Here is a 57,671-nt window from a genome sequence, read left to right as displayed (position 1 = left end):
TCGACTTTTCGTTCTTAAATTGACGATCTAGCTCTTTTCGATACTCTTTAGTGCCAAGCAAGTCCCATAGCTCTTTAGGATCATCCTTGCCACGGGTCATTACCATTTTAACCCGCTCCATGGGTTTAATCTTTTTGCGTTCTTCATCAGTGAGTGTAACGCCTTCCTCACACTCTAATATTTCAAACCACTCTGGGCGTAGCTCTTTTAGTTCTTTGTAAAAGCGATAAGCCACATTGCGAGCACTACTGACAAACATGGCTTTACCTTTAAGCGTAGAGCCTTCGCTAACCCGTGTTTCATAATGGGTAACAAAGTCTTTCGCTAATGCTTCTATACGGTCAGGATCGCCTAGGATCAATGTCATATTTGTGGAAGCTTTTTTACTCTCTTCAATCTGGTGTTCATTGCTGCCTTCTTCGGCACATTGCTTATAGTACTCTTCTATTTCTTTTAATTTTGCATTGTTTAAAAGTACCTTGGCCGCACGGCCTTCATAGACAATACGAACAGTTATTTCGTCCTTAACCGATTCGGTCATTGTGTAGGCATCTACAACTTCACCAAACACATCGAGCGTCGCGTCTACAGGAGTGCCAGTGAAGCCGACATAGGTTGCATTGGGTAATGAGTCATGTAAGTACTTTGCAAAACCGTAGGTGCGCTTTACGCCCTGCTCTGTAATTTTAACTTTTTGGTCTAGATTAGTTTGAGAACGATGTGCTTCATCTGATATACAAATCACATTACTTCGCTCAGTGAGTAATTCGGTATCTTCAGTAAATTTGTGAATTGTTGTCAGAAAAACGCCGCCACTGTTTCGGCCTTTAAGTAATTCTCGCAGATGGTCTCGGCTTTCAACGGCTAGAATGGTGTCATCGCCTATGTATTTCTTGGCGTTAGTAAATTGTTGTGATAATTGATCATCTAAATCAGTTCTATCTGTAATCAAGATAATGGTTGGACTTCCAAATTCAACGCTCTTCATTAATAAGCGTGATAAGAATTGCATGGTAAAACTTTTACCGCATCCAGTTGCACCGAAATATGTTCCGCCCTTACCATCGCCTTCAGGCTTTCGGTGTTCTTTAATATTGTCATAGAGCTTGTTAGCGGCATAGTATTGAGGATAGCGACAGACAATTTTTACTTCTTGGTTGGATGTATCAGGAAAATAAATGAAATTACGGATAACGTCACGCAATCGTCTTTTGTCGAACAATCCCTGCAACATGGTGTGCAAAGAGTTAATGCCCTCCTTTTCAATCGATTCGTCACCGGTCACTTTTCGCCAAGCATAGAAGAATTCATAAGGAGCAAAGAAACTGCCCATCTTGTTGTTTACGCCATCACTTATCACACATAATGCGTTGTAAACAAACAGCTTTGGAATGTCTCTCCGATATCGAGTGGTAAGCTGAACATAGGCATCATGGATAGTAGCTTCTTCTTCTCGAATTGCGCTCTTGAATTCAAAGACAACAACCGGGATACCGTTAATATATAAAATGCCGTCAGGAATACGCTTAATTCCACTTGGGCCTTCAATTTCTAGTTGATTAACTATTTTGTAAATATTCTTGGTTTGATAAACCTTTTGAGGTTCATTTGTTTGATCTCCCATAACATCGAGATCTTGTGCATTAGGTTGTTTGAGTTGAGTAAGGTCGTTATAGTCGATCAGCTGAATGTATAAGTCTTTTTGGGTGTGATCTTCTCGTTTTAGTAAAAAACCGTCACTTAACCATTTACAGAAGGTTTTGTTACTTTCATATAAATCACCAGATGAAAGTGATTCAATTTGTTTAACGATAGTATCGATTTCATTGGAAGTTATATTATCTTCAGCATACTTATCCAATAAAAATTTGTGTAAATCTGATTCTATCAGCACATCTGCATTTATGCGTTGAATATCGTTCCCAGCGACATAAAGAAAGCCTTGCCTCTCGAACAATTCAATTATCGCTTTTTCTAACTTTTCTTCTGTAAACTTCATTGCTCTTCCTTGACCTTTATAGAAGTTTTTATACAAACCTGATCTTCCTTCAGATTAATATTCATCCAATATTTTAGTGACAAAACACCTATATTCTCATTCTCCTCACTAGCATCATACATTACTTGAACGAACTGCTCCTCGGTTATCGGAGAAAACTGAATAGATTCAAATAGCTCTTTAGTTGTTAACAGAGAGAAGTTAACATCGGAGAAAGAAATGCTATAAACTAATATTTCTCCTAGATGACAAATATAGTTATTACCAAAGCCGTCGGCGAATGTTATTTTATATTTATCAGCTAATTCTTTATTATGTCGAGCATCATAAAAAACATCACTCAACTCATCATCACCGACAAACAATATTGGGCGTTCTATTGAAATGGCTAAACCTATAAGTTCAAGTACGTTGCTTTCTGCATCAGAGTATTCTCTGACATCCGAAGCCTGGTACTTTAAAAGCGCCCTTAAAATATTAATTTCAACATTGTTATTAGTTGCAGACTTCAACCACTCTTCTTCATTGATTGCTCGATTGGCATCAACGTTTGAAGCAATATTTTGCTTCAAATAATCCTGAATATTAATCTTAAACGAATTTTCATCACTCATTCCTCCATCTAAACTTACAATCTTAAACAAGTTTATTGGGAAATTTACAAGTTGCTGTTCTCTACTGTTAAAAATCTCTGAACAGACAACACCAAATTGAGTCAACAATTCTTCATCAACTTCTGCCTGCGCAACCACTTCATTTTGCCGTTGGTTTATTGCATCAATTGTTTTCTGTATTGAATATTTAAAATTGTCGATATTTTGATTAAATTCATCTTGAGTTAAAAGCACTGGATTTTCGATTTCATCGGATAATTTAATCCAGTCTGTTAGATCTCTTACCAACGACTCTTGATCCACATGTCGAAATGCGTTAGAAAATATAATGTCAAACCACTTTTGTTCTAGCTTCCATAAGCTAGCAGAATGATATAACGCGATTTCCACATAGGCTCTATTCATACTTTTAACATCATTCGACCCCCAGCCGGTATAAATGCGGCCAGATACTCGTCGCTTCTCGTTTAGTCGACCAAATGAATCAAGTACTTTTGACAACCAAGAGCCATAACTTCCCTCGCCATAATTAGAATAATCTCTGTGTCTGATAAACGCACCTAATATATCACTCGCTTTATTAACAGACTTTCGTCTTCTACCAACCCCACCAGTTGGGTGAATTGCTTTACCTGCTAGTAAAGCTTTAACATATTCCCCAATTTTGTCGTTGTCACCGGAAGCAGGCTTCAATAATATGTAGCACGCAGATATTATTCTTAAGTCAAAAACCGCATTAGTAAGTGCTAAATTAAATGCAGGCTTAAGATTAAAATCATTACCATTTAAAATTATTTGCCAAAGTTCTGTATCTGGACCTTCAAGCAAGATATCGTGAGTAACTAATTCAGAACGCCACCAATATTCTTCGAGGCCTTGAGTTCTTATAGCAAGTTTCTCAATCCAGTTATTTAACATATCGACACCCCAACCTGCTGCTTCCATATTGTTATGCCTTAGTGCAGAAATTGTCGTATGAGCTGTAAATTCAAGATGTGTTAAAAACAGAGGTAATGATTGCTGTATATTTTTCGAGCGTTTACTTCTAGGCTCTATATAATCCAACCAAGCTTCCCATGCTCCAACGAAGTCTAAAAGCACATCTTCATATTTACTAGCTATACGCATATCAGTTGACGTTGAACTATATGAGCGCCACTCCATCAACAGTGACCAAATAAAATAACTTCCCTGAATCAAGGAGAAACCTTCTTTATTTACTAGTTTTTCTCGTCGTAAGAAGATTCGCTTGTGCAGATAGAGCATTTCATCAAAAAACTCAATGTTTTCTGAAATCAATTCTACTGAAGCCTTAGAAAGTCTATAATACTCAGACAAAATTTCGTCTAGATAGCTACGACTGAAGAATGTAGCTGTCGGTAGTAACAACCAATTATCTTCTTCTTTATTATCATTTAAAAAACTTAACGCAGAAGCGATCTCTATGTGCCACCTTACGATATTGCCGATTGCATACTTGAATTCACCAATATTCTGATCTCGAATTGAATCATTTGCGGTACCAACAAAACCGAGCATCATTGAGGTTAAACTTTTGTCAGAGTCTTCCTCATCTTTATCAGTTTTAATGCTAGCTTTTATAACTGCTTTAGAAACCCACCCAATATCAATTCCAATATACCTTACGACTACAAGGCCCTTTTCTTTTTCTGTCGTCCAAATCGGTTGTACAACTACTTCTGGTTCAGCACCTGTATCAAAAAGCAACCAACCAAATCCTTTTAATGAAGTTAGACGCTTTCCTAATTTAATTCTATTTATCCAATGAAGAACTTTTAGTCGATAAACATGGTATCGAATCACAATATTTATGATGGAAAAATATACGTTGTTAACACATACTTTATCCGTTGACCTTAACTTAATTTCACTATACTTGTCGTCAGAAAACTTATATGTCCTAACTTTTAATACGTTTTCATCAGGACTAACCAAAAGCTTCTGATGTACAGCGTTTTGCAATAATAATTGTCTAATTCGATGCCGAATGTCGATTTCACACAATTCGTGAATAGTGTAACGAACAATAAGCCTGTCTCTCTTTGATTCATCTAACATCAGGAAAGTTACAGTAAAAAACCAACTTGTTAACAAAACGTTAAAGAACAACCACAATGCGGTTGTTATGCAAATTGCTAGATATGTTGACTCATCCATTGATGCGCTTAGAAAGTAACTGGCTATTATAAACATTGATAATAATAGACCGCTTAATCCGGCGAACATGAATCCGGAATACATTTGATAGATAGGAAACAATGTCTTCTTGGCGGATTTAGCTTGAAAAAGTACGCCAATCAAACCGATAACAAGTGGGTAAACAACACCAACGATGGTTAATTGACCAGCTAGAAATCCTCCTTGCCAGTCAATTAGCTTTGTCCAATGAGGAAATAACTCCATCGCAACCGGACTCAATTTTTCTTTCCAGATTAATAAATTTGCAATAAAAAGACTTGCTAGAACTAAGGCGAGAAAAATGTAGTAAGTGTGCCTTTGAGACCAGCGTAGAATATTGTGCTCCATCAAATTCCATTTGCTAGATTGAAACGCTTCATTTTGATAGAGCGTTTCATTTATATTTTTATCTACATGATACTGAAGTGAATTAAATATTCTCCTTATCCAAAAAAACAAATTTACACCTCTATTTTCAATTCCGGAATAGAAAACTCACCAGATATTAATTTAGGCAATAGAGTATCCCTAATCTTTCCAAGTTGTTCACTTTGCTCCATAGAATCAAGCGCTTTTGCAAAAAATGGAGTCAAATAATGATTTACAAAGTAATCTAAAAGCTCTTGTTCTTGAGGTAAAATTGATATGACTTTTTTAAGTTCTTTAAACGTTATTTGTGGAAAAGTACCTGAGCGATGTTCGGCTACATGCTGAAGTTCATTCACAGTTTTTTCTTGAGTCAAAATAAAATAAGGTAATATAGGATTCACACCTTTACGCGCTCTTAACACCATTAGCTTAGTAGATACCACATAATCCTGAGCATCAAAGTTTACGAAAGCGAACCGTTTATTTTTTGGACGGATCTCACTATATAGAATATCGCCGTTAGAAATAGACTTTTTAGCCTGACCAGGCAAACCGTCAGTAGCTGAATAGTTATTGTGAAGAAACTTGCCGTTTTCTATATCACCAGTATTTAAAAATATAACTTCATTAACGTCTTTCAACTTATAAGTGTCAGAAATTGAATCAACTAAATCATGAATACTTACTGCCAACCATCCCTTAGGCACCCACCCCAATTCACTCTCTTCAAACTCACTCGGAAAAAGCTGTCGAATATCATCTGGCACCGACTTAAAGTTACCATCAGCTATCACTGCTTTGCGTTGTTCTGCTTTCGCTTGGAGTTCTTCAGGAATTGAATTACCAGCATCTAATGCATTATCAATAACTGGATCAAAATCTACGAACCAGCTTTTGAATAAAGCTTGCGCCATTTGTTCTAAAGTTTGGTTGGTTTGGAAAAGGTTTATTGATTTATCAAATAATGCTTTACCAAGCTTTTTTATTTTCTCCCTTTCTTCTTTAGGAGGAACTTTGATCGGGTACTCCGATAGTAATTTGGTATCAAACTTACCAGCCCCAATCCCTGTACTTTCAACAATTGTCAATAATTCTCGTTCTTTAGCTTTGAACCACAAAAGCAAATACCAAGGATCTAGGTATTCCTCATCTGCAACGAGACATTTCACATCTTGATTAAATGCTACTGGCCTTGTCGTTATACCAACTTGCATTTTTTGATGAAGAATGCTTCCTCGCACCAAAACCAATATACTATTTTTAGGAGCCAAGCGAGAACCATTTGCGAGACCTTCTTCGGTTATCTTTAATTTTGAATCTGTATATAAGTGTCCATCCATGGATGAAGCGCTAATCCACGGAATGTCACCATTCCAGTAAGATGCTTCAGTCTTCTTGGGAGTTCCGCCTGAAGACCATTTGGTCACATCTCCTAACTTTAGAGTCTGCCAGTTACTCATCATAACCTAACACTCCTAAGTTATGTCGAATCACTTTATCTAGAGCTTCTGCCTGCTCCATTTGCTCGTATAAAATTTGGCTTAATTCCTTCATTTTGACTTCAAACGGAATACCATCATCTTCTAATTCAGCTGCGCCTACATAACGCCCAGGCGTCAGCACAAAATCATTGGCTTTAATTTCTTGCAAAGTCGCTGATTTCGAATAGCCTGCTTTATCTTCATAATTACCATCTTTTGTCTCACCACGCCAAGCATGATAGGTTCGAGCAATCTCAGCAATATCATCAGCGGTAAGTTCCTTATGAACGCGACTAACCATAGTGCCCATTTCACGAGCATCTATGAATAAAGTCTCTCCTTGTCGATCACGATAACCATGTTCTTTGTCTTCTTTTTTGTTTTTGGTTATAAACCACAAACAAACCGGAATTGGCGTTGTGTAAAACAACTGACCAGGCAAGGCTATCATGCAGTCGACTAAATCATTCTCAATAATTTTTTGACGAATCTTTCCTTCACCTCCAGTATTTGATGACATAGACCCATTAGCCAAAACAAAACCAGCTGTGCCATTTTCACTCAACTTGGAAATCATATGCATGATCCAGGCATAGTTAGCATTCCCTGTCGGTGGAACTTCATAACCAGCCCAACGTGGATCATCCATCAACTCAGAATCTGCTCGCCATTGCTTTTGATTAAATGGCGGGTTCGCCATAATGTAATCAGCTTTTAAATCAGGATGCTGATCTTTAAAGAAACTATCGCCCGCGACCTCACCTAAATTGCCAGAAATACCGCGAACAGCCAGATTCATTTTCGCTAGCTTGTAAGTCGTATTGGTGTACTCCTGACCATAAATAGAAATGTCTTTCTTATTGCCTTTGTGGCTTTCAATAAACTTAAGCGATTGCACAAACATTCCACCGCTCCCACAACACGGATCATAGATAGTGCCTTTGAAAGGTTCGATCATTTCAGCAATAAGACTAACTACAGCTTTTGGCGTATAGAACTCTCCACCGCCTTTACCTTCACTGGCGGCAAATTTACCCAGGAAATATTCGTAAACACGACCAACCAAATCTTCTTCGGTCATATGGCATTCATTTGCCATAGTATCAATGTTATTGATGGTATCGATTAGGGCCGCCAGTTTGCTGGAGTCAAGCCCAAGACGAGAGAAGTAATTGTCTGGTAGTGCGCCTTTAAGTGAAGCGTTGTTTTTTTCAACTGTGTGTAATGCCGTATCAATTTTGACAGCAATATCATCTTGTTTGGCATTAATCTGCACAAACGACCAACGAGCCTCTTCTGGTAAATAAAACACATTGTCCTTAGCGTAAAACTCAACCATGTCGACATAGTCACCCATGCCTTCTTCTTTTAATTTTGCTCTTTGCTTTTCAAATTTATCGCTGATGAATTTTAAGAAGATAAGGCTTAATACGATATGCTTGTATTCCGAAGACTCAACACTACCTCGGAGTTTGTTTGCTGTATCCCAAAGAGATTCCTCAAACCCTTTATCATTCTTGTTATTTTTCTTACTTTTAGCGGCTGTCGCCATATTGCTTAGTTCCTAACTTACTTTGTTTGAATTGATTATTTTATAAACAACTTTTGTGAGTTGTCATAGATTATAAATTGAACAGCGCTGGCTTATTTTTTCTTTTTACACCAACAACTTAGATAAAGAAAGTATCGAATTGCAACTATTCAGTCAATGTTAATTGTGATATCTCAAAAATTGAAAGCGAATATTCAATTACAAAGGCACCTAATCTCTAAAATCAATATTGATTAATTCTATTAAAGACTTGTAATTCTAATCAAAAACTATGCTTTTTTAGGTTTTAGATTGATTTTGACTGAGATAAGTTCTTTTAGTCCATTTTAGCAGTGACTAAACGTTGAGACTGCTAACAAACTATTTTACTAGTCCAAACCGGGTTTGGCCTAATCCAAATGATGACTACAAGGATGTGCCTTTTCTTGCTTATATTCTTAAAACGGCCAATTTATGTTATCCATATGCTCGTCGCATGAGGAAGCATAGGTAGGATCGATCTGCCTTGCGTAAGCAATTAAGCCCTGGATATGATTTTTTAGCCCCATTACAGACTCAAATCCTCGGCGTTCAGCGTGTTTGGCTGGACCTATATCGGAACGGCATAGGAAATGAAAGTGCATTCTCAGTTTTGCACGAAATTCGCGAGACAGCTTTGGAGAATTACCATCAACAAGCAATCCAAGGACAATTTTCCTAGCTCCAGGAGGGACGATTTGAGTTTTCGTTAAATTAGGTTTCAACCCAATTGCATTCATTTTCTCATATATAGAAATTATTACTTTTCTTGCTATAGTTCGATCAAAGCTTTTATCATTAGTAGACAAGCACAAATCGTCTGCATAGCGCGAATAAACAAGATTGTTATCTAAGGCTATTTTTGATACTGCACTATCAAAATTTTTCATTGCTAAATTTGATAGCATTGGACTAGTTGGTGCCCCTTGCGGAAGATGCCCAATTGCTCTATTTCTATATCTCGATATTTTGTGATACTTACTGAAGGAGCTACTCTGCCATGCGGGATGACGTCGCAGTCTTGTCTCAGTTCCCAATTTGGTGCAAAGCCGAGACATCTCGAAAGAGATGAGTGGTTGGTAACCCAAAGTTCTAAACACGCGATATGCAGCGATCTCGGAAAACGATTCAAAGAAATTACTTACATCTAGTTTAATCATCCAAGTACAATTACAGTGCAGTGTCGCAGCTTGTATAATCTTACTATTTTCTGCATACGCGAAACTTGCTGTATGAACCTCACCAAACTTGAGAATATTCTTCGCTATCCATTTTTGCACTATCATCAATTGAGGGGAAGGAATACTAATAATTCTGTATCCTCTGTTTCCCGAGCGTTTGTTTTTCTTATCTAATTTAAAAACCTTGTACGGTTCTATGTAATTCCTTTCAACTAATGAACGTAATACAAAATAATCAACTCCCGTTAAATGGGAGATATGTCGCAAGGAAAAGATAGGGGGTAACCTTTTATCTACAGCCTGAACCGCACTTGCTACCTGAATGGCATTCTCAATAACTTTCGGGTCAACATTATTTGCCTCCCCGGCTTTCCTAAATTGCTGAGGGCACCAAATATGCATCTACTTTGACACCGTCAGGTGAGTTCTATCGCGGTTTGCCGCAAGTCTTCGCCACGCGCAAAGCGCGATAGACCTTAGCGCAAGCGCTCGCTCAAACAAAGAGTAGCAGTATTCTGCACCCCTCAATCGTGCAATAAAGATAAAAGCACGTTGTAGTTGACTAGTTAGGCCAACATTAACTAGAAGCAATTTGCGGTGCCCTCAGCAATTTAGGAAAGTATATTTTCTCGCTATTTTTCTGGCATTGTACAATACTAGATTTTATTTTTCTTGCATGCGACAACTGCCCTTTACCTGCTGCTGTTAAATACAGCTTTTCACTAATCCAAGACCATTCTTTCGCTTTTTCTATTATGATTTCTATTTCAGGTATAGTAAGACCTGTTTTCCTAGCTATCGCCTCACTAAAACGAGGGCCTCTTCTTAGTGCTGCAAGTATCATTAGGATTTTCCTTCCTTCTACACTCGTTTTAGGAATCCAATACCCTTTAGCTAATCTAGTTTCATGCAGCTTTTTAAGCTTTTTTTCCAAAGTGATCTTGCTGTTTTCTTGACTAAATATACGCCTTAATTTGGATGTTTTCCTTTTAGGGAATAATGCTATCCATTTGTTTTTAACTGACTTGTGTAAAATCCGAGGACAATTGTTAGGGCAGCCATGGGAGAAAACAATAAGTGCTCCACTTCCTTTGTAACCAAGCGATTCCTTAGAGTCATGATCAATAGGGTCATAATTTATACAAAGATTTTTAATACTTATCGAAAGTGGTAAATCGAATTCAGAAGTTATGGTAGGACAGGGCTTAACGAGATCAACGGTAGGTTTGCACTTATGTGACATTACCCTTTTTATTCCTAAATCACTACCAGAGTATGCAATAACTCCAAACGACCACAATTTAAGCGACTTCCAGCTTTTAACACTTGCAACTCGCCAGGCTGACTCAAAATATTCAAATGCTCGATTTCCAGTTCCGATAAGATCAGTAACTAAAATAAATTTCCGAACTTTTTTAGTTCTTATTTGTTTTGGACTTGGATGGCAAATAAATTTCTTAGGAAATTCTGTACAAAGCTCTGAAATAAGCCATGAAATAATACCTTCACTGCCAACTTTTAAATCATAATTCTTGGTAGGTAGCACGGGCTGTGGTCCACCACCATAAGCTCTACGATTTTTCTTTCTATAAGGTTCTTTATATAATCGATTCGGGACTCTATTTTTGCCTCTTCTTATTTCACGTTCAGCATATAGTGCGACCATTCCAGGTACTTTGTTTGTCTTATCTATTATTCGCTGTCTAAGCCCATCAATAAATTCATCATGTCCAACTAGAGTCAATTCATCTAGTAATTTTACCGCAAGACTTTGCTCATCAACACTAAACTGTTTGACCCACTCAATTCCCACTTCCGTTTTTGATAATCTCGACATTCGATTCCTTTAAATTACTCGATTGATTACTCATATTCTCATTTAGCAGTTATATCGATTTAACTCACTTTCATTCAATATTTAAAATATCTTAGTCCATTTGGCGAACTAAATTTTCTAATCTTTCAATTAGTTTTTCCTTTTCAGGCCAAAGCTTGTAAGAATAAAGCCAACCTTTACGCGGCCCTATTCGAATTCGCCCTGCTTTCGACGAAGAAGCAACTGCTGTAATTTCTATGGGTGTGGCGTCAGCTTTTGCCAATGTCCATTGGAGACCGCCTCGTCCTTCTCGAATATCGTGAATAATGCATTCAAGCCCGTTTTCCGAGATTCTCAATTCCGTAGTTTGTTTGGCTGTGGAGAATATCTCAATTCGGTCTTCCGATGGTTCTATATGCTCGTCTGATAAGTACTTTCGATATCCATACCAACCAACCCAGCAAGCAATTAGAAACTGACCAAAAGTTGATAGTGACGCGAGTATTTCCCAGCCTGAAGGTTCAGTCATAAACTTAACTCAGTTTTTAGTATTAAATTAACAAGCCGATCCCGAATTATTAAAACGCGATAAGCTCCTATGGCACCCTTAGAAAACACACTCCTCTAGTGGCGGTACTAATTCAAAAGAATATCTATCCCTTCATAGGGGTCTACTTCCAAAGCGACACAATATTGCACAAACTCATAAACGTTTAATTTACGCTGAAACTTCTCCACTTTACTCACTAACTGATGGGGTTCATCAATTAATCGCCCTACGTCACGTATAGTTAACCCCTTGGCTTCCCTTACTGATTTTAGCCAAGTGATTAGGTCTTCGTATTTATTATCATGGACACCTTTTTTCATCTTGTCCCCATTATGGTGCCATGGTATAGTTGGCACCAAATCAGGGCCAAACTAACAGTTTTGCTGTGATTTATCTACACATAATTTATTAATAATTATTTATGTGTCGAAAAGGCATACAGAATGCCTGCCGCCCGCATAGGCGAAGCTGCTTAAAATCAAAAGCTGATGCATCTGATTTAAAACATTCTTTAACCTTCCGGTTGGTTAAAAAGCGGGCTTAGCCAAAACGGATTTATCGCTAGGTGAAGAATGAAGAATAATATAAAACCGAAACAACGCCCTTTCCCGTCTATTCACTTGGACAAATTTATTTCATCTTTTAAACGTAATGTTAAAGAAAAGGCAAGATTCCGACAGTATCTAACCGGTAAACAATATACTAAATGCAAGGAATCAGTGTGTGTTGATAAAGGATTTGCAAGTCAACATGAATTCAACAAGGCACTTGAAGCGTTGTCTGCGCAATCTGTAAGTAACAGCCAGAACGAGCATAGAGCGAGCGCTCTGTTTTGTGAGCAATTTCTGCCAGGCTCAAAATACTTCCTAATGAAAGGTCATTTAGAACTATTAATTGATAAAGAGGATATATTGAACTCACATGCAATTGTTCACGGAGTTTATTTGGATGGGAAGTGCTGGCCACTAGACAAAAGCCTCTACCCTGAAACTTTGCCACAAGCAAGCCCAGTAGACTCTCCAGCAGAATCATTAAACTCTCTGAGAATGGCGGGTCAGCGCGAAATCTACATTCTAAATAAACAGCTTCATTTAGATTTGTGGCTCGACGGCTGGGGTGGAATTGCATATGTTGAGGAAAAACTAGCCAAGGTTAGTTCTCTACTTTCGTGCTGGCTCGATTTAAACAAGACCATCAAGTAATGATTTAGGAATTGCCAATGTGGGATATGGAATTAAACAATGGATGTATGTTGACCGTGTACGAAAAAGTAGATGACAAATTTCTAGTAATTGGTCATGTATTACAGGCTCGTGTATTCATGGATCATAAGGGAAGGTTTAGCATCAATTATCCGCTTACCACTTCATTAGTCAGAAGCATTTCAGACCCGTATGAAAACGATGTCAGAATAATTGTCACCCATGACATGATTTGGCGATACAAACACGTTGGCAAAATTTCCAATAGCACAGCAATGTTCATGGAAGTTAAGCACTTGTGGATAAAGTGGATGACGACACCTACCTACATGGATGCGTTGGCGGCAGCAAGACAAGCTTTAAAGGTTGGTCCTAGAAAATTGAATTGGCCTATTGAGCCATTGTGAGTAGCCAAAAACAGACGCGATGAGAACTGAAACTGCGATATAGCAGCACTTTCGAATAGTATAGATTAGGAGAGCTTTTGAGGGCTATATAATGCTCTGATGTCCTACAGACTAATTCAGCGGCACTCCTTCATAACTTATTTTCTTTACTTTAGCTATGCTAATATTTTATTTTTAATCAGTCGATCAAATCTAAACCTTTCATTGTATTGGCAACAGTTATGTCAATGTAATCACTTGCTCCATGTCGTTTAAGAGCATCCCAATATGGATATTCATTCTTATTTTCTACTCTTTCCCAAAACTCATCACTATAAAACTTTTCTCCGAAGGTAGATTTTAGCTTCAATACTTCAGATGCCAGTGCCCGATTGTTACCATAATCACTCCATTCCGAATCCAGTTCATCTATAAAGAGTAAGCCTTCTTTAATCCTCCCATTTGTCAAATACTCAATACTTTGCTTATACTTCTTTTTTAAATCAGTACCTTTAACTCTAAGCTGCTTTAAAAATTCATCCGCTTCTTCACCTTGCATACTAATTAGATCATAATCACGAAGTACTTTAATTCTTCCCCTTAAACTTAGAACTTTGTTTTGCGCCAATCTATATACTTTATCTGACAACTCCTTCCTAGCCTTTATTTCATCCGCAACCACTTTGCAACTATAAGATTTAGTGACACTGAAACAACTTTCTACCTCCTTTAGTGCTTCGTCCAATTCATAATCATCAAAATGTGCCTGTGCTTTTATAAGATAGCTACCATGTATTCTATTGAACTCTATGTAGTTTCCTAATGCTAGATACTTAAGGTTTGTTGCCAAACTTCCCCCAAAGTATGCCAGAACAACTACAAAAGATATAATTAACATCCCTACAACTAACCTTTCTACCTTGGCTCCCGCCAAGACCACGCTTTTTAAATTTAGGTAATTTGATTTTAAAATTGCTAGCGTTAAAACAAGTAAAAGAAACACTATTCCTAAATAAACCAATTCATCACCCAAAATTTCTAAACCAACTGCAAGAATGTTTATGTTACTAACTAACGAAGATATCTGAGAAACCACCACTAAAACTACGGTTAATAGAAACACAAGTGCTTTCCAAGACCAAAAAATGCTAGATTCTTTATTTTGATTAGCCATTTTAAGACCACCCCTCTTTACAAAACTTTTGCTCCTCTATTATTTCAGCTTCACTTCTAACAAAAGATTTGTCATTTTTATTCACCACGTCATAAAGCATCTTATCCGCCTTAATACATATATCTGGTGCCACTTCAATAGACAATCGTTTCAGAATCTGAAGAGAGTCATCTACTAAATAAGAGTCAGGATAAGCCGCCTTAAACTTAATAATACGATTGAATGCCTCTTCTAGTTTGCCAGTAAATATTTCCTGAATGATTACATTGTAATGGGCTTCATCTATTTTTTCACTATTCTCAAAATTATCGATAAAACTCAACCATCGTGATTTGGTTTCATTCTTAGAACAAGGTTCGCGGCACAAAGGAAACATTAATGCCGTCATATGATATGAAGCATTATCTCTGAGACTAGAATCGAAATTTAATCTAAAAAACCTAAAGCTTTTTCGTTCAATCATGAAAGACCAATTAATATTTTCTTTCGAAGCAAGAAAGTTATATTTTAACAACTCATACAAGTGAATTACTTTTTGTCCAAGTTGATCAGACAGCTGGTGTTTTAGATGAATAGCGTACGCTTTAATCGCAGCATCTCTAGCTAGATGTACTCGCCCTTCATTTAAAAGTCGAAACGAATAAAAATAAAGCCACTCAGCGGTTTCTTCAGGGCTGTATCGAGCACTTTCATAAATAGTAGTCTTAAACTCCTCCCTATTCCCTAGCTCTTGTAATATATTGAGTTTTCGCGTACCTGCTGAGTAATTCAAAGATAACTTATTAGACTCATCTACACTTAAACGTCCTCTAAGTAATCCAGCTACAGTATGGCTTTTAACGTCATAAAAACGTACTCCTACTTCTCGCGCATTTAGCCAATCACCATTTGATATTTGATTATTCTTTTTAATTTGATCTAACCGAAGAACTTTAACAACAAAGCTAGCGAAAAACACAAAAACAATAGGTATAACTAACGCCATAACAGCAGATTTAAACGAATAGGTACTTTTATCGCCATCTATTTTAAGGCTTTTTTTAATCAGCTCTAACAAGCCACTATTCAATTCAATTGCTAAAGGGAAAACAGAGTATGAACCTGCTTTAACTTTTTTGATTCCTGATATCATTTTTTCAGCTTTCTTTGAGTAAGCTATAGACTGCCAACCAGGAGTTTTTCTAAATATGTAATCGTATTGTTTAAAATATTCCAGAAATGGAGACGCATCGACACCTTGTGAATAACTAAATTCTTCTCCACTAATTCTAGTCATTTCAAACTTTAACCCAAGCAAATTTATTAATTCATTAGCATTTGATTCTCGTGACAAAAACAACACAACCTTTAACCCTGCTGAAACGGCGGAATCTAGCTCCTGTATGACTTCCGAGCTAGGAGCTTTATGCGACCCTACTTCGAATAAAAACAGGTCATAATCATAAAGCAACGGGAGTTCATCAATATTATTGCAAAAGGTAGCATCACTGAACTTTGTTTGCTCCATTTTTCTTGTTGTAAAAACGAGTGTTTTCATTCATCCTCCATGTTGAGTAAACGAATCCCAAATTACAACTTCGACTGGGTTCAGCTTCAGTTAGCGTTTGACTATTTTTGCAGGGCCTGACAATTTATTTTCTAATTTTGATTCTCGAACGTCCTACCTTTCTCTTCACAAGCTTTTGTTTATCCGGTGTAGACTGACCACAATTTCATTCGGCCTTTAATCCAAGTATGTGTAAAAATTTATCTCGTATTAGCAATACAATACACAAATCACCCTAACTATTAGATTCATATATTATTGATAGAGACTACTGTTTTGATTAACTGCTAAATTGATTCAAATTTACGACTTATGTCACATTCGATTCATACAATCTAAATGATTTAAGTTCCACTTGAACTCCATTAAAGCAAAACATCAATTAATCCTAATATGACGCAAAGGAATTAATTAGTTGTTAGAAAGGCTTTTTAAAGAATGATTCTTTTCAGTATTACTTGTTTGATTTTTGCTATTTTTTTACCATTTATTTTTTAGCAAATCTAATAAAATTTTAGAAACCTGCGATAATATCTCAAAAAACTATAGCGTTAAGCAAATAAAATTAAATCAAAATAAATTATTTGAGTCTTTTTCTTTTAATTTAATTCTTATTTGGTGCGCGGAAGAATTTTGGCTATTGCAAAATCAACTTCATTGCCAACATCAGGTTTAGCCGGAATCAAAAAAGCTAATAAAAGTGAACACAACGCAAAGCTAGCACCAATAAAAAAAACGACACTATGAGAGATAAGCCAGATAAAACCTAACGCCGCGGGAATAACAACGGCTGCAACATGGTTGATTGTAAAACTCACTCCCGCGGTAGAAGCTATATCTTTCTCGTCAGCAATCTTCTGAAAATAAGTTTTGATCGCAATCGCAAGCGAAAACAAAAGGTGATCGATCACATAAAGCGCTGCCGCAACAGTAGAATTTTCAACTAGTCCATAAGCAATAAACAAAATTATCAATCCAACATATTCAAAAGTAAGTGCTTTACGCTCTCCTACTCGACCAACCCACTTACCTATTTTTGCGGCAAAGGCCCAATTGAATACGTAATTAATAATAAACAAGGTGCTTACGTCAGCAACAGAATAACCAAATTTTTGAACCATTAAGAAACCGGCGAAAACAATAAATATTTGCCGTCGAGCACCACTAAAAAATGTCAACGCATAAAAAAGCCAATATCTTTTGCGAAGAATCAGTGATTTTTTCTGTTCATGAGGTTGTTCAAATTCAGGGAATGCTAAAAACAAAAACAATGTAAAAATAGCAGCAACAATTCCCCAAAATAAATACACATCTTTAAACTCCCAATTATCAACCGACATCATCCACCAAATAGCGCTATAAGCTAATAATGAGGCTACTGATCTAACAGATAAAAGCTGTCCTAAGAAATGAGCGGTTTTTCCTTTATCTATCCACTGAAGTGTTAATGATTGATTAACCGTTTCGAAATAATGAAATCCTATAGACATAACCAAAGTCGTCAAATACAGACCGTACTCAGTTGGAAACATGCCCGTTAACGCAACGCCAATGCATGTTATCAACAAAGATAAAATCGCTAAACTTTGCTCTTTGATAAATAGAAGTAAATAGATTGCAGTGAAAGCTAGGAAACCTGGTATTTCCCGTATGCTCTGTAAAAAGCCAATTTCTTTGCCTGTGAAGTTTGCTTTTTCGACAACGAAATTGTTTAATAAAACCATCCAAACAGAAAAAATCAGCGGCATGATAAATGCCGAGATTAATAAAAAGGTTTCTTTGTTACGTTCGAAAGTGATCATAGCTTGGTATTTTAAAGTTTAGGTGGTCTCTATTAGGCATGGAATTGAGTATGAAACCTTATCCTTTACAAAAAAGCTACTTGTTGTAAAGAGTGTGAAGAAGGCTTAGTATAGTTATCTAACTGATTTATAAAGTATTTTAAACGATTTTGAATACTCCAAACCTTGGAGTAGTTGGAAATTTTTGAATAGAAGACAAAAACCATAAATATCTGGTGCCTTGCCCCACTAAAAAAAGTGAGCAGATAATAAAGCCAGTAGCGTTTTCGTAGTATTAATTTCCGATGTTGCTCGACTGGCGACTCAAACTGTGGAAAAGCTAACCATAACCACAGAAAGAGAACGAACCCCAACCCACCTATGACCAGGTAAGCGGTGGAAAAGTCGAGCAAAAAAATGCTAAAGAACAACCAAATCATTCCGTAGGCTACTAAGGAAACCATTGACTTGACGGAGATAATTTTCCCCATAAACGTAGGGGTTTCACTTTTTTCGACCCATTGCAGCGTCAACGAGGTGTTTACCGTCTCAAAATAGTGAAACCCAATCGACATCAAAACGGTTGTCGCATACAAACCGTATTCAAAAGGGAACAGTCCGGTAATTGCAACGCCGATAGATACGAGGCACAGTGACACTAATGCAAGCGTTTGCTCTTTCATTACCAGCAATATAAACACAGCTGTAAACGCGAGAAAACCAGGAACCTCTCGCAAGCTCTGAAGAATCCCGATTTCGCGCCCCGTAAACGCAGCTTCTTCAACCACAAAATTATTGAGCATAGCCATCCAACCGGAAAAGGTTAGCGCCATAAGTATTGTTGTAACGATTAGGAAAGCTTGTTTAGTTTTCCAGTGACGAGGAATCATTTGAAATCGAATGAGCTTGAGTGAGTTTACAGAGTATACCACCCTCGCCCATTTTCAGCTTATATTGAATCACTAGAATGAATATAAACCGAATCTATGGGTTTATTGATCAAACAGGTAAGGACCAAAGCCAAACGACCCAAGCAACACAGAATAAGACAATGACTATCAGGACGATCGGATTAAATGAAACCGTTCTAGGTTCATTCGCTTCTTTCTCTTTCTTACCATGCAGCATGGCTTGGACAAGCTTTTCCTTTAAAACAAATTGGTGATACATCACTGCGAGGATATGAACCGCGGCTAATACGATTAGTACGATTTCCATTTGATAATGAATTCGGGTACCCAACGATGAAAGAGACTCTGATACCCAACTGTAAAACGGCCCGTACCACATGATGTCATCTGAAATAACCGTACCCGCCAGAAACTGACTAAGCAAGGCAACCAATAAAACGATAACCATTACTGCACCGGCGGGATTGTGACCGTAATGTTTAGAAGGATTACCTTTGATTAAGCTCATTAAATGACTAAACGACTTAAAAGGAGAAACAACAAATTGATGAAATCGAGCATAATAGCTACCGAAAACGCCCCATAAAATTCGAAACAAAATCAGTCCACTTAATATATAAGCGGACCGAATATGCCAAATAATCCAGTCGCCGCCAACATTGCCCGTCGTGATAAGAAATACTAAATTTGCGACAAGCAACCAATGGAACAATCGAATGGGCCAATCCCATACTAGCACCATTTGCAAGGTCTCTGGCGAGCTTTGTTTCATATCAATTTACATCAAATGGTTATTTTTGTTGTTTAAAGTCATCGTGGCAGCCTTTGCATGATTTACCAACGGCACCGAGCGTTTTTCTTAAATCATCTTTACTTTTACCTGCGCTGGCAGCTAGGTTTTTAGTCGCGTCTAACCAAGCTTTGTGCTTTTCCATATAACCGTCAAAATCAGACCAAGCGTCAGGTAAAGCATCGGTGTGAGCTTTCAAGCCATCAACAGCATTATCCGATCCTTTAGGCCACATCAATGAATTATCCATCTTCGCTAAAGCATGCATATTGTTGGCAGCCGCCGCAGCTAGCTCAGCATTGTACTCTCGGTTTCCCTTGACCATCGCCCCTAAGACCGAAAGGTTAAATCGAGTTACCTGCATAAAGTGCTTTCTCGCTTCTATTTCATTCTTAAATGGGTACTTTTCCTCTGCTTGCAATCCTCCGCTTACTAAAACCGTTGCAGCGACAGCTAGTGAAGCCATTGTCTTTCTGATTGTTAATTTCACTTTTACTTACTCCATTTTGGCCAGTTGAGTTATGCCAAAACTCTAAACATTCTTAGTTCGATGCACAAGCAAAAGATGTGAGCAAATATATTCAAAAGCACCTGCTTATATTAGTCAGCACTAAATTGATTCAGATCACCGTGTTCAAAAGATTTACCTTTAGACTGGCATTATCTCAACTAAGAGAGGAACTACAGATGGAATTAATGCGACAATTATTCACAAGCCCAGAAGGTATCTTAAGCTTTGCAGTGATATTTTTAGTGATTGCAATGGCTGGTTATTTTATCAGATTATTTTTCAAAAAGACTCACACTGAATAACCAACAGGTTTAGGATCGAAACGATGCAATAGGCAACTTAAAAAGTTGCCTATTGCTCCGCTAAACTGACAGACATTACCTAAGCACTTTTTTGCAGTGCAGAAATCCTTTTCTCTAGCGGCGGATGGCTCAAAAAGAGTTCGCTCATCGCTTTCTTGCCAGATATTCCAAACGCGACCATTGAACCTTCCAGTTGTGATTCATGATTATTTCTCAACCGGTTTAATGCAGCAATCATCGCGTCTTTTCCCTCAAGATAAGCAGCGCCAGCGTCGGCACGGTATTCTCTTTGGCGAGAGAACCACATCACGATAACGCTCGCTAAAATACCAAAGATGATTTCTAAAACAATCACGATACCATAGTAAGCAAATCCGCCTGCCCCACTACCTTGGTTACTGTTGCCTCTCAACGCATTATTGATAATCCCGGCGATAGCCCGCGCCAAGAAGATTACAAAGGTATTGACGACGCCTTGAATTAAGGTCAGCGTCACCATATCCCCATTCGCTATGTGCGAAACTTCATGTGCCAAAACGGCTTCGACTTCGCGTTTATCCATTTGTTGCAGAAGACCCGTACTCACCGCTACCAATGAATTATTTTTACTTGCTCCGGTTGCAAACGCATTCATTTCAAGAGACTGATAAACCGCAACTTCAGGCATGCCGATACCAGCCGCTTTGGCTTGTCTGGCAACAGTGTCGACTAACCACTTTTCGGTATGACTTTGCGGTGCTTGAATCACTTGAGCACCAACCGAGCGCTTCGCGATAAACTTAGACATCCATAAGGATATAAACGCGCCACCGAACCCAAAAACCGCAGCAAACAGTAACAAGCCGCCGTAACTTCCTCGATCTAAACCCAATGCGGGACCAAGAAAGCTTAAAACCAATCCAAGAACTACGACAATAGCCAAATTGGTAGCAATGAATAAAGCAACTCTTTTCATTTAAATTTAACCTCTACACTTTCGTCGAATGACTAAGGCCTAAATGCAATACACCAGCAGACTAGATTGTGGTAAATACGTTTAAATCCAATATTGTATTTCGTTTGAGATGTAACAATTTTTATATTTATTCGCTATACCAACTGCCATCAGGGTTAGGTTTAATGAAGGGTTGAGAAAACCAGTAAAATTGGCCTTTTTTAGATGAAGGTGCAGTGCAGTTAAATCGGCTCCTTCCCGGTTTTAAATCTTGTTTTAAAACAAACCAGTTGCCTTTGGGCGAGCTTTGTATTTCAAGTGCACCTCCGGGACCAAAGCAACTTACATTTAAAGCGTCATCCGATAATTCGAGCCGCATCTTAGGCCTGTCAACGTCCGGTGGCAACTGGTGGTCGTTGAGTTGATTACCTTTCTCGTCTACTAGCTCGACTCGAGTGACAGGCATGGGTAAGCTATTCACCTTAAGAATAAAGTCGTTCATTGCACCGTAGTTTCCGCCAAATGGGAAGCGAGGGATTGCTTGTGGATCAACATTCATTGAGGCTGCGCCAGATTGTTGACCAAATGCCCAGAAGCCCACCCCTTTCAATATTTTCTTTACTTCCAGATTAAATTCCCCATAGGGATACGCAAACGCCCTTACAGTTTTTATTACCTTTGATTCAATCAGTTTCTGACTTTTAAGTACCTCATTTGTCACTCTTTCGCGCCAAGCAGAAAAAGATTCATCTTGCAACCGTCTAATCAAATGAGGATGTGTCACTGAATGATTAGCAATTAACCCCTTATTTTGAGTTAACTCAATTATTTCCTCCCAACTCATAAACTGACTCAAATTATCAGCTAACGGTTGAGTATTAATAAATACAGTAAAAGGGAACCCTTTTTCCTTCAGCACCGGGTAGGCGTTTTCATAAATTGATTTGTAACCATCATCAAAGGTTATTACCACAGACTTTGGCGGTAATGACTCTTGCGTAGTAAGTGCTGAAAGAAAGGTTTCCAATGAAACGACATTGAACTGGTTTTCCGCTAAGTAATTCATGTGCTGAGAAAACCGCTCAGGAGATGTGCTCGTTGATCGGGGCGTTGTTAAATCGATATGGTGGTACTGTAAAATCACTGCCGCCTTTACAGGCATATGGCAAGTAATAATAAAGCTAAAAAGGATCAATAGTATAATCTTAATGCCCATAATTTTACTCACATTTACTTTTTCTGCCTTTAATAGATTCATAAATAGCGCCTTAACTTCCTTAAACTTAGTCACTGATTATTTCGAATAATCATCCAGCCTCTAACTCGTCCTTTCGTAGCTTTTTAGATTGCTATTTTCATATATTTGATTCAAGCGTCACACATTTGATTAAATATTATTCGCCAGCTAAAATCAAAAAATATCGACGTCACTCAATATATAAATCAAAACTTGATTCACAATGAAGCGTTTACTTATTGCTAAAACCAAAGCGACAACAATTCACCTTTTAATTAGCGTCGCGGTTATATTAGTCTTCCTATTGTTACTTAAAAATCTCTGGTATCCAGGGCCGCTTTTTAAGATTGAGAACGTCTGGCAGGGATTACAAATACTTATTCCCGTTGATGCAGTTCTCGGTCCAATTCTTACCTTTATCATTTTTAAACCGGGCAAAAAGAGCTTAAAGTTAGACTTGAGCATCATCGGCGGGTTGCAACTGGCTGCGCTCTTATATGGTGGGCTTATTATTTATCAACAACGTCCAGTTCTTTTTACCTTTGTTGTCGACAGGTTTGAAACAGTGCTCGCTTCGGATGGTGTTTTAGAAAATATTAATCAAGATAGACTGATTAAACAAAAAGCTGGGCCAATCTATCTAACCTACGCCCTGCCAGCACAAAATGATCAAGAAAGACAAGATTTTTTGTTTAACGGAGTACAATTTAAAAAACTACCTGAACGACATTATCCATTGAAAGACTATATGGACCAAATAGCGGCTAAATCGCTTGAACTTGAACGCTTTAATCCGAAGGACGCTAATCATCCCATTTTAGAAGAGTTTCGAAAAACGTATGATGCAGAAAATACTTTACTACTAAAGCTGCAGGCCAGCACAGGTGAAACGATTGTGGTCGCTATTAACAAAAACACATCGCAAATAATCAACTATCTTGATATTGATCCTTGGGAAGAGTACAGCTCAAGGTAGTTAGCTAAATATCAAATATAAAAAACGGCGCTAATTGAGCGCCGTTTTTCGTTGCTACCAAAGAATAATTTTACTTTTTCTTTCTCGCTGGTGGTAGGTCAGTACAAGTTCCTTCATAAGCCTCAGCAGAAAATGCTAGCGACTCAGACAATGTCGGATGGGCATGGACTGTCAATGCGATATCTTCCGCGTCGCAACCCATTTCAATCGCTAACCCAGCTTCGCCAATTAATTCACCAGCATTAACACCGATTACCGCTGCACCGATGATGCGGTTATTTGACTTGTCATAGATGGTTTTTGCAAACCCTTCAGTGCGACCAGCACCAATTGCTCGACCACTTGCTGCCCAAGGGAAAGTACCAACACCGTAGTCAATTCCTTTTTGTTTCGCTTCTTTTTCTGTTACTCCAACCCAAGCAATTTCAGGGTCTGTGTAGGCGACACTCGGGATACATTGTGGTTCGAAAGCATGTTTCTTACCGGCGATTACTTCTGCAGCAACATGTGCTTCATGAGTCGCTTTATGCGCTAACATCGGCTGCCCGACTAAATCACCGATGGCGTAGATGTGTGGTACATTCGTTCGAAGATGTTTATCCACAGCGATAAAGCCTCGCTCGTCGACATTTACACCGGCTTTTTGTGCGTCAACTAAATCTCCATTTGGACGACGACCGACCGCTGAAAGAATGCGGTCGTATTTTTGTGGCTCTTTAGGGGCATTTTTACCTTCAAAAGTCACATATAAGCCATCATCCTTTGCTTCAACCTTAGTCACACTGGTTTCAAGCATAATTGAGTTGTATTGCTTACTAATAAATCGATGGAATGGCTTGATTACATCTGCATCGGCAGCAGGAATAAGTTGGTCAAACATTTCAACGATATCGATTTGAGCGCCTAACGCGCGATAAACCGTGGCCATTTCGAGACCGATGATTCCGCCACCAATGACCAGCATTTTTTCTGGAATACCTTTCAGCTCAAGAGCGCCGGTTGAATCAACAATTCGATCATCTTCAGGCAAGAATGGTAACTGAACAACTCGCGAACCGGCCGCAATAATACAGTTTTCAAAGTTGATTGATTTAACTGAGTCGTTCCCTTCAATAGCGAGTGAGTTTGGACCGGTGAATTTTGCAACGCCTTGGACAACCTTCACTTTGCGCATTTTTGCCATACCGGCAAGGCCCTTAGTGAGTTGGCCAACTACGCCATCTTTGTAGTCGCGAATTTTATCAATATCAATTTCTGGCTTGCCAAATGAAACCCCATGAGCAGACATGCTACTTGCTTCATCAATGACCTTAGCGGCATGCAACAATGCTTTTGATGGAATACAACCAACATTCAAACATACACCACCCAGGGTTGAGTACTTCTCAACCAATACAACGTTTAAACCGAGATCAGCAGCGCGAAAAGCAGCTGTATATCCGCCGGGACCAGCACCGATGACTACTACTTGTGCTTGGATGTCATTACTCATAATGATTTCACCTTTTTGATTTAAAACTGGCCTCGCAAAAGAGGCCAGCTAATTTACTAGTGTCGTTTTTGGTCAATTTTCGACCAACAATTATTTCAATAAAACTCGTCTAATGTCCGCTAAAGTTTGACCTAGATGCACTACAAATCGAGCCGCGTCAGCACCATCGATAACACGGTGATCATAGGACAAAGACATAGGTAACATTAGTCGAGGAACAAATTCTTTGCCATTCCAAACGGGTTGCATCTTGTTACGTGACAAACCAAGAATGGCAACATCCGGCCATTTTACAATAGGCGTGAAGGCAGTACCACCTATTCCACCCAAAGAAGATATCGTAAAACTGCTTCCCTGCATATCATCTGCCGATAATTTCATTTCTCTGGCCTTAGCGCTAGTCTCGGCAAGGTCGGTTGCAATCTCATAAATCCCTTTTTTGTCAACGTCACGAATGACTGGAACGGTAAGCCCATTAGGGGTTTCAACCGCCACCCCGATATGGTAATAATCCTTAACAATCAAATTTTCCCCATCGTTGGCCAATGAAGCATTAAACTTCGGAAATGCTTTCAGCGTGTGGACTAAACCCTTCATGATAAAAGCAAGCGGGGTCAATCTGACACCATCTTTCATCGCTTCTTCTTTCAAAGATTTCCTGAATGCATCGAGTTCTGTAATATCGGCATCTTCATGTTGAGTTACATGCGGAATTGTGATCCAATTTCGATGCAAGTTGACGCTGCTGATTTTTTGGATTCGCGACAAGGGCTCACTCGTTATACTCCCCCATTTTTCGTGATCAACTGCTGGCATTTCAGGCATCGCAAAAGCGCCGGTGGAAGCCGTTGCTTTTGGACGTGATAGTTCAAACTTTATAAAATTCTGAACATCATCTTTGAGAATTCTTCCTTTCGGTCCCGAACCATTAACCTTAGTGAGATCCGCCCCTAATTCGCGCGCAAATCGCCTCACTGCTGGGCTAGCATGAACAACACCGCCAGAAGCTTTCTTTTTCATCTGCGGATGATCGGGTACCGGCGCCTTTCTAGTCTGCGCACTTGAGGTTTGTGCGGGTGCTGATGGCGCCGGGGTGCTACTCTTAGCCTGAGAGGCCGCAGCCTGCAGTACAGTCGTTTGCGCTCCTTGCGACTTAATCCGCCCGATGACATCCCCTTGTGAAACTTTATCACCAACTTTCACCGATACCGATATGATTGAACCGGCCTCTGACGCGGGAACTTCCATGGTTGCTTTATCAGTTTCAAGTACAATCAACCCTTGGTCTTTTTCGACTTGATCGCCTTCACTGATTAATACTTCAATAACGTCTACGTCGGACGCATCACCAATGTCGGGAACCGTTAAATCCTGTTCAGATGATTCATTGGGTTGTGGCTCCGCAGTCTCAGCAGAAGGTTCAGGTGAGGCACTCGCCGCAGGAGCCGGTTCTGCTTTTGGTTCAGGCTCTGCTGCAGGTGTCGTGGGCGCAGAATCTGCGGCAGAATTACTCGCTTCAATTTCTAGAATTAAATCCCCTTGCGATACTTTATCACCGACATTCACATGAACGGCTTTCACAATACCGGCTTCACTCGACGGTACATCCATTGTCGCTTTATCAGTCTCTAAAGTGATAAGCGAGTCTTCTTTTTCAATGGTGTCGCCTACCGACACTAAAACTTCGATGATATCGACATCACTAACATCCCCGATATCAGGGACATTGACTGGAGTTAAATTACTCATGTTCAATCTCCCGGTTAACTGAATAGTGGGTTAGGTTTGTTAATGTCAATGTTGTAAAGCTTAATGGCTTTACTGACTTCTTTCGTGCTGATTGCTCCTTCGTCAGCAAGCGCTTTCAACGCAGCGATGGCGACAAAATGACGGTCAACCTCAAAGAATCTTCGCAAGTTCTCACGACTATCGCTTCGTCCAAAACCGTCGGTCCCGAGTACGCTATAATTTCCAGGAATAAATGCTCGTATTTGGTCCGCATACGACTTCATAGAATCTGTGGACGCAATTACCGGTCCGTCATGTCCAGTTAAACACTGTTCAACATAACTGATCGCGGGCTTTTTCGCTTCTGGATTGAGTAGATTCTCACGAGTGGCCGCTTGTCCGTCTCTAGCCAGTTCATTGAAACTTGTCACACTCCAGATATCTGCATTCACCTTAAAGTCTTTTTCAAGCAATTCGGCCGCGGCAATCACCTCATGCAAAATGGCACCACTACCCAGTAATTGTACTCTCGGTGGCTGTTTTTTTGCTTTTGACTTCTTACTTTCTTTTAGCAAATACATGCCCTTGATAATGCCCTCTTCGCAATCTTTGGGCATTTCTTCGTGAACATAGTTTTCGTTGAGCGTGGTGATGTAGTAAAAAACATTCTCTTGGTCTTCGTACATACGACGCATTCCGTCTCGTACGATGAGAGCAAGTTCGTAACTAAATGTCGGCTCATAACTCACACAGTTAGGTATAGTTCCCGCTAAAATGTGCGAATGACCGTCTTGATGTTGCAGACCTTCACCATTGAGCGTAGTCCGTCCAAAAGTGGCACCGATCAAAAATCCTCGCGCTTGCATATCACCGGCGGCCCAAGCTAAATCGCCGATACGTTGAAAGCCGAACATAGAGTAATAAATATAAAAAGGTATCATCGGTAAGTTATTACTCGAATAGCTCGTTGCAGCCGCGATCCATGATGACATAGCGCCTGCTTCGTTGATCCCTTCTTCTAAAATTTGGCCTTTCTTATCTTCCCGATAATACATTACCTGATCAGAGTCGACCGGTTCATAAAGTTGGCCTACAGACGAGTAAATGCCAACCTGACGGAACATCCCTTCCATGCCAAAAGTGCGCGCTTCATCCGGAATGATTGGCACGATCCGCTGACCTATTTCTTTATCTTTAATGAGGACATTGAGTATTCTGACGAATGCCATGGTTGTCGAAATTTCACGTCCGTTTGAGCCGCCAGTAATTGCACTGAAGGCTTTTAAGGGAGGAACTGTCAAACTTTCAGACTGCGTGCGACGAGCAGGTAAATAGCCACCAAGTGCCGCACGTCTCTCTTTGAGGTATTTAATTTCTGGGCTGTCTTCTCCTGGGTGATAAAATGGTGTTTCTTCAAGTTTGTCATCACTAATCGGCATGTTAAAACGATCGCGGAACTGCTTTAACGCTTCCAAGTTCATTTTTTTCACTTGGTGTGAAATATTCTTCCCTTCACCACTTTCCCCCATACCATAACCTTTTACGGTCTTAGCCAAAATAACCGTTGGCTGATCTTTGTGGTGAACAGCTGCGTGATAAGCTGCGTAAACTTTGGTTGGATCATGACCGCCGCGATTGAGTCGCCAGATATCTGAGTCTGACATATTGGCAACCATTTCCAACAAATCGGGATCTTTGCCAAAGAAATAATCTCGGGTAAATTTACCACCTTTGGATTTGTAGTTCTGATATTCGCCATCGACGGTTTCCTCCATCACTTTGAGTAGTTTACCGTCGACATCGCGAGCAATCAGTGGATCCCAGTAGCGTCCCCAAATGACTTTGATCACATTCCAACCCGATCCGCGGAAATCCCCTTCAAGTTCTTGAATAATTTTTCCATTACCCCGAACTGGGCCATCGAGACGCTGGAGATTACAGTTGATGACGAAAATTAAGTTATCTAGTTTCTCTCTTCCTGCAAGGGATATTGCTCCAAGCGATTCGGGTTCATCCATTTCACCGTCGCCCATAAACGCCCATACTTTACGGCCAGTCGTGTCAGACAGCTCGCGGTCTTTTAAGTATTTTAAAAAACGAGCTTGGTAAATTGCTTGAATTGGTCCAAGCCCCATTGATACAGTAGGAAATTGCCAGAAATCAGGCATCAACCAAGGATGCGGATAAGAAGATAGCCCTTTACCGTCAACTTCTTGTCTAAAATTCGATAACTGTTCTTCAGTTAACCGCCCTTCCAGGTAAGCCCTTGCGTAGATTCCAGGCGACGAGTGACCTTGGTAGTAGATAAGATCGCCTTCTCTTTGCTCATTAGCACCGTGGAAAAAATGGTTGAAGCCAACATCATAAAGTGTCGCCGACGATGCAAAGCTCGATAAATGCCCGCCTAACTCTTGATTCTTTTTACTCGCCTGCAACACCAATGCAATGGCATTCCAACGGATTATCGAGCGCAACCGCTGCTCCATCTCTTGGTCGCCAGGAATGCGCGCTTCTTTTGCGGTCGGTATGGTATTCAAATAGGCCGTTGTTGCGCTATAAGGTAAGTGGGCACCCGAACGACGCGCCATATCTATCAGTCGTTCAAGTAAAAAATGTGCTCTTTCGGTTCCTTCTTCTTCAAGAACCGCGTCTAACGCGTCTAGCCATTCTTGAGTTTCGATTGGATCGATATCTTGTTGTTTATCAACCATAAGATTCCTCTTTGGAATTTGTTTTGACGTTTAATTGCTTTAACGCGCTGATGCAAGCGCTAAAAGTATAGCAGCTGGATGACAGATTGCCGGGGATTCGACCGGTCATTCAAATTCGTTTCTAGTCAAATCAATAATATTTGCCTAGCTAAATAATCTGTTCATCACGGTTAAGTGTCGTTTTTGGTTATTGAATTGGGTAAATCGAGAGGCAAACTATCACTAAACAAAACACTTTTCAATATTTAGGCTACCTAACCATTATGCAATTCCCCGACAATTCTGAACTAGGCACTCATCTGACCAGAATGGCTTAAGCGATATCGCGAGATATTTCTCTTGAATTTTACTTAGGTAGCCTAAACATAAAAATCACTCGATCTGTCTTCGATTGACTGAAAACATCCAATATCAAGTTTGAGGGGAGTTTGAAGCAGATAGAAACTACCAGAACGCGAGCGGGCTCAAAGCGGCCACAACCACCAAATACATAATCACGGTCCTGTTAACCATCGCAATGGCGTCTCTATTTTCTTTAAAGTCATCATTGGTACTGTGCATATCAACGCCCAAAGCAGCGATTCCTGTTTCCGTAATTAAATGGCGATTGTCTGCGGTGAAATCAACGAGATAATCTTTCACCCGATAGAATCCACTGACAAAATCTCCGGTCAATAAGAACAACATGCTGGTTATCCTCGAAGGCGCCCAATCCAAAATATGGAGTAACCGTTCGACTAATTCGATATGATCTTCATTTTGCTCATGACGACAAACTTGCCGATAATAATGAGACAACCGATAAAATAAAGCACCGTAAGGACCAAGAAAAATAAACCAAAAAATTACCCCAAAATATCGTGTTTGACTTTCAATGAGTATCGCTCTCGTCGCGTTGCGAACGACATCGTCGCCTTCGGGAATATCATCAATCACTTTCTCAGATTGTAAATTTAGGAATGCGGCTTCAGCGTCTCCACGTTCCATTGCGATAAAATATTCAGCAAACGTCTCGGATAGTGGTTTGGGCCCCATACATAGAAACAACACAGCACAGCTCACGAAAAAGAAAACCAGTCCATAGACAAAATCCGGGACTAAAGACAGCGCAACTGAGAGTATTATTAGCGGCAATAACAAAATCAGCATGACACCGCCCCAGTCTTGATAAAGGGGTTTGTCACCCAAGCTGTCGGCAAGTTTTACATGGAGTGAATCAAACCAATCGAAACGACGATATTCAGCGCCCCACTTAAAGTAGAATTCTGCAGCGATGACCAACAAGACAGTTATCAGGGTCATTGTTCAATCCTTTCAGGCAATGTTCTTATTCTAAAATTCGATAATACCCGATTTTCATAGAAAAAACAGACTCTTGGAGCCTGGTCGGAAGTGATTTAACTCAAGTTTAACAAATCATCTCGAAAGCGCTGCCAATCGAAGCTCTCACCGGGATCGGATTTCCGTTCGGGGGCTATATGACAGTGACCTACAATATTATCGAGGGTCAAGTATGGAAAATAGTCCATCAATTCCTTGGTAACTTGAGTTAAGGCCTCATATTGTGCATCGGTGTAAGCTAAATCATCAGTGCCTTCAAGCTCTATACCGACAGAAAAGTCATTGCAGTTGATTTGACCGTTAAAACTCGATTCCCCTGCATGCCAAGCCCTTTTATTGAGATCGACAAACTGGATAAGTTGACCATCGCGCTTAATAAACAGGTGAGATGAAACTCGCAGTTCTTTTATGGATTCAAAATAGGGATGTAAGTCGCAGTCTAACTTATCGCAAAAGAAATCTTCGACATATTGGTTTCCAAATTCGCCAGGCGGCAAGCTAATATTATGGATCACCAACAGCGAAACTGCTTTGTTCGCTGGCCGCTCATTAAAATGTTGACTCAGTTGTTTTTTAGCGGAAGTAATCCAACCGTCTTTGATCATCGAAGCACTAACATATTTATAAGAGAATAATATCGATAGATTAACAGCAAGATCGACTCAAAACTAGTTGTTATCGTTTCAAATAAGTGGCTGAGTATCGTTAGTCGAGAAACTAAAGTGAACGGTGAGTTATACTTCTGACTTCATCGCCCTTAGATTAGAAATTACCGACTCAAGCGCTCGGTCAAACAAAGCTTCTTCATCTAAAATTTTAAGTCTACCGACCTGATACTCGCCAGCTAGCGCTTCAGCTTGAAACTCAGCCATTTTGATACCACTTCGATTTACAAAGATAAATTTATTCGAAGAAGAAATCTTCGCTGCAAGTTTACATCGATGAAACTCAGAATCAATTTCTAGTTCTACCCATTGGCCTGCGCTGAGGCGTTCAACAGCTTGCAGACTCTCCGGCGTCAGCTCAGCAACTGGTAATTTATTGACTTCAACTTGGCCGGTCAGTTCAGGAGCAAATCCAATGTCATGGATTTCAATCATTTCAATTTTTTCAGCATCCGCTTCACTATCCTTTTCATCACCTGAAATTTCAGCGGGATGACTATCGGGAATCATTGGTGCAGGTTGTAACCGAAGAATATCTTCTTGTTTCTCGTTCTCAATTTTCTCTTGCGCTTTTTTGATGATCTCTCGATGTGTCGTCTCTAATTCTTCAAGCATTCTAGTGCCATCAATTGGAGAGAGAGAAATAACATCAAATCCTTTTCGCAAATTTTTAACCAATACAGGGATTCTGCTAACTAACTTTTCAAGTCCTTGAGCACTTGCTACTGGCTGAACCGTCCAAATTAAAAGCTTAGCGACTTGACATGCTTTCTCCCAGCCATCTTTGGTATCCTTTAGTCGTTCTAGGAAAAGCACGTTCACCCAAACGTTCTTAAGAATGTCTCTTGCGGCTTCGGGAACATGCCTATCTATGCAAATTTTTTCTAGCGTTCTGTTAACAACTGCCCTAGCACTCTCAGCTTTGGCTTTTCCTTCTTCGGCCTCTTTCGTTCTCCGTTCAAAAATATCGGCACGCCGCTGTATTGTCGCTCTAAATGCCTCAAAATCATTGAGCAGGAGATTAAAAATCGAAACGTCGTCCTTGAAGTTTTCAGTGATTTCATCGCAAATCGACTCGATTTTCTCCAACATCTGCTGAGCGTTTTTATCACTCGGATCCCACGAAATACCGGCGCGTGCTATTTCATTCAGTAAGATTCTTGCTGAATGTTTTTTGTTGGAAAAAAAGCTGCGGTCCACTAAACCAACTTTCAACATGGGTATCTGAAGCCGAGCGATTATCGATTTAATTTCCGAGTGAACATTTTTATCGTCAAGTATAAAATCGAACAACATCGATACAATATCGATCATGTCCTCATTAAACTGGCCTAGCGCACCGTTTTGAATCTTTGCACGTTCAGTTCCAAGTTGGTCACCAATCAGACTCCGCACATCCATAACAATGTTGGCATTGCTATTACCTGCAGAAGCTGCTGAACTTTGAATATCGGTCAATGCTGACATCAATTGCGGCGTCTCAATTTGTTGGACAACACCAGAAGAAAGTTGAGCAGTATTTCCAGCTCCGCCTACTCGACTCTGCGCAAGCAAACTTTGCATCAATCCGATAACTTTATCCCCTTCCGCGTTCACAGCACCTTGGGGTTGTGAATTGACCGCATTCGACTCTAAGATTTCATCGATTGGTGATAACGTTTGCTCAGGTTGATAAGCCGTTGAGTTGGTATTTTTATAGGCCGATTGATGACTTTTAATCTTAAGTTCAGGTAACACACCTTTATCAATAAAAAATTGGTTAACATTTTGATAGGTGAGGGTCAGCTCTGACAGAACGACTCTCTCAAATAGCTTGTAGATTACTAATAATGATTCAATGTCGATATCAAGTGAGAGTGAGGCCTTTTTAAAACTTGAGCAGACAAATGCTGGTTCAAACGGATTATTTTCTTTAGTCACCGTTTGACTGGCAATCAATGTGTCCAATCGTGTTCGAATTTTTTCGAGCGCATCAACATTGACGCCTCGCGCTTTTTTAATCATGCCATCAATGGCAATTCCTTCTTCAAGATCGCTTTCTTCGACTAGCGCGATATTTTCAAACGACATATCACCCAGCGAGGCTTCTTGTTGATGAATATCCGAGCCTAAGTTTTCAGCAAAACTATTCTTTAACTCCGCTTGGAAGTTTCGGATTAAACTGTCTTTCTTTAGGCGCAACAATCTCATCGCATCAAAATGCGTATTGTTATAACCGCTATCAGACATATCGAACAAGTAATCATCAGCTTGCTCAAACATTTTTCGAAGATTTTTATCGAGATCTTTGAGGCATACATCTCGCGCCTCTTGCACTAAAACGGGCAAAGGTTGACTACCTTTTTGCTGATCACCATTTGCTTTAGATGAAAAATCTAAAATGTGGCTTTTCTTACCCACAACGCTTACCTCTTTGAATCACAAAAGATAAGATTTGAGCACACGATGACTCAAAACTGACTACTGGGACTTTCAATATAGTGCAATATTGCCGGTGGTAATATGACGTCGCACCTAATTCGTGAACCAGTACGCAATAAAAACGAATTCGCTTGACCTGATTTCATGCGGGGTCATCAAGTATCTCAAAAGCGAATTAAATCTTACTAAGTATATGCGCAAATCAAGGATTTATCGACGCAATGAAACCAAATAAATTATCTATTCTCAATTTCAAAATCGAGATAATAATAAAAATATATGTATCTCAAAAACTAATACCAACATTCACTTGTCATAAAATTAAGAGTTATGGTAATAACTAAGTTATCAAAGACTAATATCACAACCGATATGCAAAACGATCAATTACCTGAGGAAAGGCCTCCTGAGTCTGAGCCTCCTGAGTCTGAGCCTCCTGGCACCGATACTATTGGCACTAAGATGATTATTATTGCCTGGGTGCTGGGGCTCGGCTTATTGACTTGGATTTTCGCAGATTGGGAAGAAGCGCAATACAATCCAAATCAAGATATCTCGAATAGCTACCAAGACGGAAATTCAACCGTCTCTTTAACCAGAAATCGTTGGGGACATTATATCTTCAACGGAAAAATTAATAACCAGGAAGTGACATTCTTGGTGGATACGGGAGCAACCGAAGTTGCGGTACCTGGCGCTATGCAAAAACAACTCGGGTTAATCTCTGGACGTTCAAAGCTCGTACAAACAGCAAATGGAACCACCCGCGCCTATTCGACCGAATTGGACAGCTTGGCAATCGGAAATATACGAATGAATAATGTTAAGGCCTCGATTGTTCCGAATATGGAAGGCAATGAAATTTTGCTCGGAATGAGTGTGCTTAAACACTTAGAGTTCAGCCAAAAAGGTAACCAGCTAATCTTGAAGCAATAATTTTAACTGCTAAAATGGGCGCCTCTTTCAATCAGTATGACGATATCACTTGAACAATCTACCCTATCAAGCCTATTTAGACCGAGAAATAAACCAAAGCTGTATTAATGCAATTCATGAAGACTTAGGCGGTAAACATGGCATTGATTTGACCGCTAGCTTAATACCCGAGAAAAACCGGGCCCACGCAACACTAATTAGTCGAGATGATGGTGTTTTATGTGGCAAAGCTTGGTTTAACAAGGTCTTTGAAGTTCTCGATAACGACATCGAAGTCAAGTGGGCGTTTGAAGATGGACAAGCGTTTAAAGCAGGGTCCACGCTTTGCACTCTAAACGGTAACGCTCGCGCTATCCTCACTGGAGAAAGAAGCGCAATGAATTTTCTGCAGACTTTGTCTGCGACCGCAACCGTGACCCAACAGTACTCGGCACAAATCGCAACTACTAACTGTAAATTACTTGATACTCGCAAAACGCTGCCAGGGATGCGTTTTGGTCAGAAATATGCGGTAAGATGTGGTGGTGGTGAAAACCATCGGATTGGTCTATTCGATGCCTTTTTAATCAAAGAAAATCACATTATGGCCTGCGGTGGAATCAAGCAAGCACTCGCTACCGCGATTAAACAAGCACCGGATAAGCTTTTAGAGATTGAAGTTGAGAACCTCGACGAACTTAAACAAGCGCTCGACGGCAAAGCACAAGTTATCATGCTGGATAATTTCGATTTAAATGCGCTAAGAGAAGCAGTAGCAATAAGAAACGACCATCCTAGCCGCTCAAAGTTAGAAGCCTCTGGTAATTTATCGCTTGATAACATTAGGACTATCGCTGAAACGGGCGTCGATTTTATTTCAGTCGGAGCATTGACGAAACATATCCAAGCACTAGACTTGTCGCTCAGAATTAACATCGACTGAGCAAAAATCGGTATACAGTTACAACTTTTGTCACCAAGTAACAATTTGTGTCAAAGATTACGCTCAATGGTGACGTAAATTGTCAGTTTTACCTAACGTTAAAGCCGTCGATGACGACCAGAGCACAAATCGATACATTATTTGAGAAAAAACTTAAACAAATTCCTGCCGACAAGAAACAGCTAACTTGTTGTTTAGTATAGGTAAAGTGACTTAAAACTCAATACCATTAGGCTTGACTCAACGTCTTTATCTCACTGAATGTATAAAGTTGGCACCGCTATTGCAGATACCTCATCAAGAATGATTTCTTGCGTTTTCTAGTAAACTGACTACTTTATCTAGAGAAGCGAAAATTTATAACTACTCCTAACTTATATAGAGGTATTTCAAATGAAGAAAGTACAATCTGGTTTTACTTTGATTGAATTAATGATTGTTGTTGCAATCATCGGTATTTTGGCAGCAATCGCACTTCCAGCTTACCAAGACTACACAATTCGTTCCAAAGTAACTGAAGGTCTATCACTAGCGGCTGGCGCAAAAGTAGCTGTTACTGAAACTAATGCTTCTACAGGCTCTCTTCCAACTGACAACGCAGGTGCTGGTCTTGAAGCTCCAGCTAACATCAGCGGTGCTTCTGTCACTTCTGTTACTGTTGGCGCTGGCGGTGTAATCACTGTATTGTACAACGCTACTCTCGGTGGTAACCCTTCAATGGACAACCAATCAATCACTTTAACGCCAACCGTTAACACAGGTTCTGTTTCTTGGCAGTGTGCTATCGGTGGTGATACTACTCGTTACAAGTATGTTCCTGCGAACTGCCGTAACTAGTGTTAATATGCGATATAAAAAAAAGCCGAGCTTAGCTCGGCTTTTTTGTGCTTTTTTATAATTTAACAATCAATTACCGGGTTCCTAACCATTAATCTAATCGTTCTGCAACGTGTAGTTATTTGAGTGATTGCAAGTGACTTCTCAAATTTACCAGATATCCTATTGTTTTTAAAAAACAAAATTGGCTTTTCTTCGTTTTCCAATTATACTCAATACAATAAATTTCAACCTATAAAACGTTAGATACATTTTATGTCGGCTCCGCAATCTAATATCGTTTTAAGTGGATTAGCTCGCAGGTTAATTCAAGACGGATTAATGAATGAAGCAGACGCTTTAGACGCAGTTAGTCAAGCGCAAAGTGCTAAACAAAATTTTGTCGCCTACGTGGTTGGCCAAAATATCGTCGATTCACTTTCAGTCGCAAAAGCAGCCTCCTCTGAATTTGGGGTGCCTTTATTCGATTTAGACTCGATGGATAAAGAGCAACTCGCTTCAGCCTTAATCAATGAAAAACTTATTTCGAAACATCACGCCATTCCACTGTTCAAGAGAGGAAAGCGTCTTTACGTCGCTGTTTCAGATCCAACTAACCTGACTGCCCTAGACGAGTTTAAGTTTAATTCGGGCTTGACAACAGAAGCGATCATCGTAGAAGAATCCAAGCTGACTAGATTTATCGACGCGATTATAGAAGAAAAAGAAAGCGAGGAATTGGGCGATCTCGAAGATGGGTTTGATGATTTAGATCTCGAAACCATTGATGATGATGCCGAAGAAGATGACGGAGAAACAGGTGCAGATGATGCGCCGATTGTTCGTTTTGTGAATAAAATACTGCTTGATGCAATAAAAAAAGGCGCCTCGGACTTACATTTTGAGCCTTATGAGAAGAATTATCGAGTAAGATTTAGAATCGACGGAATTCTATCAGAGGTTGCCGCTCCCCCAACGTCGCTGTCAACTCGGATTGCAGCGAGACTGAAGGTTATGTCAAAACTCGATATTTCCGAAAAAAGGCAACCTCAAGATGGACGTATCAAACTTAAGTTATCCAAAAACAAAGCTATCGACTTTCGTGTTAGTACGCTACCGACTCTTTTCGGCGAAAAAATTGTAATGCGTATATTAGATCCCACTAGTGCCCAACTTGGGATCGACGTTTTAGGTTATGAACCAGAGCAAAAAGATCTGTTTATGGAGGCTATCCATAAACCGCAAGGCATGGTGTTAGTGACAGGACCAACAGGTAGTGGTAAAACCGTATCGCTTTATACCGGGGTTAATATCATCAACACGCCTGAACGGAATATTTCTACCGCAGAGGATCCCGTAGAGATTAATTTAGCCGGTGTTAACCAGGTCAATGTTAACCCTAAAGCGGGCTTAACTTTCGCGTCAGCATTGAGAGCATTCCTTCGTCAAGATCCTGATATCGTTCTCGTGGGCGAGATTCGTGACCTTGAAACAGCGGAAATCGCGATAAAGGCGGCGCAAACAGGTCACTTAGTATTATCAACACTTCACACAAACAGCGCACCAGAAACATTAACACGTATGGTCAATATGGGCGTTGCTCCGTTTAACATCGCCACTAGCGTTAATTTGGTCATTGCACAGCGTCTTGCAAGGCGATTATGTGAAAAATGCAAAGAACCTGTCAACTTACCTGAAGAAGTGTTAATTGAAGCAGGTTTTAAAAAGGAAGAACTTGGTACATTTGAGGTTTTCGAACCAGTTGGTTGTGACAGCTGTACTAATGGGTATAAAGGCCGAGTTGGTGTATACCAGGTAATGAAAATTTCTGAGGAAATGGGTCGCATTATTATGGAAGGCGGAAATGCCATCGATATTGGTGATCAGGCCAAGAAAGAAGGTGTAAATGACCTTCACCGGTCAGCCCTATTAAAAGTTATGCAAGGAGTAACGTCCCTCGAAGAAGTCAGTCGTGTCACACAACACTAATAGCTAAAAGGCAAAAGTTGGAAAGGATTTAGTTATGGCAGTAGAAGCTTTAAAAAAAGATCGAGCAACGGGCCGCAAGCGGGGAAAAGCCGCGAAAGCCCCCAAGCAGTTTAGTTACTCTTGGGAAGGTGCCGATAAAAAAGGGCAAAAAGTTAAAGGCGAAATGCTTGCCGAGACGCCAGCCATTGTTAAAGCGCAGTTGCGCAAACAAGGCATCAGTCCTATAAAAGTCAACAAACAGTCTCAGCCACTATTTGGTGGAAGCAAAGGGAAACCAATCGATTCTAAAGATATCGCGATGTTCTCCCGACAGATCGCCACCATGATGAAAGCCGGTGTACCCCTGGTTCAATCTTTCGACATAATTGGTCGTGGTCACGAAAAACCTTCCGTACAGGACTTACTCTTGGGTATTAAGGCTGACATCGAGGCTGGTAATACGATGGCTGACTCTCTTAGAAAACAGCCCAAATATTTTGATGATTTGTTCTGCGACTTAGTAGACGCGGGCGAGCAATCCGGTGCCCTCGAAGGCATGTTAGACAGAATTGCAACATACAAAGAGAAAACCGAAGCCTTAAAATCGAAAATCAAAAAAGCATTAACCTACCCTATTGCCGTTATCGTAATCGCCGTCATCGTAACTTCGATACTACTCGTTAAAGTTGTTCCTCAATTTCAAGACATTTTTGCCGGGTTTGGTGCGGACTTACCAGCATTTACGTTATTTGTTATCGGAATTTCCGAGTTTATGCAGGCTAAATGGTGGATGTTCTTAATCGGGATTATTGCCGCGATTTTCGCCTACAAAAAAGCCTACCAAGCTTCTAAAGGCCTTAGAGACGGTCAAGATAAAGCGTTACTCAAATTCCCAGTTATTGGCATAATTTTACATAAAGCCGCCGTCGCTCGTTTTGCAAGAACCTTATCAACGACCTTCGCTGCTGGTGTACCACTGGTAGAGGCATTAGATTCTGCCGCAGGGGCCTCTGGGAACGCATTGTATCGAGACGCAATTTTTAAAATCAGAGATGATGTTACAACCGGTATGCAAATGAACCTCGCGATGCAATCAACCGGGATTTTCCCAAATATGGTAGTACAAATGGTAGCCATTGGTGAAGAGTCAGGCTCTATTGATGCTATGCTGACAAAAATCGCTGATATTTACGAGCAAGAAGTCGACGATGCTGTAGACGGGCTCAGTGCACTAATGGAACCAATGATCATGGCCGTTCTGGGCGTCCTTGTTGGTGGATTAATTGTTGCGATGTATTTACCAATTTTCCAACTAGGTCAAGTGGTATAAAATTAATAATAATTCCAATTTATGAATGATATTGTTGCCGTTTTTCAGGCCTTTCCAGTGGTATTGACCGGAACCTGTATTGTATTTGGTTTGCTGCTGGGAAGTTTCTTAAACGTCGTGATTTTTCGCTACCCAATTATGCTATTTCGGGAATGGGAATCGATGGCGAAGGACGTTCTCCAAGAAAGGGGTTTTTCTCTTATTCCGCCCAAAGAGCCAATCGATAAACAACCGGAAAAGTTTAATCTTGTTGTTCCGCGATCTGCATGCCCTAAATGCGGTCATAAAATTACCGCAATTGAAAATATTCCAATTATTAGTTATTTGTTCTTGAAAGGAAAATGTCGAAACTGTAAAACACCGATTTCAATTCGATATCCTGTAATTGAAGTTATCACGGGATTAACATTCGGCTTGTGTGCTTATCATTTTGGCTTCGGCTACCCTCTTTTAGTCGCCCTATTGGTAACCGCCTACTTTATTTCAATGAGCTTTATCGATATAGACCATCAGATACTGCCAGATACCATGACCTTACCGTTATTGTGGCTAGCACTGGTTATCGCAATATTTGAAGTCTATATACCTCTAACTGACGCACTCATCGGTGCGGCCGCTGGATACCTATGTCTATGGAGTATTTACTGGTTATTTAAACTACTAACCGGCAAAGAAGGAATGGGTTACGGCGATTTTAAACTGCTCGCTGCGATTGGCGCTTTGGTAGGCTGGCAACAGCTTGGCGTAGTCATTATTTTATCGGCAGGTGTTGGAGCAATAATTGGCGGAGCAATGATTGCTTTTCAACATAAAGACTCACAAACTAAAATTCCTTTCGGCCCCTATCTAGCGGCAGCGGGATGGATTACCTTTTTGTGGGGCGATGTCATTCTACAAAACTACCTTTCTCTCGCAGGATTGAAGTAACCTTGCTTAAAATAGGGTTAACAGGAGGAATCGCTTCTGGCAAATCCACTGTCAGTGGTCTGTTTGCATCACGCCAAATAACCATCATAGATGCTGACAAAATCGCTAGAGATTTGTTCAAAGCAGACTCACCGCTTCTCAAAGACCTCAGAGAACGGTTTGGAGACTCGATATTCATTGCAACTGGTGAACTCGACCGAAAAGCGCTCGGAAGTATTGTGTTTAGCTCTCCTGAAGCACTGAAATGGCTAAATGATTTTACGCATCCCAAAGTAGCAGCTGAAATAAAAAAACAGCTTTCTCAAGCGCGCTCGCCTTATGTGATTCTCGATATTCCATTGCTGATCAAAGAAGACGGTACAATTCCTCTTCATCTGAAACAAGTTATCGACAGAGTTTTAGTTGTTGATGTGAGCGAAGCGACCCAAATCAGTCGAATCATAAGCAGAGACAAAGTTGACCGAGCACATGCTTTGAGAATCATTAATAGCCAATCGACTCGCGAGCAAAAATTGAAATTAGCTGACGATGTTATCGATAATAACCTCGACTTAAGCCATCTTGAATCTCAAGTAAAGCTGCTTCATAATCATTACTTAGGTTTGGCCAAGAGCTAGCATGGAGCGCCAGTGACGGACAATAATCTGACAAGCAAATCTGAATTTCTCCTATATGAATATCCCTTAAAAGAAAACGTTCGCGGCTTTTTAAGGTTGGAAACGCTTTTTAAGCATTATTCTCGCAATGTTAAAGCCTCAAATGGCGAAAGCCATTTGCATGCGCTTAAAATCTTCTTTGAAATTCTAGAAATCTTAGAGCGTGGTGATACTCGCTCAGAACTTATCAAAGAGCTCGCACGACTCCAAGATCAGTTTTCAATTTTAAGCAAAAGCCCTGATGTGGATTTAAGTAAGTTGGAAAACTTCCTCAAACAGATTAAGCAGCTTCACGCATGGGTTCTTAACTATGAAGGTAAATTTGGCGATAAAATTCGCAAGGACCCATTTATTGAAGCGGTCAAATATCGTTCTAGTATTCCAGGGGGTGCCTGTTCATTTGATTGTCCTGATTTATTTTTATTTCTCAATGCTCCACTAGAAGAGAGGGTCACTCAATTTAATTCCTGGTTAGAGGAAATAAAAGGCGTCAAGACCAGTATTGACGTTATTCTAAGAATAATCCGAGAGTCTGGTCACTGGACCAATGAATCTGCACCGCTGGGTTCTTTTATGATTGAAACGACTGAGACACCATTACAGTTGCTTAGACTTAAACTTGATGCCCAGTCAAAAATTTTTCCCGATTTTAGTTGCGGCCGACATCGCAGCAATATTCACTTTATGGTTTTTAATGAACAACATCGTAAAACCCCCATTCAAAGACCAATTGCTTTTCAACTGGCTTGTTGCCAATAACATAAAAAAGGCGCTACAAGCGCCTTTTTTTATTGGTGTACTCTACGGGGTTAATGTTTATTCACTAACTTTCTTCTAACCGGTATCAATCCAAATAATGCAAGCAGCATCCAGCCAAAAGAACCACCTCCGCTTTCATGAACGATAACCGCATCTCCAACATAGACATCACCTTGATTAACGACTGGGTTATCGACGAAGTTATCATAGTTAATCGACTCCAAAGGCAATTGAATCAGTCCAGCGAACTCTTGTGCGGCATTGGCAATAACTTCACCGGTAACACTGTCAACGACTCTAATTTCAATGTCGTACCACCCAGCCTGATAACCAGTCTCCAAAATTAAATCTAAGAATTCTGTTTGATTACCGACAAAATAATCTTCTGTCGCAAGCGTGACTCGCTCAAAAGTATCAACATTCGTCAGGTCGACCTCACTGTATACTAGTCTCCCAGCATCTAAAGTATCAATATCATACTCAAGCGTGAGTGCTGTAAAAAAACCATCTCTATCAAAGTCGTCAGCAATGGTTGAAGCAACATAGCTAATTTGGGTATCGTTACTACTCAGCTCATGCTCATCATCTTCTAAAGGCAAACTTTGTAGTCCATAAAAGTCAGCGGGCCCTGCGGTGGCTACAATACCGGTGTAACCCGCCTCATAAACATCGATAACAAGGTCGTAATAGCCTGTTGGAAAATCATAATTAAGCAAGGTAGTCACACTGTAAGCATCACTATCGTTACCGTAAATTGTAAACACTTCGGTAGTATTTAAATGGATCCAGGGACCACCATCGCGACTTAAATACATTTCGGCATAGATATCCGAGTAACCGCCGGAATTATCGACATCAAATGTTACGGTAAACTCACTAAAATAACCGTCGCCATCATAATCGAACTCTAGCGTTGTCCAGGCATCATAAATACTATAGGCATAGGCATTTTTTGATTGTTCTAGCGCCAAAGGACGTTGCTTCTTTGATGTTTTAACTTGCGTTTTTAGACTTTCTGGCCGTTTTACTTTTTCCTGAGTTCGGCGCGTCAATTTAACGCCCTCTGACGATTTTTTGATAATCTTGGTCTCATCAATCTTAGCGCTTGAAACACTCGCTTTGGGTAACGATTCAACTCTTTTTGACTGAGCGTCACTCGCGGCGAAAATAGAAAAACTCGCAAACAAAGCTATCAAAGCAATAACAATTTTCATAATCAGTATCCGTTTATTGACGTTGAGCCTATTAAACCATGTTGTAAATGAATCAAAACTGAATCGCTCTATCGTTAACGTTAAAGCAGATACGCTTCAAACACAGAAAGATATCAATTGATGGTGCCTCTGCAGCTTAAGGTGGTTTGTGACAATATTGCTCGGGTGTCTCGGCTTGCACTGGTTATCGAGTAACAACAGTTAAAATGGCAGCGTCAGCTAAGGCCAAAACGATTGAAACGATAAGGCGAGCTGTTTTGGAGAGTCAAAATGGAAAGCCGGATTAAATAATAAGTATTGATAATGCCGAGTATCAATATTATCGGCATTTTTATTGTAAAAGTAGCCTCGAAGTTCTAACACTAAAACCAGTGCTGGCTGGCATAGTCAATTAATGAGAGAACAAGCTCATTGGCACATATAATTATAACGTTAAGGTTGTTAATGCTTTAGCCATTGAGCCTTTCATTTAATTTAAAAATAATCATAAACCACGCCAATCCCAAAGCCATTTTTGGATCTGATTGTGTTTCAACCATCTCATTTCGCCACTGATTCATCTCTTTGATATCTTCACCAAAGCGTTCATACAACTCAGCGACAAGATTTTGATCTTGGCAATCGACCGGTAACCATTTGTTTTCGAAAGCAAACCGAACAGCATCCTCTTCGGTAGGATATTTCTCTCCTAAATCACGTGCTAATAACTGCCTAACATGTTGCGCAAACGGTAACTCTAAAATATCAAAGTTCTCAAACTGGTTAGCCTTGTTATGAGTTTGATTAATCTGCTCGCCGTATTTTGCCTCCATTAATTGGATCATTTGTCTGTCTTCCACAGACAACAATGAAACATCACCATTGACTTGCTTCATTTTTTGAGCGAGTTGCTCAAAGGCCGCTCTATCTTCTTCAGATAGCAATACAAGCATTTCTTGTAAAACACCACTCATAATTATTAATTCCGGGAAATAAGGGGTAAAATGACTAGGTATGAATTTTCAAGCCTTTCTCAGCATAGTCTTGTAAATCTATACCAAATGCTGAATTTTCGAAGGCTTTGATTATTTTATAAGGTTTAGACTCAGGATCAAGATCGAATTTAGCTAAATCGACCATGCGTTCTCGACGTGGCTGTTTGTATTCATCAAGAACCAATAAAACTCTCGGCTTAAGTTTATGTTGTTGATTGGTTTTGACAACAATCCCCACTTCACCACTTTCCATTTCGACAATCGAACCTGGCGGATAGATACTACGCCACTCTATAAACTTAAGTACCATATTCTCATCAAAGTGCGTGCCCTTTCCAGCCATTAGGACCTTGTAGGCTTCCATCACGCTTAACCCTTTTCGATATGATTGATGACTGGTCAAGGAATCAAATACATCTATGATGCTAACCAGACGAACTATTTTGGATATTTGATCACCCTTTAAGCCCCGAGGATATCCCTGTCCACTCAGACGCTCATGATGCGATAAAGCGACGTCAATGCAAGAGGGAGTCAAATCGCGTTTGGCCGATAATAGATCGAAACCAAATTGAGTATGTTTAACAACCTCCATCCTTTCATTTTGATTTAGCTTTCCTTGCTTTCTGATCACTTTTTGGTCAACTCTCATTTGACCAATATCATGCAATAAAGCCGACATGCCAACATCTTCTAATTGTGTCTGACTGAGTCCTAAAGCTTGGGCAAATCCAATAGCTAAGATACTGACATTAAGTGCATGCTCTGCTATGTCTTCATTAGCGCTTTTGAGCATCGTCATCATCAGCATGGCCTCTTCGTTCTCAAGCACTTGTTTGACGTTGTCCTTTACAGAGTCTTTAACTCCTTGAATGTCAAAGTCTTCACCCAACATTATTTTATCTAAAACACCTTTCATAAGGCGGCTAGATTTGCGCCTTCGCGATAAAGCAGGTTTCAGTTTGGCTCGTAAGTTATAACCCGCATCAAAGCTTTGCCCTTCGAGTGATTGCTTATAGCTGGTCGACCGAGTCGTTTTTAATTTGTAGTGTTTAAACTCTTCATCGCTGCGAAAATCAACATAAACAAACTCGCATTGTTTTTTGACTTCCTCGACATCCTCAGGTCCTTCAATAACAAAACCTTGGAGTAAAAAGCTACTTTCACTCCAGTCACGATCGAGTTCAGCCACAAACATCCCTGATTGTAGATCCTCGCTAAACACTTTGACTCTTTTTAAATGCTTCATCACTTTTAAGTTTAGTCGTTTTTAGTTTTTTCGCGGACAAATTGTGCTAATGACTGGAACAAACTTCCTAATTGCAACTGTACTTTACCGGCTTTGACATTATCGTACTCCAATGTACTCTCATTCATATAAGTGGCTTGTGAAAGTTCTAACTGCAAGCTATCAATGTTTTTTAAAGGCTCTCCATAGTGGCGAGTGATGTACCCCCCTTTGAATCGCTGGTTAAAAACTTTACTATACCCCTCCGGTCGCCAATCCTTAACTAATTGCGTCAATCCCTCAGAGCTGCTTTTCTCATCAAAATTGCCAAAATTAAAATCCGGTAATACTCCTTCGAAAAATCTCGGTACTTGAGACTGAATCGAGTGCGCTTCAAACAACAAGACGTAACCAAAACGAGAACTTAACGATTGGAGCGTTTCGCTTAATTTATCATGATAAGGTCGCCAATAAGTCTCCACTCTTCGTGCAATTTCATCGACATTAGGCTCACCTCCATCACGATAAATTGGCTGATAATCAAATTGATTGATGGGGCATAATCCTGGAACATCCGCACCGGGATACAATGAGTCATCATGACTAGACCGATTTAAATCAATAACATAGCGCGAAAACTCTGGTATCAAAAAGTGACATCCCATATCACCCGCAAATTGATAAAGCCTGTCCAAATGCCAATCGCTATCTACCGACGTTAAGGCGGCTGGCCGCATTTTGGCAGCCACTTGCGGTGGTATGCGTGCGCCGTTGTGAGGGATCGAGATAAGAATGGGTAGCTCCCCCTCGATATAATTAAAGATCTTCATTTATGACCGTCCAAACTTATTTCTAATCTGACACTTAACCCAAAAAAGTAGCGCAGGTTAAGGCAGGCCCAGCAATTAATCCAAGACTTCGCTATGAGTTATGCGAGAGCTTCATTCAATCAAACTTTGCCAAATTCGACTTGTATATACAACTTAAAGATAGCATAATATCTTGATGAAGAAAAATGACCCGCGATATCGCCAAGTTAAGTCTTACATTTTAGATGGCATCAGTCAGCAGCTTTGGTCTGCGGGAGAGCGTGTTCCCTCCGAAAACGAACTCGTCGACCTTTGCAAAGTAAGTCGAATGACTGCTAGACGCGCATTACAAGAGCTTTATCATGAAGGTACCTTGGTGCGAGTCAAAGGCAAAGGCAGCTTTGTCGCAGAAGAAAAACAGCAGTCATCTTTAATCCAAATTCGCAGTATCGCCTCAGAAATTCGCGAACAAGGTCATGAGCATCACGCTCAATTGCTCCTCTGCGAAAGAAGAGCTGTATCGGCGGAAATTGAAAAAAAACTGGGTTTAAATCACGGCGATAAGTGTGAACATTCTCAGCTTTTGCACTTTCAAGACGATCATCCCATTCAATTAGAGTACCGATGGGTTAATAGTGAAATTGCGCCTGATTATCACCAGCAAAGCTTTGCCGAAATAACCCCGAGTGAATATTTATCATCCATCGCACCGGTCACAGAAGCAGAACATCAAGTAGAAGCCATTATCGGTGACAAAGACATTCGTCACCTACTTAAATTAGATTTTGATGAAGCGGTGTTATTTGTAGAACGTAAAACTTGGTGCCATAACCAGCTTGTTAGTTTCGCAAGGCTCTATCACCCTGGAAAGCGATATCGCCTAGGTACTAAATTTAAGACCGTCTAGCTATAAAAACTCTTCATGATAAGCGCTTTTGAAGAGTATAAAACATTTCAAATGAGGAACTTAAAATGATATTTAGATACGGTGTTGACCATCTCAGTCTTGATATTGTTAACCAAATTGCAAACGGAAGTATCAAAGCAGAACTTTGCGATCAGGCGAAAAATAAAATTAACGAGAGTCGCCAAAATGTTGAAGCAATGGCTAATTCAGATAAAGCCGTTTATGGAATTAATACGGGGTTTGGGCCTTTGTGTGATACTCAAATTTCCCCCGAAGAGACTCATATATTACAAAAAAATCTACTCATCACTCACGCCGTTGGCGTCGGTGAACCGATCGACAAAGCGATTTCCAAACTCATGCTAATAACCAAAGTTCATGCATTGAGTCAGGGATTTTCTGGGATCCGTTTGGAAGTTGTAGAAAGAATGCTCACGTTTATTGAGCACGATATTATCCCAGTTGTCCCGGAACAAGGCTCGGTCGGCGCTTCAGGTGATTTAGCGCCTTTATCACACTTATTTTTGCCACTTATCGGAGAAGGCGAGTTTTGGCACAACGAGCAACGCGTTCCTGCCAGCCAACTATTGAAAGCATATCAATTAGCGCCGCTTGAGCTTCACGCGAAAGAAGGTCTAGCACTTATCAACGGTACCCAATTTATCCTCGCACACGCAATCACTGCCCTCACAAAAATGCGTTATTTATTAGACCTTGCCGACATGGCAGGTGCTATGAGTATCGAAGGTATGCAAGGCAGCAAGCAACCTTTTAGAGCGGAGTTACACGCGACTCGTCCATTTAGAGGCAATGTGGAGGTTGCTAGTCGGCTGTGGACATTCTTCGATGGCTCGCAAAATATGTCAGCGCATACTGATTGCGATCGGGTACAAGACCCTTATTCGCTGCGCTGTATTCCGCAAGTGCATGGGGCATCTCGAAACGCCTACGCTCACCTCTTAGAGTTAGCCGAAATAGAAATGAATTCAGTCACCGACAATCCGATTGTGATTAGTAGTGAAGAAGCAATCTCGGGTGGTAGTTTTCATGGCCAACCGCTAGCAATGGTTCTAGACTACGCATCGATTGCCGCCGCTGAGCTTGGTAACATTGCTGACAGGCGCTGCTATTTGATGTTGGAAGGCTTACATGGCCTGCCGCGTCTTTTAACCACTTCAGGCGGACTCAATTCAGGCATGATGATTCCGCAATACGCAACAGCAGCGCTGGTAACGGAAAACAAATCCTTGTGCTTCCCGCCTTCTGCCGACAGCGTGCCGACTTCAATGGGTCAAGAAGACCATGTTTCTATGGGAAGTATTTCTGGTCGAAAGCTCAATCAAATTTTAGGAAATTTAGAAAAAATTCTCGCGATAGAACTCATGTATGCAGCTCAAGCCATCGAGTTTAGACGTCCTAATACTTGCTCAGAAATCGTTGAAGAAAACTTCTCATTAATTAGGCGTCATGTAGCTAAATTAGAAGAAGATCGCTTATTAAAGCCTGATATCGACATTATGATTCAGTTAGTTAAATCGCAAGCATTTAAAGTAAACATTAGCCAATAAATAGAGGGAGAGAATGACCATGGAGTCTAACATAACTTTCCAAGCGCAAATCCAGCAAGGTATCCCGAAACAACTTCCGCAAGCTAAACCTTATCCTGCGGATGCTAATAGAGCGCCTAAGCGTAAAGATATTCTTTCGTCTGCAGAAAAACAATTGGCTGTAAGAAATGCGCTTCGCTACTTTCCAAAAGAATGGCACAAGGAATTAGCTCATGAATTTGCACACGAACTGAATGAGTTCGGTCGGATTTATATGTACCGTTTTAAGCCGAACTATCTAATGAAAGCGCGCGCTTTATCGGATTACCCCACCAAATGTCAACAAGCGGCAGCGATTATGTTAATGATAGACAATAATCTTGATCCGGCGGTAGCACAACATCCCGAAGAGCTGATTACTTATGGCGGTAACGGCGCTGTTTTTCAGAACTGGGCTCAGTATCTATTAACCATGAAATACTTGAGCGAAATGGAAAAAGATCAAACATTGCATTTGTATTCAGGCCACCCAATGGGACTGTTCCCCTCTTCTGAGGAAGCCCCTCGAGTTGTGGTTACCAATGGCATGATGATTCCAAACTACTCCAAACCTGACGATTGGGAAAAATTTAATGCGCTTGGCGTTACTCAATATGGCCAAATGACCGCCGGTTCATTTATGTATATCGGCCCTCAAGGGATTGTTCATGGCACAACAATCACCGTGATGAATGCATTTCGTAAAGTATTAAACAAAGGCGAAAGTCCTGCTGGAAAAATATTTCTAACCGCCGGCTTGGGCGGTATGAGTGGCGCACAACCCAAAGCTGGCAATATTGCCAATTGCATTACGGTCTGTGCAGAGGTGAATCCTAAAGCGGCGATTAAGCGTCATCAACAAGGGTGGGTTGATGAGTTAATTGATGATATGGACTCGCTCATCGAACGAGTAAAAGAAGCGCAAGCAAAAAGCCAAGTAGTTTCTATTGCCTATATTGGTAACGTAGTGGATGTTTGGGAAAATTTTTACGAACAAGATATCTTTGTCCACCTCGGCTCTGATCAAACTTCATTACACAACCCATGGTCTGGAGGCTATTACCCGGTCGATGTAAGCTATGAAGAATCAAACCGATTGATTCGAGAAGAGCCGGACGCCTTTAAAGTCAAGGTACAAGAATCTCTGAGACGTCATGCTGCAGCCGTAAATAACCATACCGCAAAAGGGACTTATTTTTTCGATTATGGTAATGCATTTCTGCTCGAAGCATCACGTGCAGGCGCTGATGTTATGGCTGAAAATGGAATCGATTTCAAATATCCTTCATATGTGCAAGACATTCTCGGACCAATGTGCTTCGATTATGGTTTCGGCCCTTTCCGTTGGGTTTGTGCATCAGGAAACTCTGCAGATTTGGATAAAACCGATCTCATTGCGGCGAAAGTTTTAAACAAGATCATGCAAGAATCCCCCGAAGAAATTCAACAACAAATGCAAGATAACATTACTTGGATCAACGACGCGAAACAAAACCAATTAGTTGTTGGTTCACAAGCGAGAATATTGTATGCCGATGCGCAAGGCCGAATGGAAATAGCCCAAGCGTTCAATGATGCTATCAATCGGGGAGAAATTGGTCCGGTTGTTCTCGGCCGCGATCACCATGATGTGAGTGGAACGGACTCACCATTTCGTGAAACTTCGAATATTTATGATGGAAGTCGTTTTACAGCTGACATGGCTATTCACAACGTAATTGGGGATAGTTTTCGAGGTGCAACCTGGGTTTCAATTCACAACGGTGGTGGTGTCGGTTGGGGAGAGGTCACCAATGGTGGATTTGGCATGCTGCTGGATGGTAGTCCTGATGCTGAGCGCCGACTTAAGACAATGTTGTTTTTTGATGTTAATAACGGGATCGCGAGACGAAGCTGGGCTAGAAACAAAGAAGCCAATTTTGCTATTAAGCGAGAAATGGAAAGAACCCCAAAACTCAAAGTGACACTCGCTAATCAAGTCGATAACGAGCTTCTCGACGAATTGTTTAATAATTAACGCTTACTATTAATGTAACAGCAAAAAGGGCCTCTCGGCCCTTTTTATTTTTCTGCTTATTATAGTTGACTATAAAAAGCTTCATGATGATCTCTCAAATTATACTGTGATCGCATTACTTCACCATAAGCTCCAGCACTACGAATAGCAATGATATCGCCACGTGATGTTTCCGGTAGTGCCACCGATTTTCCAAAACAATCGGTTGATTCACAAATGGGTCCAACGACATCGTAGTCCCTGAGATCACTATGCGAGGTCAAGTTATCGATTTGATGATAACTTTGATACAAGGCCGGTCTCATCAACTCAGTCATGCCCGCATCTACTATTGCAAAATTAGTATTGATACCTGTCTTGACATAAACAACTCGAGAGATCAAATTACCACACTGTGCGACGATTGAGCGCCCTAACTCAAAATGAACTTTTTGATCCGGTTTCCGCTCAAGAAACTGATGAAAAATATTAAAGTAGGTTTCGAAATCTGGAATAGCTTTTTCGTCAGGCTGCAAATAATCGATACCAAGCCCTCCTCCGAGATTTAAATGCTCGATATGAATGCCATGATCGGTAAACCAGTTCTGAATTTCATTGACGCGTAAGCACAGACCTTGAAAAACTTTCATATCCGTAATTTGCGAGCCGATATGAAAATGTAAGCCGGTTAGCGAAATATGCTTAAAGTCTTTGATTCGTGTCACTAGCTCAGGTAAGTCGATCTGGTTGATCCCGAACTTATTTTCGTCTAAGCCCGTGGTAATATATTTATGAGTCTTGGCATCCACATTTGGATTGATCCGCAGCGAAATTTCGGCAATCTGATTAGCCTTTTCAGCCAACTCGTTGATTACTTCAATTTCTTGGACTGATTCGCAATTAAATGCCTTAATCCCAATTGCTAATGCTTCGTTAATTTCTTTATCCGTTTTACCAACACCTGCAAATAATATGCTTTGGGGTGCAAAACCAACTTTAGCGGCAAGTTTTACTTCGTTGCCACTGACACAATCAGCGCCAAAGCCAGCTTGATTAATTTCTTGTAAAATCGGCTCATTGCTATTCGCTTTAACTGCATAGTGAATATCAAAGTCATATTCTTGAGCAAAACTTTTTACCACTTTAATCGTCTCGCGTAGTCGAGTTAAATCGTAGTGATAGAATGGGGTTTCTCGCAATTTAAATTGTTCAACTAAATCTTGACTAAACATCGAACAACCCCTCATGTAAAGCTTGTAAGGCTTTTACTCTGACATCTTCAGAAATCAATAATGTAATGTTATGGGCACTACCACCATATGAGATCATTCGAATTGGAAATGCTTCAAGCGCTCGAATAACTCTTGACGCAATCCCCGTACTCTCTGCGACAAAATCGCCAACAACACAAATAATACTTAAATTCTCATCCACGTCCACATTGCCAAACTCGTTAAGCGTCTTAACGATAGATTCGAGATAAGTAGTATCATCAATGGTCACTGAAACGGCAACTTCTGAAGTGGTAATGACATCAATAGAAGTATGATACAGTTCAAATACTTCAAATACTCGACGCAAAAAACCCGGCGCTTGCAACATCTCACTGGAACGAATTTTAATCGCCGTTATCCCACTTTTTGCGGCAACCGCTTTTATATTCGCATTATTAGATTCGCTAGAAATCAACGTACCAGTTGCATCCGGCTGTAAAGTATTTAATAGCCTCACTGGAATATTTTTTCGTCGAGCGGGCTTAATCGAACTTGGGTGAAGAATCTTCGCACCAAAATATGCTAGCTCCGCAGCTTCATCAAAAGAAAGCTCTCGAATTGGTGTGGTATTTTTAACGAATCGAGGGTCATTGTTATGCATTCCATCAATGTCGGTCCAAATCTGCACTTCTTGGGCATTAATCGCAGCGCCAAAAAGAGAAGCGGAATAATCACTTCCACCGCGTTTTAAGTTCGAAACTTCACCAAATGCGTTACGGCAAATAAACCCTTGAGCGACAAAAATATCCGTGTTTTCATGACCAGTTAAGATCCGATTAAGGTGCTCGGACAAATACGCTTCATCAGGAGAGTTCTCTTGAGTCAAACGAAGAAAGTCTAACGAATAAAGTAGTTTGGCATTCAAACCATTTTCTTCGCAATAAAGTGCAAAAAGCTCAGTTGAAATGACTTCACCTTTAGCTAGAATATGAAACTCTATCGCACTAGTCGCTGTTTCGATGTTTGCCTCGACTAGCTCGGCAAATTGAGACTCAACAAAAGTCATTGCTGTTTGCTTGTTGCTCTCTTGCTCAAATAGGTTATCGACATACCTTTGATAATGTTTTAACAAAACTTCAACTATCGATTTGACTTGATTCAGCTCACCGTGTTTGTAGGCTTCCGCTATCTTTACCAAAGAATCCGTTGTGCCGGCAATCGCCGACAGAACGACGACAACACGGCCTTGTCGACTTACGATTTCGGCAACATTTTTCATCCGCCCGGCATCACCAAGCGAAGTCCCTCCAAACTTTAAAACTTTCATTGCTCGCCCCTAACTAACAATTCAGCTATTTGAACCGCGTTGAGCGCAGCGCCTTTCCATAGTTGATCGGCAACGCACCAAAGAGCAAGCCCATTTTCACAGGAAATATCCTCGCGAATTCGTCCGACATAGGTATCCATTTTCTCGGAGACTTCTAATGGAGTTGGATAGCCACCGTTCTCACGTTCATCGATGACAGTAATGTCTTGAGCCGCTTCTAAAAGCGCTCTTGCCTTGGCCTCGCCAACATAGGAATCCGTCTCAATGTTAATCGCCTCAGAATGGGCTCTAATAACGGGAACTCGAACACAATTAGCGCTTATCTTGATATCGGGATCATCAAAAATTTTCCACGACTCTTTAACCATCTTCATTTCTTCTTTGGTGTAGCCGTTTTCCTGGAACACATCGATATGCGGGATTACGTTTAACGCTATTTGTTTGGTAAATTGTTCAACCTGAGCAGGCTCGTTGTTGATGACTGCTTTCAATTGCGTCATCAATTCGGTAATTGCTTCTTGACCAGCCCCTGAAACAGCTTGATAGGTTGATACAACAATTCGCTTAATCCTTGAATATTGATGTATCGGATTGAGCGCAACAACCATCTGGATAGTGGAACAATTTGGATTAGCAATGATCCCTTGGTGTTGGAAAGCGGCCTTGGGATTTACCTCTGGGACGACGAGCGGTACGTCCTCATCTAGTCTAAAGGCACTCGAGTTGTCGATTACAACGGCACCTTTTGCCGCGGCGTGAGGAGCAAACTCTTTTGCATGATCGCCATTTGTCGCAAAAAACACGAAGTCCTGATTCTCAAACTTATCAATCGAAAATGCTTCGATCGTCAGCTCACCTAACGCTGATTCAACTTTTTTACCTGCAGAGCGTTTAGAAGCGAGTAACGTTATCTTTTTAATTGGAAACTCGCGAAGCGCAAGAATTCGAATCAGCTCCTGGCCAACAGCACCAGTTGCACCAACAATGGTAACGTTATAACGAGTCATTTCTAAATAAGCCTTTGATTTGTATTGAGTTTAAGTATATAAAAACGTGTGGATTATAGCATTGTGTTTCGCTGGAGAACATTTTTTGAACTCGCTTACACCTGCTCGATTGTATCAAAATGCTTAAAATCCGCGCGCTAGGATATAGCAAAGATAGCGATAAAACGCATAATTTTTCGTTATGCCGAACAAACAAAACATTAACAATATAACTTTTCGTTATTTAACTGTGCTTGACGTCCTAAAACCGGCAGTGATATAACTTGCGGTAACTAAGGCATTGGGCCAACAATTGTATAACTTTATTAGAAGCAATCTTTAATTTATATAGCGATTAAAAAAATTATTTAAGACAAACACGAATTAAGACGATGAACACTCAACCGACCACATATCAATACATGACAGCAGTCGCAAGCATTATTAAGCCTGTGAACTCGGGTGCATGTGCGTGGTTAATCTCTATGTTTAAGCACATGCTCTTTACCAAAAAACATAGAGACTGGGTGGCGTCCACTTGACGCAAGTTTAAAAGAGAATTCTCGAAAAACGCCACTCAGTCAACTAAGTGGCGTTTTTTTTTGCTCTGAATATTTACCAAAAAACTAACCTTAACTTTAGATACTAACGACAGAAGGAACCAAAAAAATGAAACTACAACAACTCAGGTTTATTTTAGCAATCGCGGAGAGTGGACTAAATATCACTCAAGCATCCGAGCGGCTTTACACATCCCAGCCAGGTGTAAGCAAGCAGCTACGTTTGCTAGAAGATGAATTAGGTATCCAGATATTTGCCAGAAATGGAAAAAATTTGATTGGTATTACTGAAGAAGGTCGAGTTGTGCTTGAAAAAGCCTTTTCTATCATGAGTCAAATCAATGAAATTAAAGAATTTTCAAATGCGGTCAATCCTGAGCGTAGACCACTTACGATTCAGAAATTTTCCGCGGCAGCATAATATATGATTAGTGACAAAGTAAGAGATTTATTACCTTTTTGAATGATTAATACTCTATTCAACCGGTAATAAATCTCGAATTATTAATCGCGGCTGTGTTTTTGTCTTTCCAAAACACTTTGTTGTCATCTACTGATAAAACGAAATCTCTCGAAATTCCATTAGCCGTTCTTCAAACAGCGCTAACTCTTCAGAACAGACAAAATATAAGTTTCCTTCTGTTTCTGGTCTCCCTTTTAAATAATAGTTTTTTATCTTGCTGTTACGCCGAAACCTCGGAGCAACTCGTTCGACTGATTCATTGATAAAGTCACAACAAACTAATTGCCATGGTGCACCCGGCAGTGAGAAACGACCAACTGATTTAGGTAAGGCGCCAATATCTTTGGCGATAGATTTCCATAATGGACCATGACCAATCTCTTGATATAGCTCATAAGCAATCGCATGGGCGAATTCATGTAAGATAGTGTCGGTATAAACCGCTTCAGAGTTATGCTTAATGTGCCACAAACTAATCGAGATTCGTTTCTCATGAATCCTACAAACACCAGCACGACGTTTTGCTTTATCAAACCCTACTGACCAGTTCCTCAAGAATGGATATTCTGATATTAGACGAGCTTTTATGGAATCAATGAGCAATTCAACTTTAGTCTGTGCGAGCAACTCATTGATTGAATTTGAATTCATTTATTTTATTTCCAGACGATTTGACTAATGCGAGTTTCTTTTGCTTTGTAAGCTTCTTGATCTGAGCTTCTTTCTTGCTTGCTTCAGAGCGATCTTTTGCCAGCTCTATATATAATATCGATTTCGGCTTACTTGTTCGAAAAAACTTAGCAGCTTTAGCAGACTTTGCTCCCATACCTTGGTGCTCTCGCCATCTTCTTTGTACGTCAGTTGTGATTCCCGTGTACAAACTGCCATTTTGTGCCTCGATGATATATATGAACCAGCTAATAACCATTACTCATGTATAAAAGACTGACACAAATACTCTCACACACCTCTAATACCGACAAGCGCTTTCATAGTATTTAAACTTCGGGTAATTTATAATGATATTTTTATTGTTTTAAGAGTAACCAAGTATGAGTCAAGAACTCCCAGAGATTAAGTTAGACATCGACTCTTTAGTCAAAGAAGAAGTTATCACCGATCAGAAAATAGGAAGTATTAGAATACTAACGCCAGTTGACGCAGAAGGAAATCAAGATACAAGTCGTAAAGTCGCCTATTTTGGACAAACTCAAGTGATGACACCAGCGGGCCCACTTCCTCTAAACTTTGAATTAGAAGCTGAAAGCTTGGCCGGCGCTATCGAAATGTTTGGCGATGCAGCGCAAGAAAGTATGGAAAAAACCATGAAAGAAATTCAGGAATATCAAAGAGAGCAAGCATCCAAAATAGTTGTTCCAGGCCAAGGTGGAGGCTCGCAAATTCAAATGCCGTAAGCTTTTGAAGGATTTGCCGGTTCGAACTAAGCTCCTATATGGAGCTTTTTTGTTTCTATCAATATTCTTTATCTTCTTTCAGTGCTACTCAATAAGTAATCTACTCAACCATAATACTAAAAGTTAATGGTTAATCCTCAATACCTAAACCTTCCAGGCATAAAAAAAGCCCAACCTTTTGGCTGGGCTTTGTCTTTAATTAAATCGGTCCGACGTTTCGGCCTGGCGTTTATGTCCATGGATGGACGGAATGCAGTCTGTGAAGGAGCAACAGATTGTGACCTACTTTATTCCGGGCTTCCTGCCCTCCACCCTTCGGGCCAGCGTCGTTCCTCCGCTGTTTAAATCTGCTCCCGGCAGATTTATCACATGGGCGGTGCGACGCCTCGCAAGTCCCACACAATAAAAAAACGGGGCTTCCTAAACGAAAAAGCCCAACCTTTCGGCTGGGCTTTATCTTAAATTAAATGCCTGGCGTTGACCTACTTTCACATGGGGAAGCCCCACACTATCATCGGCGCTGAACGTTTTCACTTCTGAGTTCGAGATGGAGTCAGGTGGTTCCCGTTCGCTAATATCACCAGGCAAAACCTGTAAGGCAGGTTGCCTAATTCTTTACGTTCACAATTAAGATTAACGAGTCAAGCTTGCAAAGATAATCTTATCTTCTTATCAATTCTAGTCGCTTCACATAATCACTCTAACAGCTATAAAACCGCTTGGGTGTTATATGGTCAAGCCACACGGATCATTAGTACCAGTTAGCTCAATGCCTCACAGCACTTACACAC

The 57,671-nt window shown here is 40.3% G+C and carries 48 protein-coding genes and 1 rRNA gene (1 of these 49 running past the window's edge); 17 read left to right on the top strand and 32 right to left on the bottom strand.

The genetic code is table 11. The annotated features are described in order from the left end of the window. The 8 genes from FLL45_RS19840 to FLL45_RS19805 all read right to left on the bottom strand — a co-directional run. Nucleotides 1-1,999, bottom strand: the 5' portion of a protein-coding gene (locus tag FLL45_RS19840; protein ID WP_142943808.1) for a type I restriction endonuclease subunit R. Its footprint begins 1,235 nt before the window's first position; 1,999 of the gene's 3,234 nt are visible here — the first part of the coding sequence; its start codon is at nt 1,997-1,999; the stop codon falls past the left edge of the window. Continuing rightward, complete coding sequence (locus FLL45_RS19835; protein WP_142943807.1) at nt 1,996-5,271, bottom strand: hypothetical protein; 3,276 nt, start codon at nt 5,269-5,271, stop codon at nt 1,996-1,998. Before FLL45_RS19835 ends, FLL45_RS19840 begins: the two co-directional genes overlap by 4 nt. Nucleotides 5,272-5,273: 2 nt before the next feature. Then, on the bottom strand, nt 5,274-6,644 hold the full coding sequence (locus FLL45_RS19830; protein WP_142943806.1) for a restriction endonuclease subunit S: 1,371 nt from the start codon (nt 6,642-6,644) through the stop codon (nt 5,274-5,276). After that, on the bottom strand, nt 6,634-8,214 hold the full coding sequence (locus FLL45_RS19825; RefSeq protein ID WP_142943805.1) for a class I SAM-dependent DNA methyltransferase: 1,581 nt from the start codon (nt 8,212-8,214) through the stop codon (nt 6,634-6,636). The genes FLL45_RS19830 and FLL45_RS19825 overlap by 11 nt, the downstream gene beginning before the upstream one ends. A gap of 437 nt (nt 8,215-8,651) precedes the next feature. Next, nucleotides 8,652-9,815: a reverse transcriptase family protein gene (locus FLL45_RS19820; RefSeq protein ID WP_142943804.1), complete on the bottom strand. Its 1,164-nt coding sequence runs from the start codon at nt 9,813-9,815 to the stop codon at nt 8,652-8,654. Nucleotides 9,816-9,990: 175 nt separating this feature from the next. Continuing rightward, nucleotides 9,991-11,250, bottom strand: coding sequence for a phosphoribosyltransferase-like protein (locus FLL45_RS19815; protein ID WP_142943803.1), 1,260 nt, complete (start codon nt 11,248-11,250; stop codon nt 9,991-9,993). A gap of 91 nt (nt 11,251-11,341) precedes the next feature. Beyond that, nucleotides 11,342-11,758 (bottom strand): hypothetical protein, encoded by a 417-nt coding sequence (locus FLL45_RS19810; RefSeq protein ID WP_142943802.1) that lies wholly within the window; start codon nt 11,756-11,758, stop codon nt 11,342-11,344. 107 nt (nt 11,759-11,865) lie between these two features. Then, complete coding sequence (locus FLL45_RS19805; RefSeq protein ID WP_142943801.1) at nt 11,866-12,099, bottom strand: helix-turn-helix domain-containing protein; 234 nt, start codon at nt 12,097-12,099, stop codon at nt 11,866-11,868. A gap of 252 nt (nt 12,100-12,351) precedes the next feature. Between FLL45_RS19805 and FLL45_RS19800 the strand changes: the two genes are divergently transcribed. Together FLL45_RS19800 and FLL45_RS19795 are read left to right on the top strand one after the other, a co-directional pair. After that, complete coding sequence (locus FLL45_RS19800; RefSeq protein ID WP_142943800.1) at nt 12,352-12,981, top strand: hypothetical protein; 630 nt, start codon at nt 12,352-12,354, stop codon at nt 12,979-12,981. Nucleotides 12,982-12,998: 17 nt separating this feature from the next. Beyond that, complete coding sequence (locus FLL45_RS19795; protein ID WP_142943799.1) at nt 12,999-13,388, top strand: hypothetical protein; 390 nt, start codon at nt 12,999-13,001, stop codon at nt 13,386-13,388. A 178-nt stretch (nt 13,389-13,566) separates the two neighbouring features. Here the strand turns inward: FLL45_RS19795 and FLL45_RS19790 are convergent, their stop codons facing one another. The 6 genes from FLL45_RS19790 to FLL45_RS19765 form a co-directional block, all read right to left on the bottom strand. Further along, nucleotides 13,567-14,541, bottom strand: a complete 975-nt coding sequence (locus tag FLL45_RS19790) for a hypothetical protein (protein ID WP_142943798.1) — start codon at nt 14,539-14,541, stop codon at nt 13,567-13,569. Between the two features lies 1 nt (nt 14,542). After that, entirely contained in the window at nt 14,543-16,078 is a 1,536-nt protein-coding gene (locus FLL45_RS19785) for a hypothetical protein (protein ID WP_142943797.1), read from the bottom strand. A 620-nt stretch (nt 16,079-16,698) separates the two neighbouring features. Continuing rightward, nucleotides 16,699-17,889, bottom strand: coding sequence for an MFS transporter (locus FLL45_RS19780; protein ID WP_142943796.1), 1,191 nt, complete (start codon nt 17,887-17,889; stop codon nt 16,699-16,701). 65 nt (nt 17,890-17,954) lie between these two features. After that, nucleotides 17,955-18,758, bottom strand: coding sequence for an MFS transporter (locus FLL45_RS19775; RefSeq protein ID WP_142943795.1), 804 nt, complete (start codon nt 18,756-18,758; stop codon nt 17,955-17,957). A 109-nt stretch (nt 18,759-18,867) separates the two neighbouring features. Further along, a complete protein-coding gene (locus FLL45_RS19770; RefSeq protein WP_142943794.1) occupies nt 18,868-19,551 on the bottom strand; it encodes a cytochrome b/b6 domain-containing protein in 684 nt (227 codons plus the stop codon). A 19-nt stretch (nt 19,552-19,570) separates the two neighbouring features. Then, nucleotides 19,571-20,059, bottom strand: a complete 489-nt coding sequence (locus FLL45_RS19765) for a c-type cytochrome (protein ID WP_142943793.1) — start codon at nt 20,057-20,059, stop codon at nt 19,571-19,573. A gap of 197 nt (nt 20,060-20,256) precedes the next feature. On the opposite strand from FLL45_RS19765, the gene FLL45_RS19760 reads away from it, so the two are divergent. After that, complete coding sequence (locus FLL45_RS19760) at nt 20,257-20,382, top strand: DUF3149 domain-containing protein (RefSeq protein WP_142943792.1); 126 nt, start codon at nt 20,257-20,259, stop codon at nt 20,380-20,382. Nucleotides 20,383-20,461: 79 nt separating this feature from the next. Here the strand turns inward: FLL45_RS19760 and htpX are convergent, their stop codons facing one another. Next, complete coding sequence (gene htpX / locus FLL45_RS19755) at nt 20,462-21,337, bottom strand: protease HtpX (RefSeq protein WP_142943791.1); 876 nt, start codon at nt 21,335-21,337, stop codon at nt 20,462-20,464. 127 nt (nt 21,338-21,464) lie between these two features. Further along, nucleotides 21,465-22,574 (bottom strand): polysaccharide deacetylase family protein, encoded by a 1,110-nt coding sequence (locus FLL45_RS19750; RefSeq protein ID WP_142943790.1) that lies wholly within the window; start codon nt 22,572-22,574, stop codon nt 21,465-21,467. A gap of 202 nt (nt 22,575-22,776) precedes the next feature. Here FLL45_RS19750 and FLL45_RS19745 point away from each other — a divergent pair, with 202 nt between their 5' ends. After that, on the top strand, nt 22,777-23,529 hold the full coding sequence (locus tag FLL45_RS19745) for a hypothetical protein (RefSeq protein ID WP_142943789.1): 753 nt from the start codon (nt 22,777-22,779) through the stop codon (nt 23,527-23,529). Nucleotides 23,530-23,599: 70 nt separating this feature from the next. On the opposite strand, the gene lpdA is transcribed toward FLL45_RS19745, so the two are convergent. From lpdA to FLL45_RS19715, 6 genes are all read right to left on the bottom strand, one after another. Beyond that, nucleotides 23,600-25,021 (bottom strand): dihydrolipoyl dehydrogenase, encoded by a 1,422-nt coding sequence (lpdA, locus tag FLL45_RS19740; protein ID WP_142943788.1) that lies wholly within the window; start codon nt 25,019-25,021, stop codon nt 23,600-23,602. A gap of 90 nt (nt 25,022-25,111) precedes the next feature. Continuing rightward, complete coding sequence (aceF, locus tag FLL45_RS19735; protein WP_142943787.1) at nt 25,112-26,770, bottom strand: dihydrolipoyllysine-residue acetyltransferase; 1,659 nt, start codon at nt 26,768-26,770, stop codon at nt 25,112-25,114. A gap of 14 nt (nt 26,771-26,784) precedes the next feature. Continuing rightward, nucleotides 26,785-29,460 carry a pyruvate dehydrogenase (acetyl-transferring), homodimeric type gene (gene aceE, locus FLL45_RS19730; RefSeq protein WP_142943786.1) on the bottom strand — a complete coding sequence of 892 codons (2,676 nt, stop codon included), beginning with the start codon at nt 29,458-29,460 and terminating at the stop codon, nt 26,785-26,787. A 444-nt stretch (nt 29,461-29,904) separates the two neighbouring features. Continuing rightward, complete coding sequence (gene ampE, locus FLL45_RS19725; RefSeq protein WP_142943785.1) at nt 29,905-30,762, bottom strand: regulatory signaling modulator protein AmpE; 858 nt, start codon at nt 30,760-30,762, stop codon at nt 29,905-29,907. A 95-nt stretch (nt 30,763-30,857) separates the two neighbouring features. After that, on the bottom strand, nt 30,858-31,406 hold the full coding sequence (ampD, locus tag FLL45_RS19720) for a 1,6-anhydro-N-acetylmuramyl-L-alanine amidase AmpD (RefSeq protein WP_142943784.1): 549 nt from the start codon (nt 31,404-31,406) through the stop codon (nt 30,858-30,860). Nucleotides 31,407-31,535: 129 nt separating this feature from the next. Further along, the gene (locus FLL45_RS19715) at nt 31,536-33,866 is read right to left on the bottom strand and encodes a DUF1631 domain-containing protein (protein ID WP_142943783.1); all 2,331 of its coding nucleotides are present in this window, start codon (nt 33,864-33,866) and stop codon (nt 31,536-31,538) included. 351 nt (nt 33,867-34,217) lie between these two features. On the opposite strand from FLL45_RS19715, the gene FLL45_RS19710 reads away from it, so the two are divergent. The 8 genes from FLL45_RS19710 to zapD all read left to right on the top strand — a co-directional run bounded on the left by FLL45_RS19710 (nt 34,218) and on the right by zapD (nt 42,201). Beyond that, nucleotides 34,218-34,823 carry a retropepsin-like aspartic protease family protein gene (locus tag FLL45_RS19710; protein ID WP_210247246.1) on the top strand — a complete coding sequence of 202 codons (606 nt, stop codon included), beginning with the start codon at nt 34,218-34,220 and terminating at the stop codon, nt 34,821-34,823. Between the two features lie 49 nt (nt 34,824-34,872). Next, a complete protein-coding gene (gene nadC / locus FLL45_RS19705; protein ID WP_142943782.1) occupies nt 34,873-35,745 on the top strand; it encodes a carboxylating nicotinate-nucleotide diphosphorylase in 873 nt (290 codons plus the stop codon). A gap of 393 nt (nt 35,746-36,138) precedes the next feature. Beyond that, nucleotides 36,139-36,582 (top strand): pilin, encoded by a 444-nt coding sequence (locus FLL45_RS19700; RefSeq protein WP_142943781.1) that lies wholly within the window; start codon nt 36,139-36,141, stop codon nt 36,580-36,582. A gap of 255 nt (nt 36,583-36,837) precedes the next feature. Next, nucleotides 36,838-38,550 carry a type IV-A pilus assembly ATPase PilB gene (gene pilB, locus FLL45_RS19695; RefSeq protein ID WP_142943780.1) on the top strand — a complete coding sequence of 571 codons (1,713 nt, stop codon included), beginning with the start codon at nt 36,838-36,840 and terminating at the stop codon, nt 38,548-38,550. A 34-nt stretch (nt 38,551-38,584) separates the two neighbouring features. Then, entirely contained in the window at nt 38,585-39,859 is a 1,275-nt protein-coding gene (locus FLL45_RS19690) for a type II secretion system F family protein (protein WP_142943779.1), read from the top strand. 21 nt (nt 39,860-39,880) lie between these two features. After that, on the top strand, nt 39,881-40,786 hold the full coding sequence (locus FLL45_RS19685) for a prepilin peptidase (protein WP_142943778.1): 906 nt from the start codon (nt 39,881-39,883) through the stop codon (nt 40,784-40,786). A gap of 2 nt (nt 40,787-40,788) precedes the next feature. After that, the gene (gene coaE, locus FLL45_RS19680) at nt 40,789-41,403 is read left to right on the top strand and encodes a dephospho-CoA kinase (RefSeq protein WP_142944074.1); all 615 of its coding nucleotides are present in this window, start codon (nt 40,789-40,791) and stop codon (nt 41,401-41,403) included. Between the two features lie 12 nt (nt 41,404-41,415). Continuing rightward, nucleotides 41,416-42,201: a cell division protein ZapD gene (zapD, locus tag FLL45_RS19675; protein ID WP_142943777.1), complete on the top strand. Its 786-nt coding sequence runs from the start codon at nt 41,416-41,418 to the stop codon at nt 42,199-42,201. Nucleotides 42,202-42,251: 50 nt separating this feature from the next. On the opposite strand, the gene FLL45_RS19670 is transcribed toward zapD, so the two are convergent. The 4 genes from FLL45_RS19670 to hutG all read right to left on the bottom strand — a co-directional run bounded on the left by FLL45_RS19670 (nt 42,252) and on the right by hutG (nt 46,447). Beyond that, complete coding sequence (locus FLL45_RS19670) at nt 42,252-43,415, bottom strand: choice-of-anchor H family protein (protein ID WP_142943776.1); 1,164 nt, start codon at nt 43,413-43,415, stop codon at nt 42,252-42,254. 449 nt (nt 43,416-43,864) lie between these two features. Beyond that, nucleotides 43,865-44,368 (bottom strand): hypothetical protein, encoded by a 504-nt coding sequence (locus FLL45_RS19665; protein WP_142943775.1) that lies wholly within the window; start codon nt 44,366-44,368, stop codon nt 43,865-43,867. 34 nt (nt 44,369-44,402) lie between these two features. Continuing rightward, nucleotides 44,403-45,638 carry a cyclic di-GMP phosphodiesterase gene (locus FLL45_RS19660; RefSeq protein WP_142943774.1) on the bottom strand — a complete coding sequence of 412 codons (1,236 nt, stop codon included), beginning with the start codon at nt 45,636-45,638 and terminating at the stop codon, nt 44,403-44,405. Between the two features lie 11 nt (nt 45,639-45,649). Beyond that, a complete protein-coding gene (gene hutG / locus FLL45_RS19655; RefSeq protein WP_142943773.1) occupies nt 45,650-46,447 on the bottom strand; it encodes an N-formylglutamate deformylase in 798 nt (265 codons plus the stop codon). Between the two features lie 175 nt (nt 46,448-46,622). Here hutG and hutC point away from each other — a divergent pair, with 175 nt between their 5' ends. From hutC to FLL45_RS19640, 3 genes are all read left to right on the top strand, one after another. Further along, nucleotides 46,623-47,333: a histidine utilization transcriptional repressor HutC gene (gene hutC / locus FLL45_RS19650; protein WP_142943772.1), complete on the top strand. Its 711-nt coding sequence runs from the start codon at nt 46,623-46,625 to the stop codon at nt 47,331-47,333. A gap of 65 nt (nt 47,334-47,398) precedes the next feature. Next, nucleotides 47,399-48,901: a histidine ammonia-lyase gene (hutH, locus tag FLL45_RS19645; protein WP_142943771.1), complete on the top strand. Its 1,503-nt coding sequence runs from the start codon at nt 47,399-47,401 to the stop codon at nt 48,899-48,901. Between the two features lie 19 nt (nt 48,902-48,920). Next, entirely contained in the window at nt 48,921-50,936 is a 2,016-nt protein-coding gene (locus tag FLL45_RS19640; protein WP_185964563.1) for a urocanate hydratase, read from the top strand. A gap of 59 nt (nt 50,937-50,995) precedes the next feature. Here the strand turns inward: FLL45_RS19640 and lysA are convergent, their stop codons facing one another. From lysA to FLL45_RS19625, 3 genes are read right to left on the bottom strand one after another with little or no spacing between them, the layout of a single operon-like run. Continuing rightward, nucleotides 50,996-52,147 carry a diaminopimelate decarboxylase gene (gene lysA / locus FLL45_RS19635; RefSeq protein ID WP_142943769.1) on the bottom strand — a complete coding sequence of 384 codons (1,152 nt, stop codon included), beginning with the start codon at nt 52,145-52,147 and terminating at the stop codon, nt 50,996-50,998. Then, a complete protein-coding gene (locus FLL45_RS19630) occupies nt 52,140-53,456 on the bottom strand; it encodes an aspartate kinase (RefSeq protein WP_142943768.1) in 1,317 nt (438 codons plus the stop codon). The genes lysA and FLL45_RS19630 overlap by 8 nt, the downstream gene beginning before the upstream one ends. Next, on the bottom strand, nt 53,453-54,463 hold the full coding sequence (locus FLL45_RS19625) for an aspartate-semialdehyde dehydrogenase (RefSeq protein ID WP_142943767.1): 1,011 nt from the start codon (nt 54,461-54,463) through the stop codon (nt 53,453-53,455). Before FLL45_RS19625 ends, FLL45_RS19630 begins: the two co-directional genes overlap by 4 nt. A gap of 648 nt (nt 54,464-55,111) precedes the next feature. Between FLL45_RS19625 and FLL45_RS19620 the strand changes: the two genes are divergently transcribed. Beyond that, nucleotides 55,112-55,423 carry a LysR family transcriptional regulator gene (locus FLL45_RS19620; protein ID WP_142943766.1) on the top strand — a complete coding sequence of 104 codons (312 nt, stop codon included), beginning with the start codon at nt 55,112-55,114 and terminating at the stop codon, nt 55,421-55,423. A 129-nt stretch (nt 55,424-55,552) separates the two neighbouring features. On the opposite strand, the gene FLL45_RS19615 is transcribed toward FLL45_RS19620, so the two are convergent. Together FLL45_RS19615 and FLL45_RS19610 are read right to left on the bottom strand one after the other, a co-directional pair. Beyond that, the gene (locus FLL45_RS19615; RefSeq protein ID WP_142943765.1) at nt 55,553-56,116 is read right to left on the bottom strand and encodes a SprT-like domain-containing protein; all 564 of its coding nucleotides are present in this window, start codon (nt 56,114-56,116) and stop codon (nt 55,553-55,555) included. Next, the gene (locus tag FLL45_RS19610; protein ID WP_142943764.1) at nt 56,094-56,393 is read right to left on the bottom strand and encodes a GIY-YIG nuclease family protein; all 300 of its coding nucleotides are present in this window, start codon (nt 56,391-56,393) and stop codon (nt 56,094-56,096) included. Before FLL45_RS19610 ends, FLL45_RS19615 begins: the two co-directional genes overlap by 23 nt. A gap of 124 nt (nt 56,394-56,517) precedes the next feature. Here FLL45_RS19610 and FLL45_RS19605 point away from each other — a divergent pair, with 124 nt between their 5' ends. Next, entirely contained in the window at nt 56,518-56,880 is a 363-nt protein-coding gene (locus FLL45_RS19605) for a hypothetical protein (protein WP_142943763.1), read from the top strand. A 469-nt stretch (nt 56,881-57,349) separates the two neighbouring features. Here FLL45_RS19605 and rrf read toward each other — a convergent pair. Then, nucleotides 57,350-57,465 (bottom strand): 5S ribosomal RNA (gene rrf, locus FLL45_RS19600). Nucleotides 57,466-57,671: the final 206 nt, after the last annotated feature.

The organism is Aliikangiella marina, from assembly GCF_007004765.1.
GTDB classification, from domain to species: domain Bacteria; phylum Pseudomonadota; class Gammaproteobacteria; order Enterobacterales; family Kangiellaceae; genus Aliikangiella; species Aliikangiella marina.
The sequence above is the reverse complement of the archived record's forward strand: the minus strand, read 5'-3'. Positions and strand labels throughout refer to the sequence as shown.

What these genes read in the sequence shown, in the direction of transcription:
- FLL45_RS19830 (WP_142943806.1), bottom strand. Translation starts at nt 6,644, where the DNA reads ATGATGAGTAACTGGCAGACTCTAAAGTTAGGAGATGTGACCAAATGG.
- FLL45_RS19825 (WP_142943805.1), bottom strand. Translation starts at nt 8,214, where the DNA reads ATGGCGACAGCCGCTAAAAGTAAGAAAAATAACAAGAATGATAAAGGG.
- FLL45_RS19820 (WP_142943804.1), bottom strand. Translation starts at nt 9,815, where the DNA reads ATGCATATTTGGTGCCCTCAGCAATTTAGGAAAGCCGGGGAGGCAAAT.
- FLL45_RS19815 (WP_142943803.1), bottom strand. Translation starts at nt 11,250, where the DNA reads ATGTCGAGATTATCAAAAACGGAAGTGGGAATTGAGTGGGTCAAACAG.
- FLL45_RS19810 (WP_142943802.1), bottom strand. Translation starts at nt 11,758, where the DNA reads ATGACTGAACCTTCAGGCTGGGAAATACTCGCGTCACTATCAACTTTT.
- FLL45_RS19805 (WP_142943801.1), bottom strand. Translation starts at nt 12,099, where the DNA reads ATGAAAAAAGGTGTCCATGATAATAAATACGAAGACCTAATCACTTGG.
- FLL45_RS19800 (WP_142943800.1), top strand. Translation starts at nt 12,352, where the DNA reads ATGAAGAATAATATAAAACCGAAACAACGCCCTTTCCCGTCTATTCAC.
- FLL45_RS19795 (WP_142943799.1), top strand. Translation starts at nt 12,999, where the DNA reads ATGTGGGATATGGAATTAAACAATGGATGTATGTTGACCGTGTACGAA.
- FLL45_RS19790 (WP_142943798.1), bottom strand. Translation starts at nt 14,541, where the DNA reads ATGGCTAATCAAAATAAAGAATCTAGCATTTTTTGGTCTTGGAAAGCA.
- FLL45_RS19785 (WP_142943797.1), bottom strand. Translation starts at nt 16,078, where the DNA reads ATGAAAACACTCGTTTTTACAACAAGAAAAATGGAGCAAACAAAGTTC.
- FLL45_RS19780 (WP_142943796.1), bottom strand. Translation starts at nt 17,889, where the DNA reads ATGATCACTTTCGAACGTAACAAAGAAACCTTTTTATTAATCTCGGCA.
- FLL45_RS19775 (WP_142943795.1), bottom strand. Translation starts at nt 18,758, where the DNA reads ATGATTCCTCGTCACTGGAAAACTAAACAAGCTTTCCTAATCGTTACA.
- FLL45_RS19770 (WP_142943794.1), bottom strand. Translation starts at nt 19,551, where the DNA reads ATGAAACAAAGCTCGCCAGAGACCTTGCAAATGGTGCTAGTATGGGAT.
- FLL45_RS19760 (WP_142943792.1), top strand. Translation starts at nt 20,257, where the DNA reads ATGGAATTAATGCGACAATTATTCACAAGCCCAGAAGGTATCTTAAGC.
- htpX (WP_142943791.1), bottom strand. Translation starts at nt 21,337, where the DNA reads ATGAAAAGAGTTGCTTTATTCATTGCTACCAATTTGGCTATTGTCGTA.
- FLL45_RS19750 (WP_142943790.1), bottom strand. Translation starts at nt 22,574, where the DNA reads ATGAATCTATTAAAGGCAGAAAAAGTAAATGTGAGTAAAATTATGGGC.
- FLL45_RS19745 (WP_142943789.1), top strand. Translation starts at nt 22,777, where the DNA reads ATGAAGCGTTTACTTATTGCTAAAACCAAAGCGACAACAATTCACCTT.
- lpdA (WP_142943788.1), bottom strand. Translation starts at nt 25,021, where the DNA reads ATGAGTAATGACATCCAAGCACAAGTAGTAGTCATCGGTGCTGGTCCC.
- aceF (WP_142943787.1), bottom strand. Translation starts at nt 26,770, where the DNA reads ATGAGTAATTTAACTCCAGTCAATGTCCCTGATATCGGGGATGTTAGT.
- aceE (WP_142943786.1), bottom strand. Translation starts at nt 29,460, where the DNA reads ATGGTTGATAAACAACAAGATATCGATCCAATCGAAACTCAAGAATGG.
- ampE (WP_142943785.1), bottom strand. Translation starts at nt 30,762, where the DNA reads ATGACCCTGATAACTGTCTTGTTGGTCATCGCTGCAGAATTCTACTTT.
- ampD (WP_142943784.1), bottom strand. Translation starts at nt 31,406, where the DNA reads ATGATCAAAGACGGTTGGATTACTTCCGCTAAAAAACAACTGAGTCAA.
- FLL45_RS19710 (WP_210247246.1), top strand. Translation starts at nt 34,218, where the DNA reads ATGGTAATAACTAAGTTATCAAAGACTAATATCACAACCGATATGCAA.
- FLL45_RS19700 (WP_142943781.1), top strand. Translation starts at nt 36,139, where the DNA reads ATGAAGAAAGTACAATCTGGTTTTACTTTGATTGAATTAATGATTGTT.
- pilB (WP_142943780.1), top strand. Translation starts at nt 36,838, where the DNA reads ATGTCGGCTCCGCAATCTAATATCGTTTTAAGTGGATTAGCTCGCAGG.
- FLL45_RS19690 (WP_142943779.1), top strand. Translation starts at nt 38,585, where the DNA reads ATGGCAGTAGAAGCTTTAAAAAAAGATCGAGCAACGGGCCGCAAGCGG.
- FLL45_RS19685 (WP_142943778.1), top strand. Translation starts at nt 39,881, where the DNA reads ATGAATGATATTGTTGCCGTTTTTCAGGCCTTTCCAGTGGTATTGACC.
- FLL45_RS19670 (WP_142943776.1), bottom strand. Translation starts at nt 43,415, where the DNA reads ATGAAAATTGTTATTGCTTTGATAGCTTTGTTTGCGAGTTTTTCTATT.
- FLL45_RS19665 (WP_142943775.1), bottom strand. Translation starts at nt 44,368, where the DNA reads ATGAGTGGTGTTTTACAAGAAATGCTTGTATTGCTATCTGAAGAAGAT.
- FLL45_RS19660 (WP_142943774.1), bottom strand. Translation starts at nt 45,638, where the DNA reads ATGAAGCATTTAAAAAGAGTCAAAGTGTTTAGCGAGGATCTACAATCA.
- hutG (WP_142943773.1), bottom strand. Translation starts at nt 46,447, where the DNA reads ATGAAGATCTTTAATTATATCGAGGGGGAGCTACCCATTCTTATCTCG.
- hutC (WP_142943772.1), top strand. Translation starts at nt 46,623, where the DNA reads ATGAAGAAAAATGACCCGCGATATCGCCAAGTTAAGTCTTACATTTTA.
- hutH (WP_142943771.1), top strand. Translation starts at nt 47,399, where the DNA reads ATGATATTTAGATACGGTGTTGACCATCTCAGTCTTGATATTGTTAAC.
- FLL45_RS19640 (WP_185964563.1), top strand. Translation starts at nt 48,921, where the DNA reads ATGGAGTCTAACATAACTTTCCAAGCGCAAATCCAGCAAGGTATCCCG.
- lysA (WP_142943769.1), bottom strand. Translation starts at nt 52,147, where the DNA reads ATGTTTAGTCAAGATTTAGTTGAACAATTTAAATTGCGAGAAACCCCA.
- FLL45_RS19630 (WP_142943768.1), bottom strand. Translation starts at nt 53,456, where the DNA reads ATGAAAGTTTTAAAGTTTGGAGGGACTTCGCTTGGTGATGCCGGGCGG.
- FLL45_RS19625 (WP_142943767.1), bottom strand. Translation starts at nt 54,463, where the DNA reads ATGACTCGTTATAACGTTACCATTGTTGGTGCAACTGGTGCTGTTGGC.
- FLL45_RS19620 (WP_142943766.1), top strand. Translation starts at nt 55,112, where the DNA reads ATGAAACTACAACAACTCAGGTTTATTTTAGCAATCGCGGAGAGTGGA.
- FLL45_RS19615 (WP_142943765.1), bottom strand. Translation starts at nt 56,116, where the DNA reads ATGAATTCAAATTCAATCAATGAGTTGCTCGCACAGACTAAAGTTGAA.
- FLL45_RS19610 (WP_142943764.1), bottom strand. Translation starts at nt 56,393, where the DNA reads ATGGTTATTAGCTGGTTCATATATATCATCGAGGCACAAAATGGCAGT.
- FLL45_RS19605 (WP_142943763.1), top strand. Translation starts at nt 56,518, where the DNA reads ATGAGTCAAGAACTCCCAGAGATTAAGTTAGACATCGACTCTTTAGTC.